Below are 54,845 nucleotides of genomic sequence, written 5' to 3'. Positions count from 1 at the left end.
AACTGAGCGACGGCGGCCGCGATTTCGCGTCGGCGGTGGGCGTCGGCGCGGTCATCTCGACGAAGTTCACGTGGCCCGTCGATCCGAAGCCGAAGGATTCGTTCCTGCTGACGCCCGAGCACGAGCAGGTGTGGCGGCACTGGGTCGAGGTCTACGACGCGCACCGGCTCGCCGAGGGCCGCTATCGCGGCGAGCTGTACGACATCGCGTTCGACAAGCCCGAGGCACACGTCGTGGAAAAGGACGGCGTGCTGCATTACGCGTTCTACGCCGACCGCTGGAGCGGCCCGGTCGCCCTGCGCGGCCTGCAGCCCGGCCGGTCGTACCGGATCGTCGACTACGCGAACGGCAATCGCGAGGTCGGCCGCATCGCGCCGGGGCACGACGCGATCGCATTGCGCTTCGAGCATGCGGCGCTGCTGCGCGCCGAGCCGCTCGACGCGTGAGTGTCGCCTCGCAACACCGCGTACCACCGCCCGGCGCGCGTCTCGTCGCGCCTCACCGGGCAACCGGCAGTTCCGCAACGCGCAGTTCCATTCGTCATTCCGATCCCTCCACTGGAGATGCTTCGATGAAAAAAATTGCACGCAACCTTTCCGGTGTCGCGGCGCTCGCGCTGTGCGCCTCGATCCTGCAGGCCTGCGGCGACGGGTCGTCCGACCCGCTGTCGGCCAAGGCCTTTGCCGCACCGCCGCCGGCCGTGGCGGCGCCCGCGCGCGCCGCGTCGCACTGGACGCCGGTGGTTGCCGATACGTGGCAATGGCAGCTCAAGGGCAAGCTCAATACGTCGTACGACGTGGCCATCTACGATATCGACCTGTTCGATACCGATCCGGCGACGATCGCGGCGCTCAAGCAGGCCGGGCGCAAGGTCGTCTGTTATTTCTCGGCGGGGAGTTCGGAGAACTGGCGGCCCGATTTCTCGAAGTTCAAGGCGTCCGACCAGGGCAACAAGCTCGACGAGTGGGAAGGCGAGCGCTGGCTCGACATCCGTTCGAGCAACGTGCGCGACATCATGACGGCGCGTCTCGACCGCGCGGTGGAGAAGGGGTGCGACGGCGTCGAGCCCGACAACGTCGACGGCTATGCGAACGACACCGGTTTCCCGTTGCAGGACACCGATCAGTACGCGTTCAACGTGTTCATCGCGAACGAGGCGCACAAGCGCAATCTGGCGGTCGGGCTGAAGAACGACGTCGACCAGCTCGTGGCGCTCGAACCGTCGTTCGACTTCGCGGTGAACGAAGAGTGCAACGAGCAGAAGGAGTGCGACGGCTACACGGTATTCACCTCGAAGAACAAGCCGGTGCTGAACGCCGAGTATGCGGGCAAATACCGGACGCCGAGCGGGCAGCGCACGCTGTGCAATGCGGCGCGCGCGCTCAACATGCGCACGCTCGTGCTGGCGAAGAAGCTCGACGACAGCTACCGGTTCAGCTGCGACGCCTCCTGATCGAACCGCGCCCGTCGTGACGGGCGAACCCGTGTAACCGATGTCCGCGCGCGCACGCTCTGGGTCCGGGCGTGCGCGCCGCGAGTATCGCGATATCGCGAGCGGGTGCGCCATGCACGGCCGATGCCGCATCGATGTATGTCCAAATCGATTCGCACTACTTATCCATAAATACGATGAAAAATTGCATGCTGATTGCAGGCGCCGCCGTGGCGACCGCGTTGTCCGTCGCCGCGCGCGCGGAGGGTTCGGTCACGCTGTACGGCACGATCGACACGGGTATCGCGTATCTGAACCACGCGGAAGGCGGGAAGTCGCGCGTATCGATGTCGTCAGGCGCGTTGTCGGCGAACGAATGGGGATTGACCGGCAGCGAGGAACTCGGCGGCGGAATGAACGCGATCTTCACGCTCGAGAACAATTTCGACGTCGGGACCGGCCAGCTCGACGGCGGCCGGCTGTTCGGCTCGAAGGCGTTCGTCGGCATCGCGTCCGGTACGTGGGGCACGCTGACGCTCGGCCGGCAGAACGACCCGGTGACGGATCTCGTGCAGCCGATCACGGCCGATGCGTTCAGCGGGCTCTTCGCGCCGCCCGGCGACGTCGACAACTACGACAGCAGCGTGACGTTCAGCAACGCGGTCAAATGGACGAGCGCGGTGTGGCACGGCGTGACGGTTGCGGCGATGGTGTCGCCCGGCGGCGTGGCCGGCGCATCGGGGTCGGGGCTCGCGTATGCCGGCGCGCTCGGCTATGCGGACGGTCCGTTGAGCGCGGGGGCCGGCTACGTGCACGTCGACAACGGCAACGCGATCCGTTCGACGCGCGGCGTATCGTCGGCCGATTCGTTCTTCAACAGCGCGGTGAACCGCGCGTATGCGTCGGCGCGGTCGATCGAAATCGCGCGCGCCGGTGCGCAGTACGCGATCGGCAACGTGACGGTCGGCGCGGCGTTCAGCTTCAGCGAATACCGGCCCGACGCGTCATCGACGTTCGTGCATGCGCAGCGCTACCGGAACGGTTCCGCATTTGCGCAATGGCAGGCGCTGCCGTCGTTGCTGACGATCGTCGGCTACAACTTCACGTGGTCGGGCGGCGATTCGTCCGCGCGCTATCACCAGGTCAACGTCGGCGTCGACTATCTGCTGAGCAAGCGCACCGATCTCTACACGACGGTCGGCTACCAGCACGCGAACGGCTTCAACGGAACCGGGCCGGCCCAGGCCGTGATCGGGTCGTACAACGTCGATGCCGGCACGAATTCGCAGTTGCTCGCGATCGTCGGCATCCGGCACCGGTTCTGAGCCGGATGCTGGCGCGCGCGTTACTTCCGGCTTTTCAGGAAGGAGCGCCCTTCGGCCGTGATCGACGCGCCGGAGCGGCCGTGCGGGGGATGGCAGACGAAGCCGGCGCCGACGAGCTCTCGCGCGATCGACCAGCCGAGCGCCGGCGCGTCGCGACCGTAGCGAACATCGGCGAGGCGTTCGAGCGCCCAGATCGCGGAGGCCGACAGGTTGGGGGTGTTGGACGTCGGATTGTCGTTCATCGCTTCCTCGGGAAATGGCGTTTCGGGGTGGACGGCTCGCGGCCGCGGGATTGGCGACGCCAGGCGTCAGCTTGCCTGGAGCAACGGCAGCAGCGCGTGCAGCGCCGCTTCCTCGTCGGGGCCGGTGGCGAGCACCTGGGCCGACGTGCCGCCGTGAACCTGGAGCGACGCAATCGCGCCGCTGTCTTTTGCGTTGCTGCCGTGCCCGTTCGCGATCAGCTGGATGTCGCTGTGGAAGCGGCGCGCCGCTTCCACAGCCGCGTCGCGCGCGGCGCGACCCCGATTGCGGTTCCAGGCGGGGCCGATTTCAACGTACACAACGGTTGCCACGATGCTGGAAAGCCTCCGGACAGGTGGGCGGGGCGGCGCGCGACACGCATGCTTGCGCACATGTCGCGGACATCGGGCGGCCGGCATGTCACGATTTCCCGCAGGGTCGCGGAGCGCCGGCCGGGCGGATTGTACGCGCCATTCGGCGCGAACATGCCGACATCCGCTGCGAAGGCGCTTTCAAGTTCGCGGATTGTCGCAAGTGGGTGATTATAATGCATCGGCCTGCATCATGTGAATTGCATTATAATGCGGTGTGCGCCGACGCCGGCCCGCGGCGCTGCCGCGGGGCGATTCGCCGCGCGGCCGGGCGCGCAATCTGCTCGCCCGGCATCGTCGATCGACCCGAACTCCTCCCCGAATGGAAACCGCAATGAACGCCCCCGCCTGCCCGCAATGCGCGATGGAAAACACTTACCCGGACGGCGCGCTGACCGTGTGCGCGGACTGCGGCCATGAATGGTCGGCCGACGCCGGCGCCGAGGCCGGCGACGAGCCGGCAGGCGACGTCGTCAAGGACGCGAACGGCAACGTGCTGTCGGACGGCGATTCGGTCGTGCTGATCAAGGATCTGCGCGTGAAGGGTTCGTCGATCACGCTGAAGATGGGCACCAAGGTCAAGAGCATCCGGCTCGTCGGCGGCGATCACGAAGTCGACTGCAAGACCGACATGGGCGGCTTCATGCTGAAGGCGTGCTACCTGAAGAAGGTCTGAGCGCACGGTTCAGGCGACCGTCGCATCCGCGTTTTCATCCGCCGCGTTTTCACCCGAGTACCCGCACATGGCCGAGGATCGAATTTCCTACGACGCGTTCGTCAGGTTCCTGGCGACGCCGCTGAATGACGGCCGGCCATTCGTGCTGGAGACGCAGAACGCGGTCTCGCTGCACTTCGATCATCTCGGCACCCAGAGCTTCATGTCGCTGCGCGATCCGCTGCGGCTCACGCTCGGTTATACGCGCGTGATGATGGGTTTCCTGCTGCTGCAGGCCGAGCCCGCACACATCTGCATGCTCGGGCTCGGCGGCGGTTCGCTCGCGAAGTACTGCTACCGCCATCTGCCCGGCACGACGATCGAAGCGGTCGAGATCAATCCGGACGTGATCGCGCTGCGCAACGTGTTCAGGATTCCTGCCGACGACGCGCGCTTCAGCGTGGTATGCGCCGACGGCGCGGATCATCTGGAACGGGCGGACGTCCGCACGGACGTGATCCTGCACGATGCGTTCGTCGCCGACGGTATGCGCGGCCGCTGTACGGGCGGCACCTTCCTCGACGCGTGCCGCGCGCGCCTGAGCGAATCCGGCGTGCTCGCGATCAATTTCATGGACGACGATCCGGCATTGCCGCGCCACCTCGAGCAACTGCGATCGGTATTCGGTTCGTCGTATGCGCTGGTGCCGTGCGGCGACGACAACAACTTCGTTGCATTCGCATGGAAGGACGGCAGCCGGCTGCCGTCGTTGCGTATCCTGTTGGAGCGGGCGCTCGCCTGTCCGCAGGCCGGCGAACTGAAGCTGGCCGCCACCGCGAGGCGCATGAAGCACGGCGAGGGCATCGATCCGCGGCGGCTGGTCTGGCGCGCGCAGTCGCACGAACGCTGGGAGATCGGCGCGTAACGGTACTTCGGATACTTGAGGTGCCTGGGGTATCGCGGCGGCGCCGCGCGCGCCTTTGCGGCCGCGCTTACTTCACGCGCTTGCCGATCGCGCTCCGGGTTTTGTACGTGACGCCGTGCCGGTCGAGATATTCGCGGATCAACTGCCGCACGACTTGCGACGGCGTAAGATCCTGCTCCGCGCAGAGCATCTCGAAGGCTTCCTTCTTCGCGGGATCGATCAGGACGGTCAGGCGGGCGGTTTTCGTTTCCATGACGGGGCGAGGGTGGTCGGTATGTTAATCAAATTATAATCGATCCGCTTTCGGCGTTACCGCGCGCCAGCGCCGTCCGTGGTGCACGATCAGCGTTTGCCGCGCAGCAGCGCGAGCAGGTCGTCGATCACCGGCACGATGGCGAGCGTGACGAGCACCGCGGCGAGCGGCACGGTCGATATGTAGCCCACGTGCTTGAAACCAATCGCGCCGGCCAGGCCGCCGACGAGGAACGACGCGAGCATCGTCGCGTGAATCCTCAGTTTCGAACGGTTGGCGATCACCGCGTGCGCGTCGACGTCGATCGCCGAGCGGTTCCAGTAGAACAGCTTGCCGAGCTCGATGCCGAGGTCGGTCACGATGCCCGTCACGTGCGTCGTGCGGATCTCCGCGCCCGACAGCTTCGTGATCGTCGCGTTCTGCAGCCCCATGATGAAGCACAGCAGCGTCACGGTCACCGGCACGAAGAACGTTTCCCACAGCGCGAGGTGGCTGCCGAGCAGCCCGAACAGCAACAGCAGCGCGGCTTCGAGCAGCAGCGGCAGCATGAACTGGCTGTGCAGCCCGCGGCGGCGCCCCCAGTTGACGAGGATCGCCGAGCAACTGGCGCCGATCAGGAACGACCCCAGCGAGCTGATGCCGGCGAGCGCGAGCCGCACGTCGCCGAGCGCCGTCGTGTCGGCGATCGCCGACACGATGCCGCTCATGTGCGACGTGTACTGCTTGACCGCGAGAAATCCGCCGGCATTGGTCGCGCCGGCGACGAACGCGAGCGAAAACCCGAGCTGGCGGTTCGCGGTCGCGCTGCGGTGTTTTCCCGTCAGGGTTCGGAAGTACTGCGCTGGCATAAGGGTTTCGCTCAATCGTCGCGGATGCGCGGGTACGGGCGGAAAACCGGTGCGGGCGGCGTGACGGGCACGCTGCCCGCACCGGATGCCGGGGCCGTCGAATCATGTGATGAACATGATAATGTCATTATCATACTCTGTTGGCCGGATGGTGCTTTCAGTACAATGATGCGAGGCGCTGCCGGCCGGCTGTTCCGTTGCCGCGCGGCGCGTGCTTGCGATTACTTCTGCTCACCGCTTCATGACCCCGATCAAGTTCATCCTTCGCTACACGGCGATCCCGTTCACGGCCATCGTCGCCGTGGTGATCTGGACTGTCATACCATCGTCGAAAGAGATCGATGCGAGACAATATGCGGCGCTGTCGCGCGCGTACGCGAGTTTCCCGCTGCCGTTCCGGCGCGAGATCTCGGACACGATGGAGCACGGCACGATCAACGACCGGCGGTATCAGGCACTCGTGCGCGATTCGCTCGGCAATGGCGTCGCGCTGGACTGGCCGGCGTCGGGCGTCGGCGGCGTCGCCGACGAGCGGCAAAAACTGGCCGAACTGATTCAGGCCGATTCGGATCTTCAAAGGCAACGGCAATGAAAACCCTGCTGGTTTCCGTGGCATTCGCGATGATCATCGCGAGCCTTATCTTCGCGCTGTACTTCATGAATCACGATCGCGGCAAGTCCAAGCGGATGGCGTGGTCGCTTGCCGCGCGTGTCGGGTTGTCGATCACGCTGTTTCTGTCGCTGCTGATCGCGTACAAGCTCGGCTGGATCGAACCGACGGGCTTGCCGATCGGGCGGTAAGCCGGTGGACGCCTCGCGGCATGCGGGGCGTTTTCGCAAACGCAGGTTTGCGTGGCTGATGCGTCTATTGTGATAAGAATACTTATCCCGATGGTCGCGATGCGAATGCGTGGCGTCGACGGAATCGCAACATCGCGTGCCCGATGGACGCGGTAACGACGCTAGTTGCCCGACTCGTTCGTCACGTCATGACGATATGCGCGCGGCGAACGACCCACGATGCGTTTGAACGCATGGCCGAACGCGCTATCCGAGTCGTAGCCGAGCCGCTGCGCGATCGCCGATATCGACGCGTTCGAGCGGCGCAGTTCGCGCATCGCCACCTGTATCCGCCACCGCAGCACGTATTCGAGCGGCCCGAACCCGAGCCGCCGCTTGAAATGCAGTGCGAACGTGGAACGCGACACGTGGCAGCAGGCCGCGAGGGCGTCGACGGTCCAGCGTCGCTCGGGCGCGGCGTGAATCGCGGCCAGCGCCGCGCTGACCCGCGAATCCGCGAACCCGGCAAGCCAGCCGACGTCGCCGTTCGCGCCGGCGTCCACATAGCGCCGCAGGATCTGCACGAGCATCATGTGTCCGAGATGCCGAACCATCAGCGACCCGCCCGGCGACGACGCGCCGAATTCCCGCGCGAGCTGCTGCAGCGACCAACGCAACACCGCCGCCTGTTCGGAATCGCCGCTCACGATCACCACGGGCGGCAGGTTGCCGAGCAGCAGCGGCATGCCTTCCTCGTAGGCGAAGCGGCCGCCGATCAGAAAGCAGTCGGCCGGTTCGGCATAGTGCGCGATACCGTGCTCGACATGCCGGTACACGTCGGCGACCGGTACCGGCGCGACCGACGGATCGCTCGCCAGCGAAAATGCCCGCGGTGCGGCGAGCAGGAAGCAGTCCCCCGCGCGTAGCTGGACGGGCGGTCCCTCACCGTCGACGGTCAGCCAGCAACTGCCTTCGACCACCGCATTGAACTTGATCCCGCTGGGCGGGGGAAGGTCGACCGCCCATGGGCCGCCGGCGCGCAGGCCGGTGAAAAACGAGTCGCGCGTCTCCAGCAGCGACAGCACTTCCGATAGCGGGTCCACGCGCAATCCCCGGACGATCTCGACGAAAAACCGGATTCTATTGCATTCACAGTCCGGGGGTGCGGCCGGAGAATGATCTCGTGCAGTGACGCGGCCGATCGGCGGCCGCGTGCTTCGCGCACCCTTCCTGGAGCCTTCGATGACGAGCAGGCAGCACCCCCTTCATTCCGGATTCGACGCCGCGTCGACGGCGACCGACGTCCTGGCCGGCTTCGACCTGCGCGGCAAGACCGCCATCGTCACGGGCGGCCATTCGGGTCTCGGCCTCGAAACCACGCGTGCACTGGCGCAAGCCGGTGCGCACGTCGTCGTCGGCGCACGGAGCGCCGAGGCCGCGCGCGAGGCGACCCGCGGCATCGCCGGCGTGGAGATCGCGCCGCTCGAACTCGCCGACGCCGCGAGCGTGGCCGCATTCGCCGCGCGGTTCGTCGACGCGCGACGCAACGTGCATATCGTCATCAACAGCGCGGGCATCATGGCGTGCCCCGAGACGCGCGTCGGCGACGGCCGGGAAGCGCAGATGGCCGTCAATCACCTCGGTCACTACGCGCTCGTCAACCGGCTGTGGCCGGCGCTTGCGCACGGCGACGGCGCGCGCGTGGTCGCGGTGTCGTCGCTCGGCCACCGGCTGTCGCCGATCCGCTGGGACGATATCGGGTTCGCGCGCGGTTACGACAAATGGCTCGCGTACGGGCAGTCGAAAACCGCCAACGCATTGTTCGCGGTGCAGCTCGACGTGCTGGGCGCGCCGTTCGGTGTCCGAGCGTATTCGCTGCATCCCGGCAAGATCGCGACGCCGCTGCAGCGTCATCTGACGCGAGAAGAAATGATGGCGCAGGGCTGGGTCGACGAGCACGGCGTGCCGGTCGATCCGACGTTCAAGACGCCTGCGCAGGGGGCGGCAACCCAGGTATGGGCGGCGACGTCGCCGCGCATCGCCGATCTCGGCGGCGTCTATTGCGAGGATTGCGACGTTGCGGCGGTGACGCGCGGCGACGAGGAATCGGGCGTGCGGCCGCATGCGATCGATCCGGAGGAGGCGGCGCGGCTGTGGGCGTGGTCCGCGGCAGCGACGGGCGTCGATGCCTTTGCGGCGCGCCGCTGACGCTCAAGCATTCGCCGGGCGCGGGCGTCGTGCGCCGTGCGGGGTTCGGTGGCGGCACGACGCCCGCGCCCGGCAGCCTATCCGCGCGTCTGCCGCAGCACGCGCCCCATCTCCGCGATCGGCATGGCAACGATCGAATTCAGCAACCGCATTTCCCCGGCGTCCGGATGCGCGACGTTCCGCACTTCATCGAGCGTGCGCTCGACGTGACGATCGAGCGGTTCGAGAAAACGCTGCAATTCACTGGCGGCCGCTTTCTCCCTGAGGCCGAGCACCTGACCGAACGCGACCAGCGCGTCCACGTCGATATCGGCGAACCGCGTCGCATTCCCGAGTGGCATCGTCAGCTCGCAGTGCGGCCAGTGATCGCCGCGATGGTCGGGCCGGTGCGTCGGCGTGTGATACGCGACCGTGCTGACGATGTCGTAGAACGGCGCGAGCCGGTAGCCGCGCGCGTCGACGAAGAACGACAGGTTCTTCAGGTGCGCGTCGGCATTGCCGACCACCACGTTGAACACGGTCCAGCGGAACACCGACAGGCGTGTCAGCGCGCGCGTGCTGGTGCGGTCGATCGCGCGGGCGAGCTCCTGCGCATTGGCCCGCTGGTACTTGAAACCGCGGTCGTAGTTGAGCAACTGCATCGCGTCGATCGTATGCACGCGCCCGGCCGGTTCGGACGCGACGTCGCGGTCGAACCGGTCGATCACGTAGCAGGCGGACGGCGCGCGCAGGAAATGCACGTCGGGCACGTCGAGCCCCATCTTCTTCGCGAGCTGCATGCAGAAGAACTCGTTGATCGCCGAATGCGGATAGCCGGCCGCGCGCATGTCGGGTTTGAGCAGGTGCATCGACGGTTCGCTGCCGACCGGCTCGAACAGCGCGTAGTCGGGCGCGTCGCCCCGCAGCACCAGCAGCAGCTTCTGCTGTGCGCCGGCCGCCGACATGCGCTTGGGCGCCGTGGCCGTCAGCGCGCGCTCCGGCATTGCCTGAATCCGGCGCTCGAGCTCGTCGAGCGGCAGCGGTTGCAGGCCGCCGGCCGCCTCGTGCTCGCCGTCGGCCAGCAGCGTCAGCGCGCCGGCCGATTCGCGGCCGAAGTACGCGAGCAGGCCCCACGCGTCGGCCGCATCGACCTTCGCCTCGCGCGCGAGCGACGTGCGCATGCCTTCCTCGGGCAGCAGGTTGTCGAAGAACCATTGAACCGGGCGATCGGTCGACGTGTCGGTGAACACGCCCGCGCGGAGCGGGAACGCCGGCGACAGCGGGTAGGCGGCGGGTGACGCGAGCCAGTGCGCGTCGTACGCGAACGACCAGATGCCTTTGTCGTCGGTCAGCGTGCCCATGCGCACGCCGTTCGCGGACGCGATCAGCGTTCTAGCCGCCATGGCTGCTCCTGCGGCGTTGCGCGGCCTTCAGTGCGGTGGCTTCGGAAATCTCGATCGACGACTCGGCGTACAGCCGCACCCCCAGTTCGCCGAGCAGCAGCATGACCTTGCCGATTTGCGCGGTCGGCTTGCCGGCTTCCACCTGGCTGATGAATTTCGGCGACAGCCCGGTCGCGTTGGCGAGTTCGTCCCGCGTGAACCCCTGCTGGATCCGCGTCGCGCGAATGAGGTGGGCGAGCGCGCCGATCGTATCGACGGACTGCGACTCCGACATGACGTTCTCCGTGCTTCGTATCTGATCGGGAACAGTATTGCATAACTCGCCGCGACGGGCATTAATTCGTATTCGTACGGGAACGAATACAGGATCGCGACGGCCGGAACGTCATTTCGTACCCGATCGGGAACCGAATGTCGCGAAATGATTGCAGAGAGGAGGTCCGTATCTGATCGGATACGGAGAAGAATGGCGCGCGTCGCGCCTCAGCATGCGTGCTCGATCGGCCATGCCGGTGAGGCGGCCCGGAAGATGTCCGCGGGCGGCAGAGAGTCCGCCGCCGTCCCGCGCGACGAGCGGCGGCCCACGATCATTCGGCGAACAGATCCGGCCCGAACACCTCGTAGTGAATCCGCGTCTCGTGGATTCCGAGGTTCTTCAGCGCATCGTGCTGCATTCGCATGAACGGTACCGGGCCGCAGATGTAGTAATCGGCATCGGGCAAGAGGATCGCGCCCTTGATCGCGTTGACATCGACCAGACCCTTCAGGTCGTAATCCGTTCCTTCGATGTCCTGCGGTAGCGGATCGTCGTAGAACACGACGAGATTGAAGTTCGCATACGTGTTCGCGGTCTCGCGCAGCCGGTCGCGCATCGCATGCACGCCGCTGTTGCGCGCGCCGTGCACGAACACCACCTGCCGCTGCGGATCCTGGATCGCGCGCTTGAGCATGCTGATCATCGGCGTCAGCCCGACGCCGCCGCTGATCAGCACGATCGGCGTTTTCGCGTTGACGTCGATGTGGAAGCTGCCGTACGGCGCCGCCACCTTGATCTCGTCGCCGACGTTCACGTGGTCGTGCAGCAGGCACGAGACATAGCCAGGCGGATAGGTGCCGCCGCTTTCGCGCTTCACCGAAATCCGGTACGTATGTCCGTTCGGCATGTCCGACAGGCTGTACTGGCGAATCTGCTGCAGGCCGAGCTCGGGCACGTCGACCGCGACGCTGATGTACTGGCCCGGCTCGAAGTTCGCGACCGGCTTGCCGTCGGCCGGCTCCAGGATGAACGATGTGATCACGGTGCTCTCGGGCCGCTTCTCGCGCACGACGAAGCTGCGCCAGCCGGTCCAGCCGCCGAGCTGCCCCGACGACTGTTCGTACAAGCCGCTTTCCATGCCCATCAACACGTCGGCGAGGTTGCCGTAGGCCTGCGCCCACGCGGAGATGATGTCGTCGGTGGCCGCGTCGCCGAGCGTCTCCTTGATCGCCGCGAGCAGGTGTTCGCCGACGATCGGGTAGTGCTCGGGCCGCACGCCGAGGCTCGCATGCTTGTTCGCGATGTTCTTCAGCACGGCCGCGAGACTGCCCGGATCCTCGATGTTTTCCGCATAGGCATAGACGGCGCGCGCCAGCGCCTGCTGCTGCTGGCCCTGTTCCTGGTGCGCCATGTTGAACACGTTCTTCAGCTCCGGATGCGCGTTGAACAGGCGCGTATAGAAGCATTTGATGATGTCGTAGCCGTGTTGCGCGAGGACGGGGGCCGTGGCCTTGACGATGTCTTTCGTTTTCTGCGTGAGCATGGTCGAACTCCTTCGTAAGGGGGCGTATCGGGCGTATCGGGCGGGGCGAGCGTGGGCGGCGGTCGCCGCGGCATGGTCGGGCACGCGGTGCACGATTCGGGCCCGTGCAGCACGATCGACCGAACGCATATTGTCCGGTCGTCGCAAAGCGCGGGTCAAAACTGACGGCAGCCGTTCGCCACTCTGGCGCGGTGCTCGCGGAACGTTCCTTTCTACAATTCGGTCCGCCACGCTACACGCGTCGCCGCACCCCGAAGGCAGGCCCGATCCTTGCGACCGGCAAGCGTCATCGGCGGCGTTCGCGCCCCGACACATGACGATTTGCACGGGAGGCGCATATGGAGCCGATGCCGGTCGTACTGCAATGGAACGACGTTCTCGTCAGGATCGTGCTGGCGCTCGTCGCGGGCGGGCTGATCGGCTTCGATCGCAGCGAATCCGGCAAGACGGCCGGCCTGCGCACGACGATCCTCGTCTGTCTCGCCGCATGCCTGTCGATGCTGCAGGTCAATGCGCTGTTGCTGCAAGCGGGCAAACCGGAGGGCGCGTTCTCGGTGCTCGATCTGATGCGGCTGCCGCTCGGCATCCTGACCGGGATGGGCTTCATCGGCGGCGGCGCGATCCTTCATCGGGACGGCCTGGTGTCCGGTGTCACGACGGCCGCGACGCTGTGGTTCGTGACGGTCATCGGGCTGTGCATCGGCGGCGGCCAATTGTCGCTCGGCGCGCTCGGGCTGGTGCTCGCGCTGCTGGTCGTCTGGCCGCTGCGGTTTGTGGAGCAGCGCTTGCGGCGCGTCAGGACCGCGCTGGTCACGGTCGAATATCCGCTGGGGTCGGTTGCGCTTGAACAACTGACCGCGAAGCTGCACGACGCGGGTTTCACGTGCCGGACGAAGCGCTTTTGCGAAACGGCCGCACGCGCCGTGCGCGAGGAGGAACTGCTCGTGCAATGGCGCGAAGTGGCCGGCGCCGACGTGATGCTGAAGCAACTGATGCGGACCGTCGAATCGGTCGGCCTGACGTCGGTCCGCTGCTCGACGGAGGACTGACGCGCGCGCGGCCGCCGGAACGCTCGATGCTCGTGCTGCTGGCCGCCGTGGGCGGTTTATCAAGGAGCGAAACATGACATGTGTATCGGAAGTGATGACACGCGACGCCGCGACCATCGGCCCGACGCAGAGCCTGCGCGATGCGGCCAGGTTGATGAGCGACCTGAACGTCGGCGCGCTGCCCGTGTGCGACGGCACGCGGCTGATCGGCATGCTGACGGATCGGGACATCGTCGTGCGCGCGGTATCGATGGGCGTGCCGCCGGACGAGGCGGTCGAGGGCGTCGTCAGCGGACCCGCGAACTGGTGTTACGAGGACGACGACATTTCCGCGGTGCAAAAGAAGATGGAAGCGCGCAGATTCGTCGCGTGCCGGTGATCGACCGGCAGAAGCGGCTGGTCGGCATCGTCGCGCTGGGTGATCTTGCTACCGCCGCGGACGGCGGGATGTCGTCGACGCTCGGCGCGGTGTCGGCGCCATCGCGCCCGGATCGGTGATCGCCATGGCAGACACGGAGAACGACATGAACGTAGACAGGGAAACGCGGGTCCGCGAGCGCGCGTACCGGCTGTGGCAGGCGGACGGCGCGCCGGACGGCAAGGCCGACGAATACTGGCAACGGGCCGAGCAGCAGCTCGATGCAGAGGGCAGCAGCGCGGACGGGCGCGCCGGGCAGGCGACGGATTCGCCGGCCGATCAGTCCGCGAAGCGCCGCATCCCCGGCGAGCCGCTGCAGGACGTCGACGCGGTGCCGACCGGCGAGATCGCGCACGAAAGGCGGCGCACGCGGTGAAACGTGGCCGGCCGTGACCCAGCGACAGCCGCACAGGACGACGCATGCGGGACACGCGCGATGGCGGATCCCGTGCGGCGCGCGCGGTCGGCCCGACACCATCCGAACACGGAGATATTCATGACCCAGGACACTCAACCGAAGGACATCGCGTCGCCCGAGGCGCCGGACCGGCGCGGCCCGACACCCGGCGGCGAATCGACCGCGCGCCCCGGCCATGCGCCCGGCGGCGGCGAGCTCGGCACGATTCCGGACGATCAGGCGCGCAAGGTCGTGCCGGACGATCCGCGCCAGACCGAGGTGCACGATCCGGCCGGCAAGCCGTGGCCGGACGAGCACGACGCACCCGACGATTCGGGCAACCGGCCGCGACCGCTGTAGCGGTGCCGCCGCCCGACTCGCCGCGTCTCGTTCCATTCCGTCATCCACGCACCGGAGTCCATCATGTCATCAGACGAAGTTTCCGAATCCCGTCGCAAATGGGTGCAGGGCACGACGGCCGGACTGGTCGCCAGTGTCGCCCTGCCGACGATCGCGCAGACGGGCAGCCCGCCCGACGCCGGCGATACGGCGCCGCGCGATCCGCGCACGCTCTATCCGCATGCGCCGTTTCCGCAGCAACACCAGCCGTGGCCGGGCCTCGCGGGCCGCATGACGCCCCGCCCCGATCACGGCGAGCGTAGCTATCGGGGCAGCGGCAGGCTCGAGGGCCGCAAGGCGCTGATCACCGGCGGCGATTCGGGCATCGGCCGCGCGGTGGCGATCGCCTGCGCACGAGAAGGCGCAGACGTCGCGATCGTCTATCTGCCCGACGAAGAGCCCGATGCGCGCGAAGTCGTGGACATCGTCCGCAGCGCGGGGCGCAAGGCGGTGCCGCTGCCAGTCGATATCCGCAGCGAAGGCGCGTGCAACGGGCTCGTCGAGCGGGCGGTCGCCGCGCTCGGCGGGCTCGACATTCTCGTGAACAACGCGGCGCGCCAGCAGAGCCACGAATCGATCCTCGACATCAGCACGGAGCAGTTCGACTGGACGCTGCGCACCAACCTTTACGCGATGTTCTGGATCACGCGGGCCGCCATTGCGCACATGCCGCCCGGTTCGGCGATCGTCAATACGACGTCGGTCAATGCGTACGACCCGTCCGCGAACCTGCTGGACTACGCGATGACGAAAGCGGCGATCGCGAATTTCACGAAGGGGCTCGCGAAGCAGATGATCAAGCGCGGCATCCGCGTGAACGGCGTCGCGCCGGGGCCGTTCTGGACGCCGTTGCAGGTCAGCGGCGGACAGACGACGCACAACGTGGAGACGTTCGGCGAGCAGGTGCCGATGGGGCGGCCCGGACAACCGGCCGAGATCGCATCGATCTACGTCGAGCTGATGTCGTCGCGCGCGAGCTATGTGACCGGGCAGATCTATGGCGCGTCGGGTGGCGCCGGGCAGCCTTAGTTGGCTGGCGGCGCAGGATGCGGCTGGATACGGCCGCACCCCGGTCATCGCCCCGGTTGACGATTCCGCCCCGAATCGACGCCGTATGCGTGAGCAGCGATCTTTATCACCGCAGCAGATAAACGTATCCGAATCGCTTCGTTGACGCACGCCGGCACGCCCTCGTAGATTCGCGTTTTGACCGAATCAGGAGCCGTGCCGTGACGACTACCGCCATCCGCGACGCCGCAACGCTTTCCGCCGGGCATCCCGCCTTGCGGCCGGACGGCGCGGCGCAGCACTTCGACATCGTGCCGTTCGACGCGCCGCTCGGCGCCGAAGTGATCGGCCTCGACCTGTCGAAACCGCTCGACGCCGACGATTTCGCGCGCATCCATCGTGCGCATCTCGATCACCACGTGCTGGTATTTCGCGACCAGCGCATCACGCCGGACGAGCACATCGCGTTCAGCCGCCGCTTCGGACCGCTGCAGATTCACGTGCTGCACCAGTTCGCGCTGGCCGGCCACCCGGAAGTGCTGATCGTGTCGAACATCGTCGAGAACGGCAAACCGGTCGGGCTCGGCGACGCCGGCCATTTCTGGCATTCCGACCTGTCGTACAAGGAAAAGCCGAGCCTCGGCTCGCTGCTGCACGCGCAGGAACTGCCGGCGGAAGGCGGCGACACGCTGTTCGCGAACATGCATCTCGCGTGGGATACGCTGCCGGCCCATCTGCGCCGCGCGGTCGAAGGGCGGCGCGCGGAGCATACGTATCTCGCGCGCTATGCGGAATTGCAGGCGCGCAGCCCATGGCGGCCCAACCTGTCGCCCGAGCAGATCGCGCAGGTCGCGGCGGTCGTTCATCCGGTCGTGCGCACGCATCCGGAAACCGGCCGCAAGGCGCTCTTCGTCAGCGAGCATTTCACGACGCGCATCGTCGGGCTGCCGGACGACGAAAGCCGCGCGCTGCTCGACGAATTGTTCGCGCACAGCGTGCGCGCCGAGCACCTGTATCGACACGCATGGCGCGACCACGACCTGGTGTTCTGGGACAACCGTTCGCTGATGCATCTCGCCGCCGGCACGCCCGACCATCTGCGCCGCAAGCTGTACCGCACGACGATCGAAGGCGACGCGCCTTTCTGAGCCGCGCGCCGCGTCATTCTTTTTCGTCTCTTCCCGACCGGAGTTCCGATGTCGTTTTCGCTTTTGCCGGCGCGTCGCGCGCTGGCGGCCACGCTCACCGCCGCGCTCGCCTTCGCGGGCGCGGCGATCCCGCAAGCCGCGCACGCGGAGGGCCGCATCCGCATCGCCGAGCAGTTCGGCGTCGTCTATCTGATGCTGAACGTCGCGCGCGACCAGCAACTGATCGAGAAGGAAGGGCGCAAGGCGGGCCTCGACATCAAGGTCGACTGGGTGCGGCTGTCGGGCGGTGCGGCCGTGAACGATGCACTGCTGTCCGGCGCGGTGGACGTCGCGGGCGCGGGCGTCGGCCCGCTCTTGACCGTGTGGGACCGCACGCGCGGCCGGCAGAACGTGAAGGGCGTCGCGTCGCTCGGCAATTTTCCGTACTACCTCGTGAGCAGCAACCCGAACGTGAAGACGATCGCCGACCTGAGCGCGAAGGACCGGATCGCGGTGCCGGCGGTCGGCGTGTCGGTGCAGTCGCGCGTGCTGCAGTACGCGGCCGCGAAGCAGTGGGGCGACAAGCAGTTCGACAAGCTCGACGCGCTCACGCAGGCGATTCCGCATCCCGATGCGACGGCGGCGATTCTCGCGAACAGCAACGTGATCACCGGTCACTTCGGCAATCCGCCGTTCCAGGAACAGGAGCTCGCCGGCAATCCGAACGCGCACGTCGTGCTGAATTCGTACGACGTGCTCGGCGGCCCGAGCTCCGCGACGGTGCTGTACGCGACCGAGAAATTCCGCGACGACAACCCGAAGACCTACCGCGCGTTCGTCGCCGCGCTGGCCGACGCCGCCCGGCAGATCGCGGCCGATCCGGAGCGCGCGGCCGATACCTATATTCGTGTGAACGCGTCGAAGATCGATCGCGCGCTGCTGCTGAAGATCCTGCGCAATCCGCAGGTGCAGTTCAAGACAGCGCCGCAGAATACGCTGCCGCTCGCGCAGTTCATGCATCGCACCGGCGCGATCCGCAACGAACCGAAGTCGTGGCGCGACTACTTCTTCGACGATTCCGCGACGGCCGACGGCAGTTGAGCGGCGCCGATGCAGCGACGCCGCGATCGACGCTTATGCGTCGGCGCGGTTTCGATATGCGCAATCGATGGTTGGTCCGCACGATGCCCAGCCGTATGTTGACGCTTTTCCCGCAAGAGATTCGATCGTGAACGCCACTTCTCCCCGAACCTGGTTGCCGCCGTATGCGGCGCGTGGCGGCGCGACGCCGGCCGCATCCGCCGCACCCGATACACGTGCCGCCGGCCGGCCCGCGGCGAACGCCGCGCCCGCTGGCGCACACAGCGAACGCCTGCTGGCCATCGACCAGGTCAGCCTCGAATACCGCAGCGGCGCGCGGATCGTTCGCGCGACGCATCAGGTGAGCTTCGACGTGTACGGCAGCGACCGCTTCGTGCTGCTCGGCCCGTCGGGGTGCGGGAAGTCGACGCTGCTCAAGGCGATCGCCGGCTTCATCGAGCCCGTCTCGGGTTCGATCGCGCTCGACGGCCGGCCGGTACGCGGGCCGGGGCCCGACCGCATCGTCGTGTTCCAGGAATTCGACCAGTTGCCGCCGTGGAAGACGGTCGTCGAGAACGTTGCGTTTCCGTTGCGCGCCGCCGCGAAGCTGTCGCGCGCCGAAGCACGCGAGCGCGCGCTGCACTATCTCGACAAGGTTGGCCTCGGCACGTTTGCCGACGCCTATCCGCATACGCTGTCGGGCGGCATGAAACAGCGCGTCGCGATTGCACGGGCGCTTGCGATGCAGCCGCGCGTGCTGTTGATGGATGAGCCGTTCGCCGCGCTCGACGCGCTCACGCGCCGCAAGATGCAGGAGGAACTGCTGCGGCTGTGGGACGAATTCCGCTTCACGCTGCTGTTCGTCACGCATTCGATCGAGGAGGCGCTCGTGGTCGGCAACCGGATTCTGCTGCTGTCGCCGCATCCGGGCCGCGTGCGCGCGGAGCTCAACAGTCACGAGCATTCGCTCGACAACGTCGACACCGGCGACTTCCGCGACAACGTCGCGCGGATCCACCGCCTGCTGTTCGACACCGATACCGCCCACGTACCGACGACGGAGGACGCCGCATCATGAGTACGCTCGACCCGGTCCTGCCGCCGCTGCCGCCCGTGCGTGCCGAATACACGTGCACGCTCGACGCGCCGCCCGACGCCGAGCGCGCGGTGCCGCCGCCGCTGCCGCGCCGCATCGCCGGCGCCGCATGGTTTCGCCGCAGCGTCATCGCGCTCGTGCTGATCGCCGCATGGGAGATCGTCGCGCGCATCGTCGCGAACGATCTGCTCGTCCCGACCTTCGGCGCGACGCTGGCCGCGTTCGTGCAAGGCATCGAGTCGGGCGAACTGCTGGTCAAGACCGGCATCTCGATGTCGGTGCTGCTGCGCGGCTATGCGCTGGGCGTGCTGCTGGCGTTCGCGCTGACGTCGCTTGCGGTATCCACGCGCATCGGCCGCGATCTACTGACGATGCTCACGTCGATGTTCAATCCGCTGCCGTCGATCGCGTTGCTGCCGATCGCGCTGCTGTGGTTCGGGCTCGGCACCGGCAGCCTGCTGTTCGTGCTCGTGCATGCGGTGCTGTGGCCGCTCGCGCTCAGCATGTATACCGGCTTTGCCGGCGTGCCCGCCACGCTGAAAATGGCCGGGCGCAACTACGGGCTCACGGGGCTGCGCCAGATCGCGCTGATCCTCGTGCCGGCCGCGCTGCCGTCGATCCTGTCGGGCCTGCGCGTCGGCTGGGCCTTCGCATGGCGCACGCTGATCGCGGCCGAACTCGTGTTCGGCGCGAGTGCGGGGCAGGGCGGCCTCGGCTGGTATATCTTCCAGAACCGCAACGAGCTGTATACGGATCGCGTGTTCGCGGGCCTTGCGGCCGTCATCGTGATCGGGCTGCTGGTCGAGAACCTCGTGTTCGACACGCTCGAACGCGCGACCGTGCGACGCTGGGGCATCCAGCATTGACGCGCACGGGCGCGATACAGGTGCCGTCAGGACCCTTCAGAACTTCACGCGCAACCCGCTGACGAACGCAAGCTGGCGGTTCGTCGACGACGCGCTGCCGATGTTCGAGATCGACGCGATCTTGCGATAGCCGCCCGACGTTGCAGTGCTCGCGTCGCCGGCCGCGAGCTGGTAGATGCCCGACACATAGATATCGGTGCGCTTCGACAACGCATAGTCGAACCCGAGCGTGAACTGGTGCCAGCGCGGCTTCAGCGTCTGGCCGCTCGTGCCCGGCAGGTTGCTCGCGCGCCCGTCGGTAAACGTATAGACGCCGATCAACGTGGCCGCCGGCGTGATCTGGTAGCGCGCGTTCACGTCGTAGTTGTTGAACTTGCGCGACGAGCCGTCGAGATAGTCGAGCTGCGTGTGGCTCCATGCGAAGCCGAGCGTCGCGCGACCGAGCGCGTAGTTCGCGCCCACCGCGCCGATCTGCTGCTTCAGTACGCCGCCGTTCAGCCCGTAAAAGAATGCGCCGCTGTAGTCGTTGCCGGTGGTCGAGGTCGCGCCGCCCACCGCGCCGCTCGTATTCGACGTCGCATTCGGATGGTTGAATCGCACATAGCCGCCGCCGATCGACAGCGGGCCGCTCACGTAATTCGCCGATGCACCCCACGCGTTGTTGTTCGAGAATCCGGTGCCCGCGCCGCCATTGGCCTGGTTGCTGAATGCATAGAGCAGGTCGGCCGTGAAGCCGGCGATCGTGTCGCTGCGGAACTTCACCGCGTTGTTCAGCCGGAAGCTCTGGTTCATGTTGTCGTTGTCGCCCACGTGCGTGGCCGGCGACCAGAAGCCCGACCCCGAGTACTGCGCGACGAGATCGGTGATCGGCTCGTACTGACGGCCGAACGTCAGCGTGCCGAGGCCTTGCTTGCCGAGGCCCACGTAGGCGGACCGGCCGAACAGGCGGCCGCCCTGGCCGAGCCCGCCGTCGCTCGGCCGGAACCCGCTTTCGAGCGTGAAGACCGCCTGCAGGCCGCCGCCAAGATCCTCCGCGCCTTTGAGGCCCCAGCGGCTGCCGCTCAGCTTGCCGCTCGTCTGCTGGATGTTGCTCGCGCCGCCCTGGTTGTTCGTATATGCGATGCCGGCGTCGACCACGCCGTACAACGTCACCGAACTCTGCGCATGCGCGCTGACCGAACCGATCGAAACCAAACCCAGCGCCACCGTTTTTTTGATCATGACCATCCTCTGTTTTTGTCAGTACGTTGATGAGGATCACGATGCTATTGACGACGAACGCGCCGATGAACGGCCGATCCGTGGTTTGTAAATCGCTGTGCGGCCGATTTGCAATGTGCGTCGTCGCCGGCCCGACATGCGCGCCGCGACCGCGTCCGGCACGCCTGCTGCGGCGAACGCATCGCGCGGACCGCGAACGCCGCTCGCCGGAAATGCATCTGTGCGGTCATATCGATCGATGAAATCGTTCGATATGCGCAATACCCGTCGTCCGCATGACGATGCGTTTACGCAACAGCGTGGCGGCGCTGCTCGTCCATCTCGAAGCACGGGCTGCGCGCAAAGACGTTGTTCCTGACGAGACCGACGTCGAAAATTCCGGCGGCGGCATCCATAGTCGGATCGGTTGACGCTTGCCGGCGTCCGGTTTCACCGGGTTGTTCGGAGGCGCAGCGGCCCGAATTGGCTATCGCCACAGGCGGCCGGTGAACGACAGGGAACAATGGCAAGCCGACCGGAGAGGGGCCCGCCAAATGAACGTCGGTGCGGCTCGTCGCGTGACACGCGCGCGGAACGATCCGACCATGCGCTCTCGCCGCGAAAATCTTGTAGCATCACCAGCGTGCCGGTAGGCATGCCGCCATCCCCGCTGCATGCCCATTTTCTCGTTTGTCGCGGCGCCGCCGGTGCCCGCCGTCGGCGCCGATTCGCGTGAGGTCAGTATGCGTCGCATTGGGCTTGTCCTCGTCCCCCAGTTCCAGGTGATGAGCTTACTCGCGTTATCGGTGTTCGATATCGCCAATCTCCGGGCCGGGCGTTCTCTGTACGAAGTCAGCGTCATTTCGGAAGACGGCGGGCCGGTCGAAGCGTCGTTCGGCATGTACGCGTCGACCAAGCCGGCACAGACGTCGGATCTGCACACCGTATTCGTCGGCGCATCGCTGTCGAAGCCCCCGCTCACGGACGGGATGCGCGAGTTGTTGCTCGATCTGTCGGGAAAAGTCGAGCGGATGGCGTCGATTTGCCTCGGCGCGTTTCTGCTGGCCGAGGCGGGATTGCTCGATGGGCGTCGTGCCACGACTCACTGGGCGTTCGTCGACCGGTTCAGGGATGGCTATCCGGCAGTGACGGTGGAGAAGGATTGCATCTTCGTGCGCGACGGCAATGTATGGAGTTCCGCCGGCATGAGTACCGCCATCGACATGGCGCTTGCGATGCTCGAGGAAGACCTCGGACCGGATGCCGCGCTGGAGGTCGCAAGGGATCTTGTGCTCGAGCGCTGGCGGCGTTCGGGATCGCAGCCGCAAACATCGGTACTGCTCGAGCATCCCGCACGCACCAACCGGATCCACGACGTCATCACACACATTCGGGAGAATCTCGGCACCGAACTGAGTGTCGAAAAACTGGCCGACGTGGCGAGAATGAGCAAGCGCCAGTTTACGCGTCGCTTCAAGGATGAAACGGGCCTGACGCCGGCAAAGGCGGTCGAGCGCATCAGGCTGGAAACAGCGAGGGATTTCGTGACGAGTTCGTCATGGACGATCGATACGATCGCGCGCGAAACCGGATATGCGGACCCGGAACGCATGAGGCGGTCGTTCCTGCGCGCATTCGGGCAGCCGCCGCAGGCGATGCGGCGAGGGCGCAAGCTCGAACCCACGGGCGCCGACTGAAGCGTTCGCATGCGCAGCCGTGCCCAGCATGGCACGAAACGAGGGAACTGCGTCCCTCCGCGCGCATTTTTCCCCCCTAGAATGATCGCTGTCCGGATGGCATCGGTTCCGGGATGCGTCGGCCGAGGATGTCGGCTCAACGGAGCGTGTGCCACCAGCCGGCACGGATACCCATGCGCGCCGCGTACCGGTTCGCGTGCGGCGCTTCGTGCACCGCAGCCGTGCGTATCGAAGGTCGGTGACACGCCGCCTTGGGCGCACCCGGGTTCGGCATCCGTCGCGGAATTCGTCCGCGGCGATGAACCATAATTGAATGGACGGTTGAAACCCACGATATGTCAGTCGTAGCGACGAAAGACGATTCGACGCCCGTCGTGTACATCGTCGACGACGATTCCGCGATGCGCGCGTCGCTCGATACGCTGTTGCGCTCGATGGGCCTGCGCGTCGTGACGTTCGCGAGCACCGCGGAGTTGCGCGCGGCGCAATTGGAAGACACGTCGAGCTGCCTGCTGCTCGACGTGAGGCTGCGCGGAGAGAGCGGGCTGGTGTTCCAGCAGGCCACCGACCGGCCGCCGGTCCCGATCGTCGTCATCACCGGCTTCGCCGACGTCGACATGTGCCGCAAGGCGCTGAAGGGCGGGGCGGTCGATTTCCTGGTGAAGCCCTTCACGGATCAGGAATTGATCGACGCCGTGAACCTCGCGCTATCGCTCGATGCGGCACGGCGTACGCACGACTGCACGCGCCAGCGACTGCAACAGTCGTTCGAGCAGCTCACGCGCCGCGAGCGGGAAGTGCTCGCATACGTGGTGGGCGGCGCGTTGAACAAACAGATTGCTTCGCACCTCGGGTTGAGTCTGATCACGATCAAGCAGCATCGCGCGTCAGTGATGCGCAAGATGAATGCTTCATCGTTGGCGGACCTCGTGCGCAAGTCGCAAGCGATCGGCGTGCAGCTGTCGGCCGCCCGTTAGCGGCGCGCGGCGTGCGGTGCGCGTCCCACCGGCACGCCGATCCTCGCGAAATACTCGCGACGCGTCGGGCGGCGAGGTTCGCCGCGGCGTGTGCGGCGGTGTCGAGCCCTTCGTCGGAGCGGGAGTTCGTGACTTGATCCGGTCACGGCCTGCCGGCGTGCGATATGCGACGTTCGCACGCCGTTCCGCGATCGTCGCGCACGCCATGCTCGCAGCGTACTGAAGCGCTCGACCGGAGGCGTGACACATGCCCAGCGCGATCAAGCGGCCACGGCACCAGCGCCCCGGCGCGCGGGAAGGGCGAACGAGAAGGCGCACCCCGTTCCCGGTTCGCCGCGGGCCCAGATCCGGCCGTTGTGCGCGTCGACGATCGAGCGTGCGACGGTCAGGCCCATTCCCATGCCGTCGCGCTTGCTCGTGAAGAACGGCTGGAAAAGCTGTTCGATCGCTGCCTGTTCGACCCCCGGCCCTGTATCGCGCACGTCGAACACGACCTCTTCCGCGCTCGCGGTGACCGACACGGTCAGCGTACGCTCGCGCGACGGGCCGATATCGATTGCCTGGATGCCGTTCAGCAGCAGATTCGCGAGAACCTGCTGGATTTGAACCGGGTCGGCGAATACGCGCGCGTCCGGATCGATCTCAAGGTCGATGCGAACGCCCTTTGCACCGGCTTCGGGCGTGATCAGGAACAGCGCGGCATGCACGGCCTCCGACGCCGCGAATTCGACGAACTGGACAGGCGCTTTACCGATGAAGCCGCGAATCTTGCGGCATATCTCGGTCGCATCGCGCGCCCAGCGAGCGGCGCAGGCGATTGCGGCCTTGGCCTCGTCGATGTCGGGCTCGTCGCGTGCCAGCCAGCGCAACGCGGCCTCGGCCGATGAGCCCACGGCCGACAGCGGCTGACTGACCTCATGCAATATCGACGCCGACATCTCGCCGAACAGCGAAACGCGCGCCGCGCGCGCGGCCTCCGCCCGCAACGCGTCGAGCCTGTCGGCGTTTTCCTTCTGCTCGGTCACGTCGAACGCGTAGAAATGCAGCCGCCGGTAACCGTCCTCGTTCTTCGGCAGCGAACAGCGCCACACGATCGGCACACTGCGACCCTTGAGGGTCACCAACGTGTGTTCGCCCTGGCAGGTCGGGCGATCTTCGTAGATCGCGCGCAGCACCGCGTTGTTGCAGAGCCGGTCGGCCGGCAACAACACCGCCGCGTGTTCGAGGAAATGCGTTGTCGATTCCGCTTCCAGCAGCGTCACCACCGCATCGTTGGCGGCGACCAATGCGCGCAGCGCGTGAAGGTCGGAGACGGCCTGCGAATGCTCGTCGAAATAGCGGTCGATATCGACGACGCCCGACTTCCGCAATTCTTTCACCGCCCGATAAATGCGCGACCAGTCCTCGATCAGGATCGGTATCGGCGCCGACTGAAAAAGCTCGCTGTCCGCGGGATGGGCGCCCGGGAGTGGATCGAGCGCGAGGGCTGGGGACGTGGACATGGAGACCTGATGTTCGCGCTGAGGCTCGCGCACTGCGAGCGAAACCGGAGAGCCGGCGGTAAAGGAGCGGGGCGACGAACGAAGCGTTGCGTCCGCCCTCGAAGCAGTTGCAACTATAAGGCAGAACGTCGCGTCTCGCTTGGCGTGACAGGGGGCGCGGCCGAAGCGCATGGAGGGGCGACGTCGCGGTGCAAACCTTGGTATGGGGGAGCATCGACCACAGGCTGATGGATGGCGGGAAGTCGTTCGAATAGACTCGGTTTCAACGTGAGCGAAGCGTATCGCGCCGGAACTCGAACAGGCTCGACCTTCGCGGTTTCGACGGCGTGCGCACGTTGCGCGCACCACTGCGCGTCCGATGCGAGAGGAACGGTAGATATGGCACAGCCTGGGTTTGCTTACGACGATGTGTTCGAAGGTGCGCTGATGCGCTTGCTCGATCCGTCGAGACTGCCCGGCACGCGCGACGGTCCGGCAGGCGCGGCAGGCCGGCGGATGCGGCGCGTGCGTATTGCGCGCGGCGACGGTGCGAGCGGGGTGGCGGCGCCGGCGGCCGCCCGAGTCAGGATCGTCGAGATTTTGTCCGATACGTCGGTCAGTGTGCGCTGGAGCGATCCGAGATCCGGACATTTCGGCGAACAGGTTTGGCGGTGCGTGACCGCGCGAACCGCATCACGCTGCGTACTGACCGGCATGCCGATCCATTGCGGCGATCGCGTGTATCGGCCGCAAGGGCGCGGCCGCACCGTTCCGTGCAACTGGGACCGGATGATTCATGCGGCCGCCGTCGCTTCGAGGTCGTCGCACGATGCCAGCGACGAGTGAAGCGCGGGCGGGCGCGGTGGGTATGGGCGGAGCCATACCTCGGCATGATTGCCGGCACAGGGTGCGACGGATACGCTGTCCGGAATCCTGTTGCGTTCCCGGCGCCGCCGGCGAGCGTGGCATCACGCGAGACACGCTGTGCACGACAAGACGGTTTGCATCATCGACGATGAAATGGCGATGAGACAGTCGCTGGAATCGCTCGTGCGCTCGATGGGTGTCCGCGTGAGGCTGTACGCATCGGCCGAAGCGTTTCTCGAGCACGACGGGAGCGCGCCGTCCCACTGCATCGTGTGCGATATCCAGATGTCCGGCATGTCGGGCATCGAGTTGCTGGCCGTACTGCGCGCAGGGTGTTGCGACGTGCCGATCGTCTTCGTGACCGCGCACCCGAGCGCGCGCCGCATGCTCGAAGCGAGACGGCTCGGTGCATTGTGCGTGCTCGAGAAGCCGTTCGATCCGCGGGAACTCGTGCAGTGGGTGATGCGGGCGCTCACCGGATGCTGACGGCGCGGCATGGAGGCATACGCGTACGACAACGTCGCGTTTGGGACGCGTCATCGCGATTGCGCGTTTCCACCACAAGGTTTCGTTTTCAAACGACGGGAGAAGTTATGGCAAACGATACACCGAGCCTCGGCGCGAGAACGCAGTTCGTCGACGTCGACGGGCGACGCCTCGCGTACCGCACCTTCGGCAGCGGAACGCCGATCGTGCTGTGCGTGCGCTTTCGCGGAACCATGGACACGTGGGATCCGCTGTTCCTCGACAGCCTCGTCGAACAGGGGTTCCAGGTCACGATTTTCGACTACAGCGGGCTCGGGCAATCGACCGGCGAGCGCACTTACCACCCCGCGTCGCTCGCGAAGGACGCGATCGACCTGATCGTCGGTCTGAAGCTGGAGAACGTCGTCATCGGCGGATGGTCGGTCGGCGGAATGGCCGCTCAGATCGTGCTCGCGAAGGCGCCGCAGCTCGTCACGCATGCGGTTCTGATCGCGACCACGCCGCCGGGTCGACTGGTCAAGCCCGGCGAGCAGCTGTTCTACACGATGGCAAAGCGCGAAAACGACTTCGACGATTTCGTCACGCTGTTTTTCGAGCCGACCTCGCCCGCGAGCCGCGCGGCGGCCGAGCAGGCCGCGGCGCGGCTCGCGCAACGCACGGTCGATCAGAGCCCGGCCGTGCCGGTCGAATGGGCGGGGCAGCAGGTCGGCGACGGCCCGCGAAACCCGGCGTTCCCGGTCGACGCCGTGCTCGACGCGCTGAGGTCGACGTCGATACCGGTTCTTCATGTCGGCGGCGATCACGACATCGTGTTTCCGGTGGAGAACTGGTATGCGCTCAACGGTCAGCTTCCGACGCTGCATCTCGTGACGCTGCCGCGCACCGGGCACGGGCCGCAACTCGAGTATCCGGTGGTTTGCGCCAAACATATCGCGGCGTTCGTCGGCGCAGACGCCGGCTGATCGCACACGCGAAAGAGAAGGGGCGCGGCAGCACGCCGCCGATCGAACCCTGCTCTGAAGAATTGAAGAAGATATTGTCGAATTGATCAGGATTACAAATGGAAGATCTGGTTGAGTTTGCGATTCGCGCGGCAGGCGGCATGGAGCGCTTCATGAGCTTTCGCAGCGTATCCGCGCAGTTGCACCACACGGGCGTGATCTGGTCGCTGAAGCAGCGCGACGGCGTGCTGACCGATTCGCGCGTGACGGTGCAGTTGCACGAGCAACAGGTGTCGCACGCGCCGTTCGCGCCGACGACGGATCACTCGATCTATACGCCTTCACGTGTCGAGATCCGGCGGCCGGACGACAGCGTGGTCGATGCGCTCGACGCGCCTCGCGCATCGTTCGACGGCTACGAAATGGACACCCCGTGGTCGAATGCGCAGCTGGCCTACTTTGCCGGCTACACGATGTGGACGTATCTGACCTCGCCGTTTCTGCTGCGGCACAGCGGCGTGAAGAGCCGGGAAATCGAGCCGTGGGTCGTCGACGGATTGCCATGGCGGCGCTTGCGCGTCGAGTTTCCGGCGGAGATCGCGACGCACAGCGCGGTGCAGACGTTCTACTTCGACGCCGACGGACTGCTGCGCCGGCACGACTACGAGGTCGACATTCAGGGGCGCAACGCAGCGGCCCGATATCTCGGCGATTACGTCGAGGTGCAGGGCATCCGCATGCCGACGCGTTTTCGCATTTATCCGCGTACCGCGGAGAACCTGGCTCTGCCGGCGCCGCTGATCGTCGGCGTCGATCTGTCGAACTTCCGTTTCGAATAACGAGGACAACATGACACATTCAGCGACCTACCGCGCGGCGGTAGTCAAGGCGCCGGGGCAACTGGAACTGGTCGACCGGCCGATTCCCGAGCCGGCATTCGGGCAGGTCCGCATCCGCGTGGAAGCCTGCGGCGTATGCCACTCCGACAGCGCGACCGTCGAACGCCAGGCACCGGACGGCGCACCGCCGCGCGTGCCGGGCCACGAGGTCGTCGGGCGCATCGATGCGGTGGCCGATGGCGTCGAAGGCTGGCACGTCGGCCAGCGCGTCGGCGTCGGCTTCCTGGCTGGCGAAGACCGTACGTGTTCATCGTGCCGGCACGGCGATGTCGTGAACTGCGAGAACCCCGTGATCACCGGGATGACGACCGACGGCGGTTACGCGGAGATCATGCTGGCCGAAGCGCGCGGCCTCGTCCGTGTGCCTGACGATCTCGACGCGGCGGAAGCGGCGCCGCTGCTCTGTGCGGGGCTCACGACGTTCAATGCGCTGCGCAATGCCGACGCGCGGCCGGGCGACGTGGTGGCGATCCACGGCCTGGGCGGCCTCGGTCATCTTGCCGTGCAGTTCGCGAACAGGATGGGGTTCTACACCGTCGCGATCGCGCGCGGCGCCGACAAGGCCGCGCTTGCCGCGCAGCTCGGCGCGCATCGCTATATCGATGCTCGCACCGAGGACGTCGCCGCCGCGCTGCGTGCAATCGGCGGTGCGAAAGTCGTGCTCGGTACGGCGCCGACCGGTTCCGGGATGGCGGAAACCGTCGCGGGGCTGTCCGCGCGCGGCAAGCTGATCGTCGTCGCCGTGCCGGGCGAGCCGATCGCGGTGAATGCGGTCGACCTCGTGTTCGGCGGCCGTTCCGTCGTCGGCGCGCTGACCGGCACCGTGGCGGACAACGAAGAGACGCTCGCGTTCGCACGGCTGCAGAACGTGCGGCCGATGATCGAGACGTTTCCGCTCGAGCAGGCGCAGGCGGCATACGACCGCATGATGCGCGCCGACGTCCGGTTCCGCGCGGTACTGACGATGAATTCCACACCCACAGGAGTTACCGCATGAACGCAATCGCTCAATCCGTCATCGATGCCCACGGTGGGCTCGACCAGTGGCGCAAGTTTCGGCAGGTTCGCGCACGCCTCGTTCAGGGCGGCGCCCTGTGGGGCCTCAAAGGTCACGCCGGCGTGATGGACGACACGACCGTCACCGTCGCGACGGATCGTCAATGGGCGTCGCATGCGCCGGTCGGTGAATTGGCCGCGCGCAGCGAATTCACGGGCAAGCGCATCGCACTGCTCGATTCGTCCGGGCGGGTGCTGGCGGAGCGCGAGCAGCCGCGCCGGTCGTTCGACGGACATACGCTGGAAACGGGCTGGGACGCGCTGCAGCTCGCATTCTTTGCCGGATGCGCGATGTGGACGTATCTGAACGCACCGTTCGTGCTTGCGTGGGACGGCGTGAGCTGTGAAGAGGACGGCATCTGGAACGAGCAGGGCGAACCGTGGCGCAGGATTCGCGTCCACTACCCGGATACGCTCGAGGTGTTCAGCAAGACGCAGACGATCTACGTCGGGCCCGATGGCCTGATTCGCCGTCTCGACTACGACGTCGAAATCGCCGGCAACACGCCCGGCGCGCATTACGTCAGCGACTACACGACCGTGTCCGGCATCCGTTTCCCGACGAAGCGCCGCATTTATCCGCGAACGCCGGACGGGCACGCGCTACCGGAACCGCTCGTCGTATCGATCGACCTGCACGACATCGCGCTCGGCTGAGAGCGAACCGCGGCGCGCGGCGCGCGCCCACCGAGGATCCAACCATGACCGAAATCGCATCATCCATTGCTCCGACTCGCTACGTCGACGCATCCGGCGTGCGCTATGCGTATCGCCGTTTCGGCAACGAAGGTGGCGGGCGGTCGCTGCTCTGCCTGCAGCACTTCACCGGCACGCTCGACAACTGGGATCCCGCGATCGTCGATGCGCTCGCGCGGGATCGCGAAATCATCCTGTTCGAGAATGCCGGCGTCGGCCGTTCCGGCGGAGAGGTGCCTACCTCGATTGCGCAAATGGCGGAGCACGTGCTGCACTTCGTCGATGCGCTTTCGATCGGCAGGCTGCACATCCTGGGATTTTCCCTCGGCGGCTTTCTCGCACAGGACATCGCGATCGCGCGGCCCGAACTGGTCGAGCGGATGATCCTGTCCGGCACCGCGCCCGAAGGCGGCGAGGGCGCCGGGATGGACCGCCCGGAGCTGCTCGCGATCTATACGGACGGCGGGATGCCGATGAGCGACAAGCTCAAGCGCCTGTTTTTCCCGGCGACGCCGGTCGGCCAGGCAGCGGCGGCCGCGTTCGTCGATCGCCTCGACGCGCGCACCGCCGAGCGCGATTTGCCGGCCGGGCCGCAAGTCGCATCCGCGCAACTGCAGGCGATGATCGGGTGGGCCAACTGGAGCGGCGACGTGGCCGGCAAGTTGAGCGGGATCAAGCAGCCCGTTCTGGTCACCAACGGCGACGACGACCACATGATTCCGACCGCCAACAGTTTCGTGCTCGCAAAAGGCTTGCCCGATGCGACGTTGATCGTCTACCCGAATTCCGGTCACGGGGCGCTCTTCCAGTACGCGCCGGCGTATGTGTCGCACGTGCGGGAATTCCTGCGAGGCGCTTGAGCGCCTCGTGCACCCTGTCAAGGAGCCGAAGATGAAAGCCGTTGTTTATGCCAGGGCCGGCGTACCGATCCCGACACGCTCGATGCGATGCCGCTGAAGCGCAAATCCATTTCGCTCCATTGGAATTCATGTTCACGCGTTCGATGTCCCGGACGCAGGACAGGGACCGTCAGCATGCGCTGCTCGCGCGCGTGGCCGCGCTGATCGACGACGATGTACTCAAGGGCACCGCCGGCGAGCATTTCGGCAAGAGCGATGCGGCGAACGTGCGGCGCGCGCGCGCACTGACAGAAGCAGGGCGCGCGAAGGGCAAGATCGTGCTCGAAGGATTCCGAGCGTATCTCGACATCACTCCATTTGAACCAACATGACGACCATCACCACCCAAGACGGCACGCAGATTTTCTACAAGGACTGGGGCACCGGCCGCCCGGTCGTTTTCTCGCACGGCTGGCCGCTGAACGCCGATGCATGGGACGCGCAGATGCTGTTTCTCGTGCAGCACGGCTACCGCGTGATCGCACACGACCGGCGCGGCCACGGCCGCTCGGGGCAACCGTTCGCCGGCAACGACATGGACACGTATGCCGACGACCTTGCGTCGCTACTCGATGCACTCGACGTGCGCGACGCGACGCTGGTCGGCCATTCGACGGGCGGGGGCGAAGTCGCGCGCTACATCGGCCGTCACGGGACGAAGCGCGTCGCGAAAGCCGTTCTGATCGGCGCCGTGCCGCCGATCATGCTGAAAACCGACGCTTATCCGGGCGGTTTGCCGCGCGACGTGTTCGACGGAATCCGCAGCGGCGTGGCTGCGAACCGTTCGCAATTCTATCGCGATCTCGCGGTGCCGTTCTTCGGTTTCAACCGGCCGGACGCGAAAGTGTCGGCGGGCACCGTCGATGCGTTCTGGGCACAGGGCATGACGGGCGGCATCCATGGGCAGTACCAGTGCATTCGCGAATTCTCGGAAGTCGACTACACGGAGGATCTGAAGAAGATCGACGTGCCCACGCTGATCCTGCACGGCGACGACGACCAGATCGTGCCGATCGACAATACAGGCCGGCTGTCAGCGCGGATCGTGAAACATGCGACGTTGAAGGTCTACGAAGGCGCATCGCACGGCATGTGCGTCGTCGATGCCGATCGCGTCAATGCGGACCTGCTCGCGTTCCTGCAGTCGTGACGCGGGAACGCGCACGATTCGTATGCGCTGGGGATAACAAATGAAATCTGGAGAGCAGAATGGCAAACGTCAAACGGGTTGAATACCTGTTTCTGGGCGGCGGCAAGGGTGGAAAATCACTCGCGATGGACATGGCCCGGCAAGGCAAGCGCGTTGCGGTGATCGAGCGGGGGATGATCGGCGGGTCGTGCATCAATGTCGCGTGCATCCCGAGCAAGGCATTGATTCACCATGCGCGGGCGATGCACGCATGGCGGGAAGCGGCGCAACGGGCGGATGTCACCGCGGATATGGCCGCCGTTTCCTCGTACGTTGCGTCGGTCGTGGACGGGATGGTCGACGTCAATCGCCGCGCATTCGCGCAGTCGGGGCTCGAACTGGTGATCGGGACCGGACGGTTCGTCGCGCCGCGAGCCATCGCCGTACGCGCGGCCGACGGGACCGAAACGATCTACGAGGGCGAGAACGTCTACATCAACACCGGCACGGTCGCGTCGGTCCCGGACGTGCCGGGCCTGAGGGACGCGCAGCCGCTCACACACGTGGAGGCGTTGCGCCTCGCGACGCTTCCGGCGCACCTCGTCGTCATCGGCGGCGGCTATATCGGGCTCGAGATGGCGCAGGCATTTCGGCGGCTCGGCAGCGCTGTCACCCTCGTCAGCGATACGCCGCGCGTGGCGATGCGCGAAGACGACGATGTCAGTACGGTCATCCAGCAGGCGCTGACCGACGACGGCATCCGGCTCGAACTGGCTGCAAAACTCGTCGACGTGCGCGGGAAAAGCGGCGAGCGTGTCACGGCGAGGCTGGCCGACGGCCGCGTCGTCGAAGGCTCGCACCTGCTGGTCGCAACCGGGCGCACGCCGCAGACTACCGGCATCGGACTCGATCTTGCCGGCGTTGAGACGAACGAGCGAGGGTTCATCAAGGTCGACCATCAACTCGCGACGACCGCGGAACGCACGTGGGCGATCGGCGAAGTCGCGGGCACGCCGATGTTCACGCATGCATCGTTCGACGACTACCGCGTGCTGAAAGCCGGTATCGAAGGCCGACCGGCAAGCACCGCGGAGCGCATCATCCCTTATGCGCTGTTCATCGATCCGGAGCTCGGTCGAATCGGGCTGAACGAAACCGATGCGACTTCGCGAAACATCGATTTCCAGGTCGCGAAGCTTCCGATGGCGTCCGTACCGCGGGCACGCACCGACGGCAACACGCGGGGCTTCATGAAGGCACTCGTGGACCCGGGCACCGGTGCGATTCTGGGGTTCACGATGATCGGCACGGGCGCCGGAGACGTAACGACCGCCGTCCAGATGGCGATGCTCGGCGGGTTGCCGTATACGGCGGTGCGCGACGCGATCATCGGCCACCCGATCGTTTCGGAAGGACTGAACCTGCTGTTCGCGACGTTGCGTTGAGTGTGACGCTGCGGGGAGAAGGGGCCACCGTGCGGTGGCCCGCCGAAAGCGCGCCGGATGCTGCGTCGCGCATGCCGGATCAGCACAGCGCGGGATTGCGCAGGCGGTGGATGTGACTTTGCATAATTCGATCACATCTGCTTGAAGAGACCCGCACAAGCACGGCTAACCGGCAAAACGTCTCCACTTCCGCGCAAATGGATGCGCTGGCGACCAAGCAGGTCGCGTTCGATATGGTCGATCGCTGCATAGGCGACGATCACGCCGCGATGCACCTGCGCGAAACGCGCGCTATCGAGCCGCGGGAGCATTTCCTTGAGGGGAGTGCGGATGATGTGCCGGTCGCTCGCGGTCACGACCTCCGTGTATTTGTCCGCGGCCTGGAAATACAGCACCTCGTCCACCGAGACGAGCCGGGTCGTGTCCCGGAGGCCAACGGTCAGCCACCGGATGGGCGCGGTATCCCGCTGCTCCTGCGTGCTTGCCAGCAGCGCGGTGTCGGTCGGTGCGGGGCCGCCGCGCTGCAGTTTCACGATGCAGCGGAGCAGGCGGTCGTCGGTCACGGGTTTCAGCAGATAGTCGATCGCCGACTGGTCGAACGCCTGAACCGCGTACTCGTCGTAGGACGTCACGAATACAACGTGTACGTGCGGCACGAGACTCGCGATCTTCAGCCCGTCGATACCAGGCATCCGGATGTCGAGGAATGCGAAATCGGGGCGCTTTGCATTCAGCTCGGCGAGCGCGTCGACGCCGTTGCGCGGCATCCCGACGATCTCGAGTTCGGGCCACAGCGTACCGAGGCGCGCGGCGAGTTCGGCGGACAGGTTCGGTTCATCGTCGGCGATCAGGGCTGTCGGCATATCAGGCGATAGGGATCTGCAAGGTTGCGGTCACGCCCTGCATGGCGTCGGCATTCGTGCCGACCGACACGCGGCCGCGCTCGCCATAAAGGCTGATCATCCGGGCGCGGACGTTCGCGAGTCCCACGCCGCCGTGCAGCTTCGTGTTGCCGTTACCGAGCCCCACGCCGGTGTCGCTCACGCTCAGGACGAGGAGGTCGCCGTCGCGCGTCCCGCGAATGCACACTTCACCGCCGTCGACCGACGGCTCGATGCCGTGCAGCAATGCATTCTCGACGAGGGGCTGCAGCAGGAGGGGTGACAGAGGCAGAACCCGCAGTGCATCCGGCACGGCGATCGTATAACGCAGGCGATCCTGGCCGAGCCGGATCGTCGCGATCTTCAGCAGCGCCTCGACCAGTTCCAGTTCTTCCCCCAGGGTGGCGGTGGCCTTGCGCGTGCGCCCAAGGCTCGCGCGCAAATAGCGGTTCAGGCTGTCGAGCATCGTCGTGGCGCGGGCCGGATCGCGCTCGATCAGGCTCTGCACGTTGGCCAACGTATTGAACAGGAAATGCGGTTCGATCTGGGCCTGCAGCAGGGCGAGCCGCGCGGCCGTTTCGGCTTGCCGCGCCTCGGCGGCCTCGCGCCGCTGCGTCTCGAGCGACGTGCGCATGCGTGCGGCCTGTACGAACACCGAGACGAATGCGCAGGCGGCGCCGGCGACGATGAACGAGGAGCCGTACGCCAGCCAGACCTTGACGCCCGCATGTCCGATCAGGTGCGGGACGTGCCCGACCGTGGAGGCCGCGACCTCGAAACCGATGAATACGCTCGCCGGTGCGACGATCAGAATCTTCGGCACCAGCGCGAGTTTGCCGCGCACGAGCCTGTCGATCGCGATGCCGAGCAGCGTCGCGCTGAAACCGATGCCGTTCGCAACGACCAGGTAGGGCAGTAGCGCCTCGTTGCGCCGCGTCGCCCAGAAGATCAGTCCGACCGCCGAATTGAAACAGAAAAGACCCAGCAGCGAGCGGCCTCGATGCGCGGGGCCGACGTAGGGTTCGGACGACAGGAATGCGAGCAGCTTGCTTGACATGGCAGCGAGCGGGGGCGGATTGCGGAGATGTTAGCGCAATTCGCGACGGCGTAGCTATCGGCGGTCGGCCGGGACGCGCGTGCGGCGGCCCGCGCGGACGTTCGCCCGACCTGAGGGCAGTTCGTCGGTCGATTTCCACCGTTCATCGCAAAGCGCGGCGCGCGGTCCGGCCGGTCGCTATAGTCGCCGACATGTCCGCTGGTTGCGGCGCTCCCGGATAGGTACCCCCATGCCACATTTCCCTGCCTACGTTTATTTCTTGTTCTGCGTGCTCGTCTATATCGGCGTGAAGCGCTGCTTCGTGCGCGAAGTCCGGCCCGTCCGTCCGATCCTTTTTCCGGTCGTGTTCGTCGGTCTCGGCCTGTCCAGCCTCGACCACCTGTTTCCAGGGGCGGGCGCCGATACCTACGCGGCGGGCTTCGCGATGCTCGGGTTCGGCACGGCGGGCGGATGGTTCCACGCGAGCCGCTGGCGCCTGCAGTTCAGGACTGGTCCGGAAGGCATGCTCGTGCGCCTGCCGGGCGACGCGAGCCTGCTGGTCACGCTGCTCCTGACGTTCGTTGCCGAAACGTTCATTCATTACGCGATCGCGACCTCGCGGCCGTGGGCGGCGACCGGCGCCTTCGCGTCCCTGTCGTTCGCGGTCTGGGGCGGGCTCGTCGGCATGCCGCTCGGACGTGCGATCAACGTGGTGACGCGCTGCATCCGTCACGCAAACGGCGCGGCGGCGGACGGCGGCGGGTCTACGCTCGAGTCGCGCTGAGCGCGGCGGGGGCGGCGAGAGCGGACGGCGCGGTTCGTCGCGATTTCCGGCGGGCCGAGTGTTGTTCATGCCGTCCTTTCCCGAATGATAGAGGCCCGTCCGACGTCACACCATTTTCCGCGCCCGCCGCATCGCGCCGGGCGCGTCTGGCATGATGCGTGCCGGCGGCTACGCTTGCCCCGTTTCCCTGTTCAAAAGAAGAACGTCGCGATCGCCTGCACGATCTGGCTTTGCGCCTGTGCGCCGTAGACGCTGTGCGCCGAGCCGTGGTTGCTCTGCCATTGCACGGCGAAGTCGGTGCGGGGCCAGTGGTAGCGCGCTTCGAGCCACGTGAAGTAGCTATGGTCGTCGAGGTTGTAGCGCGCCATCGCGGTCAGCCCCAGATGCTGGACGAAGGCGTCCGGCATCGATGCGTAGACGAACAGCGAGCGCCGCGTCATCAGCTCCTGCGCGATGCTCGCCGTGTCGCGATAGCGCCAGTATCGCGACGGATCGCTTTGCAGCGCCCGCCACGCGGCGGCGCTCGCGCTGGCGCCGTCGTAGTCGTACTCGAGCGTCAGCGACAGTTTGTTCGCGAAGGTGTGGGTAACGCCCGTCGCGAGCTTCGAGGCCCAGGACGACTCGGCCTGCGAGAAATCGGCGACCGCGCTGCCGCGACCGATTGCGTATTCGAGGAACCCGACCGTTGCATCGTCGATCAGCGTGGTGGCGTTCACCCCCAGCTGCGGCGCAATGCCTTCGCCGCCATACAGCAGCCACTGCGGCGAGAAGTTGCCGAACAGCCGCTGCGACCCGCTCAGCATGTAGCGGGTGCGCGCGTTCGTCGCGCCGAGATCGGGATTGAAGGTTGCATCGTTCGGATGCGTGTCGAGCCGCGGCGACACCAGGGCGGTCATGGAGCCGCCGCTCCACAGCAGTTGCCCGCGCGCCATCACGCTGCCGAGCCGGTTCTCGCGCAGGCTCTCGGGATCGATCGACACGACCGAGCGCAGCGCGCCGGCCTTGAAGAAATCCGTGGGATTGAAGCCCGACGCAACCCCTTCGCGCAGGTTCACGCGGCCGACGTCGACGATCGCGTTCGGGCCCGCCTGCCAGCTCACGTAGGCCTGCTTGAGCGTGTCGACCGCGTTGTACTGCGACGTGCCCGCACGCCATCCCGCATCGAAGCGATTCGAAACGATCGCCCGCCAGTTGCCGGCCGTGCCGTCGTACGACAGCGTGTTCGATATACGCGCGTTGTCGTTGAGCACCACGGGCGCGGTCTGGCTTGCCGCCGTGTAGTTCGCCGCGGCGGCCTCGAACGTGCCGCGCCAGTTGCTCGGCATCACGGGCGCCGCCGTCGCCGTGTCGGCGAGCCGCAGCGCGTCGCCGTCCGCGTCGTCGGCCGCGAGCGCGGCCTGCGCGGCTGCGAGGCCCGCCGCGCAGACCAGCACCGCGACCCGGGATCGCGCCATCGTCTAGTCGGCCTTGAAGCGGGACAGGTACGCGCGCTGCAGCCATGCGTCAGGAATGTCGCGCCACGCGTAATCGGAGTAGCGCATCACCGTGACCCAGCCGGGATCGAGCCCGTCGATGATGACGGTTTCCGTCGGCCGCGCCGCGCCCAGCTGATCCTGGTAGTGCCGGTAGTACGCGATTTTCAGCACGCTGCCGCTCGCCGCGAAGAAGCGTGCCTTGACCGGCCGCTTCGTATCGCTCGCGATCCACAGATCGATCGCGTGGTACGTGACGTCCGGCGCGCGCGCCGTCAGGCGCAGCCGGTAGCAATGCCGAGTCTGGTGCTCGCCGTCCGCCACGTTTTCCTCGCCCGCGAGCGACGCATCGTAGTCGTTTGCCCAGTTGACGGTCACGACGTCGCCGTTCGCGGCCTGGCCGAGCAGGCGCTGCTGCGGCGAGATCCGTACGCTGGCCTGGCTCGACGGATCGTAGAACCACAGGTCGTTGCCGTTCTTCAGCATCAGCTTGTTCGCGTCGCGGGCCGGGGCGACGAACTGCACCAGCGTGCGGAACTGGCTGGTTGCCGGGTCCGCCTTCGAGTAGATCTTCAGCACCTCGGCGTCCGTCTGCTGTCCGTTGCGAAATTCGAGCAGCGTCGTCGTCAGGCCGAACGGTTTGTCGGGGTTGCGCACCGCGTCGCTTTGCGCGAGCAGCTGTTGCGCCGACGGATCCGCCGCCGCCGCTGCGGTGGCGGCGATCGCGAGCAGCATCGCGGCGGCGCGCACGATCCGGATGGGGAATCTCATGGTGGCGGCTCCTGGTCAGGCGAAGCGCAGCGCGTCGACGATCGGCAGGCGGGCAGCGCGGTGCGCGGGCAGCCAGGCCGAGAGCGTCGCGACCACCGTCACGCCGAGCGCGTAGCGCGCAATCATCCCGAACTCGCCCCACACGCGTACCGACAACGCGACGGGATCGGTCTGTCCGGGCGGCGTCCAGTGCAGGCCGGCACGGTTGATCGCGACACCGGCCGCGAGCGCGAGGACGGTGCCCGCAACCGCGCCGCACATGCCGAGCAGGCACCCTTCGCAGACGAACAGGCGGCGAATGCCGGCACCGCGCAGGCCGAGTGCGCGCAGCGTGCCGATCTCGTGCGTGCGCTCCATCACGGCCATGTTCATGGTGTTGCCGACCGTGAACAGCACGATCGTGGCGATCAATACCGCGATGAAGCCGAAAATCGCGCCGAACATGCCGGTGACCTGGCCATACTGCGGATTCAGCGTCGCGAAGCCGAGCACCTCGAGCGGCTCGCCCGCGAGCCGGGTGCGTAGCAGCGTCTGGATGCGTGCGCGTGCAGACGGCAGATCGACCGTGTGCTTCAACTGCACGACGATGGATGTCACCTTCGCATTCGGGCCGCTGCCGTAGACGAGCTGCTGCGCCTGCGGCAGATGCACCTGTACGAACATGTCGTCGATCTGCTTGACGCCTTGCTTCTGCGCCGCGATCACCGACAGTTCGGCGACGTTCGGTGCGCCGTACGCATTCGACGTCAACAGCTCGAGGCGGGCGAGCCCGTTGCGATGCGCGGGCTTCGCGGCGGCCTCGGCCTGCGAGAGCGACGCGATGTCGTCGGGCATGTCCGACGCGCCGGCCGGGGCGGCCGTCACCGGATCGCGGCAATCGGGTACCCGCAGCGCGTCGCACAGGCGCAGCACGCGCGCGACACCCGTGCCGATTACGGCAGCATTCGCCGCGCTGCCGGTCAGTGCAAGGGGAGTCGCCCGGTCGGCGAAGCCGTAGTCGTTCCACTGGCGCATCCGGTTCTGGTCGGCCACGACGATCCCGCTGCCCGAAACGGTGCGCGACACGCCCGCCGTGAAATTGCCGCCGATGCCGTTGATCGTCAGCACCGGCGTCACGACCGTCACCTCCCGTGCCAGCTCGGGATCGCCGAGCACGGTGTCGATGACCTTCCGGTAGTCGGCAATCCCGTACGAGACGGGGTCGCCGCTGCCGTACAGGAAATAGTCGCGGTGCTGGATCTGCAGATGACCGCCCTGGCGCACGTAGCTGGTCTGGAGTCCGTAATTGATGTTGCGCGCGTAGCCGCCGAACAGCAGGATCGCGGCCAGGCCGACGACCATCGCGAGCAGCGTGGTCGACGAGCGGCGGCGGTTGCGCAGCAGGTTGCGGAAGGCGAGAACCCAGAGGTTCATTGGCAGGCCTCCTCGTGCAGGGTAGCCGAGCGGGTCGTGACGACGCGCCCGTCGCAGATCGTCGCGACATCGTCCGCGGCGGCGATCACCTGCGGGTCGTGCGACGAAAATACGAACGACGTCGTGTGCTCGCGCTGCATCGTGCGCATCAGCGCGATGATGGTCGCGCCCGTCGCGCTGTCCAGATTGGCGGTCGGCTCGTCGGCCAGAACCAGCGCCGGCTCGGTGACGAGCGCGCGTGCGATCGCGACGCGCTGCTGCTGGCCGCCCGACAACTGGCCGGGCCGGCGATTCGCCTTGTCGCCCATGCCGACGGCATCGAGCAGCGCGAGCGCCCGTTCTCGTCGCCGCGCGCGGGCGACGCCCAGCAGGGTCAGCGGATATTCGACGTTCTCGAACGCGCTGAACACGGGCAGCAGGTTGAACGACTGAAACACGAAGCCGACGTGGCGTGCGCGGAAATCGGCTAGCGCATTCTCGCGCATCGCGTCGATTCGTTCGCCCGCGACCGTGATGGCGCCGTGCGTCGGGCGATCGATGCCGCCGAGCAGGTTGAGCAACGTCGTCTTGCCGCTGCCGGACGGCCCCGACAGTACCGTGAAGCGGTTCGCGAGAATCTCGAGCGACGCATCGTCGGCCGCGGCGACCGCGAGCGGGCCGGTTCCATAGTTTTTCGTGACATGACTCAAGCTGGCCGCCAACACGGACACCTCCCAAGGTATTCGATCGATGTCGCTACCTTAGCGGCACCCGCGGCTCCGTATTGCGCAGTGCGACGAACGGCGCAACGCGCGGACGAACGGCATTCCTCCCCGACGAACGGCGGCCGTCGGCAACGCCGTCGCACGCCGGCGCGGCGAGCGGGTCGCGGCCCGCCGTCGGCCGCACCCCCGCGTTGCATTCCATCGGCCCCATGCGCGGTTCGTCGCCCGTTTCTGCAATTGGTCGCATGATCGTTTCTTTCGGCGACGAATCGATACACTCGCAGCCGATCAGCACTTGATCCGCACGACATCGGCCGACGTGAGAGCAGTCACCGGGGTGCGAGAAGCCAAAACACAGACATAACAAGGCATAAAAATGAGACATACCAGGTTTGAGAGGGGGAGCGAGACGGCGCGGCCTGGCTTTCTTGCCCTTTGTCGCGTGATCCGCGATCCGTCCGATCCCGCGCGTTTCGCGGGCGATGCGGATCCGCGGCGGTATGGCGACTGGTCGAGCGCACGGCCGGGGCTGCTCGTCATCGAGGCGCTGCATCAGTTCGCGGTCAAGGCGGCGCGCACGATGCACGGCGAGCCGGCGCTGATGGTACCGGCGCAGCTGCGCGAGCTGACGCTGCACCGCGTCGACGGCCATCCGCGGCTGGCGCTGGCCGGCACCGTCGCGAGACACGGCGACGGGTACCGCGTCGAGGTGTCGGCGCGCGACGCCGATGCCGGCACGTTTCCAGCCGTCGCGTCGGGTACCGTGTTCGTCGCGCTGATGCCGGCTCACCTGCACGCGTCGGCCGCACCGGGAGACCGGCCATGATGCCCGCGATCGCAACGCCGGCGGCTACCATCACCGGCGATCAGTTCGGCGTGATCGACGTAGCGAGCGCCGCGCCGCTCTTCGACGAACACTTCGAGCAGTTTCCCGTGCTGCCCGGTTCGTTCAGCCTCAGCCTGGCGATCGCGATGCTGTTCGATGCACTCGGCCTCGCGGCGAACCGGCCGATTCCGGCGCTCACGCTCCGCAAGATCAGCTTCATCTGCCCGGTACGGCCGGGCGAGCGCCTGACCGCGCGCCTGCGGCGCCTGCAGCAGGACGGGGCGCGCACCACCGCGCACGTCGAGCTACGCAATGCGAATGGCCAGGGCGTGATGGACGGCATCCTCAGCTGGGAGCACGACGCATGACGAAGCTCGCCATCGTCACGGGCGGCACGCGCGGGATCGGGCGCGCGATCGTCGATGCGCTGGTCGCCGACGGCCACACCGTCTACTTCACCTACCGATCGAATCCTGAATTGGCCGACGCACTGGAGCGTGCGTACGACGGCGCGGTGCGCGGCTTTCGGGTCGACGGCGGCGACTGGGACGCCGTGCAGGCGTTCGCCGACCATGTGAACGCGGAAGCGGCCGTCGACGTGCTCGTGAACAACGCAGGCATCAACGACGACGCGCTGCTGATCGGCAGCCCGTTCGCCCGCTACTGGGAAACGTTACGGATCAACCTCGGCGCGACGATGGCGTTTTGCCATGCGTTCGGCGAAGGGATGCAGTCGCGCCGGCGCGGCGCGATCGTCAACGTGTCGTCGATCGCCGCGCGCAAGCCGAAGACCGGCAACGGCGCATACGGCGCGTCGAAGGCGGCGATCGAGCGCTTCACGAAAACGCTCGCGCTCGAGATGGCGCGCTTCGGCGTGCGCGTCAACGCGGTCGCGCCGGGGTTCGTGCGCTCCGACCTGTTCGAGCGCTTTCTCGCGTCGCAGGACGCGGCGGCGTTCTACCGCCAGATTCCGATGCGGAAGATCCTCGAGCCCGAGCAGGTCGCGCGCACGGTCCTGCTGCTCGCGAACGGCTCGCTCGAAACGACGGGAAGCGTCGTCGATCTCGGCAATGGCGAAAACATCAGTGGCTGACCCAGTGACTCAAGGAGAGTGGACCATGAAGGAAGACATCAAGAACATCGTCGCGCAAATCCTCTATCTGAGCGGTCCCGAGCAGGTGGCCGACTCCGCGTCGCTGTTCCGCGAGCTGAACATGAGCTCGATCGACTACGTCGACCTGTGCTACGAGCTCAAGGACAAGGTGGACAACCGCATCAGCCTCGAAAACCTGTGGCCGTTCAACCGGATGCTGCTCGATCCGCAATGCCACACCGGCACCGAGTGGACCGACGCAGGCTGGCAGCAGGTGTGCGACGTGATGCGCTGGAACGATCACGAGAAATGCAGCCTGCAGGATCTCTACGAGCACTTCTCGGTGAACTACATCGAGCGCCGCATCGCGCAGTTCAGCTGATCCGGGCGTTCCGTCCGTGTCGCAGGAACGCCGCACCGTGCGCCGCGGCATCGCGCGCCCGCCCGGTTTTCGACTCACGTGAATGGGGACTTGCCATGTCGTACATCACCGGCCTCGGCATCGCGACGGCCGCCTTTCCCGACATCGCGTCGCTGCTGGACGTCGACTTCGCCGCGCGCAAGCCGCTCGCACCGGCCGCGAAGCCTGGCGACTACACGCGCGCCAACCTGCCGTTTCCGCTCGTGCAGCGCATGGCGCGCGAGGATCGTTCGCTGCTGAACCCGGGGTCGCGTCTCGCGCTGCAGGTGGCCGCCGAGGCGTTTGACGCGGCATCGGCCGGCCGACCTTACACGGCCGAAGAGCGCGAGCGGTTTGCGGTATTCACGGGGGTCGAGGGCGAAGACGCGACGATGGCCGTGCTCACGCCGCTGCACGAGCGTCACGGCCTCGACGGCTGCCGCTACTTCGGCGAGGTCAAGGCGGACCTGAATCCGCTCGACATGCTGCGCCTGCTGACCACCAACGCGCTGTACCAGATATCGAAGCTGTTCGAACTGCGCGGCGAAGGCTATCCGTTGCAACGGATGTCGCTGACCAGCCTGTGTGCGCTCGAGGAAGCGCACCGGCAGATCGAGGGCGGCGCGATCGACCGGGCCGTCATCGCGGCCGTCGGCGATATGACGTCGGCCGACAACGTCGCGGCGTTCGAGAAGATGGGCCTGTTGCGAACGACGTCGCACCCGGTCGGCATCGTTCCCGCGTTCGGGGCCGTCGGCGCGGTCGTCGAACGCACGCCGCGCGACGGGCGCACGCCCTGCGCGCAGGTGCTCGACGTTCATTCGCTCTACAAGCCCGATACGTCCGTGTCGAGCGCCGACTGGTCGAGGCTGTTCGCCCGCTTTCCCGGCGAGGCCGCGCTCGGCGTGCCGCACGTCGTGCTGTACCAGAACGGAGAACCGTCGCTCGGCAAGGCGGAGCGCAATGCCGTGCAGCATGCGTGGCCGAATGCCGTCATGCACGCATACAAGCCGCATGTCGGCTATACCGGACGGGCTAACAACCTGATCGATCTGGTCCTCGCCATCGCGGATCCGGCCATTCCTGTCGGCGCACCCGTCCTGGTCAACGGCATCGGCGTGTCGTCGGGCCTCGGTGCGATCCTGGCACGCAAGCTGAGCGGGGTGGGGCGATGAAACCGCGATCGGACGCAATCGTCATCAGCGCATTCGGCGCCGTCACGCCGCTCGGCGGCAGCTACGACGAACTTCACGCCGCGCTGCGCGAAGGCCGCTCCGGCATTCGCCGGATCGAGAAATTCGACTGCTCGACCTATACGACCCAGCACGCGGGCGTTCCCGACGAAGGCAACGAGCGCGTGCGCTGGCCTTCCGCACGGCGGATCGCGACCGAGCAGCTGTACGGCGATCTCGCCGCCGCGCGGCTGCTCGCGCAGGCGCCGTTCGTCGTGCGCAACTACGCGCCGGAGCGCATCGGCTGTCTGGTCGGCGTCGACGTGCCGGCCACCGACGTGCAGAGCGCGCTCGAGCTCGTCGACAAGGTCAATGGCGACAAATCGCGCGACGCGCTGATCCGCGTGCTCGTGTCGCACATGCGCATGAGCGAGTTCGTGAGCGGCGACGCGACCGCCGTGTTCGGCGCGATTCATCGCCACATTCCGTTCAGCGGCTGCGCGCTCGCGCACGTGGGCCTGTGCTCCGCGTCGCTGCAGGCGATCGGCATGGGCCTGCTCGCGCTGCGCCAGGGGCGTGTCGACGCGGCCATCGTCGGCGGCGTGTCCGGCAAGGTCAATCCGCTCAATCTCGCGCGACTCGAATCGCTCGACGTGATCTCGACCGACCTGAATCTCGATCCCCGGCACCGTTCGCGGCCGTTCGACACGCGTCGCTCGGGCTTCGTGCTCGCGGAAGGCGCAGTGCTGTTCCTGATCGAGCGCGAATCGGCCGTGCGCGCCCGGGGCGATACGCCGCTCGCGCGCGTCGCCGGCTACGGGGCGAGCCTGGCCGCCGAGCACATCGTCATTCCGCACCAGCAGTCCCTCGAGATGCGGCTCGCGATGCAGCGTGCGCTCGACGACGCGGGATGCGCGCCGGCCGATATCGACTACGTCAACGCGCACGGGACGTCGACGGTGCTCAACGACAAGCACGAATCGGAGGCGATCCGCGCGATCTTTCCGACGCGGCCCGGGATGCCCGTCACCGCCAACAAGTCGCAGCACGGTCACCTGATCGCGACGGCGGGCGCGATGGAAGTGCTGAACACGGCGATCGGGCTGCGGGAGGGTTTCATTCCGGCGACCATCAACCTCGACGAGCAGGCGCAGGAGTGCCCCGTCAACGTGGTGCGCGCGCCGACGCCCAGCGATGCGCGGCGCGTGCTCAAGAATTCGTTCGGCATGGGGGGCCTCGCGGCCTCGCTCGTGCTGGAAGGAGCGGCCGCATGAAATTCGCGTCGCTGCTTGCCCGAGAGGCGAACTGGCAGATCGTGCTGCACGGGGCGCGCCTGACGGCGGAAGACCTGCGCGCGCGCCTGAGGGCGGCTCGGCGTGCGCTCGGCGCGCTGGAGCCGCACTTACTAGGGCGCGGTTGCCTGATCGCGGTCGGCTTCTCGGGGTTCGATTATTTCCTGTTCACGCTGCTCGCATCGACGCTCGGCTGCCGGATCGTCCTGTGCGATCCGAAGATGCTGTCCGCCGCGCGGCACCAGTACCGGCTCGATGCACTCGCGGTCGTCTCGACCCGGTCGATCGCGTGCGACGGGCTGCCGGTCGTCGTGCTCGACCCGGCCATGGCCGATGCCGAAGCGCCCGGGCACGACGCGTTCGCGTGGGCCGATGCCGGCGCGCCGCGCGCGCAGATCGTCTTCATGACCTCAGGCACGACGAGCGCGCCGAAGCTGGTCGTCTACGACGAAGCCCAACTCGTCGAGAATGCGCTGGCGGTCGGCCGCTATCTGGGCGTGCAGCCGGGCGACGGCGTCCTGTGCATGTTCCCCACGCACTACATGTACGGGTTCTCGACGATGATGAACGGCCTGCTGGCCGGCGCGACCGTCTGGCTTGAACGGGCATCGCTGACCGCGCACGAGGTGCTCGGCTACCTGGGCGGCGGCCGGATCCGCTTCGTGCCGCTGATCCGCAGTATTGCCGAGCGCGTGTGCGACCTGGCCGAAGCGACGGCGGGCATGAGGTTCGACGGAATCGTCGTGCTCAATGCATCCGACCGCATCTACGCGGCGCAGGTGCGCCGCCTGCTCGCGCTCGGTGCTTGCGTGTGGAACAACTTCGGCCAGACCGAATCCGGGCCGCGGATCTTCGCGCTGCCGCTCACGCCGGACGATTTGCCGCGCGTCGATTCGTATTGCTTCGAGGGTGTCCTCGCACCGGGCCGCCCGATCGATCCGCGCATCGAGCTGTCGATCGTCGACGCGCAGGGGCGGCCGTGCGCACCCGGCGAGCCCGGCCATCTGCTTTACCGAACGCCGTATGCGATGCACGGCTATCTGCTGCCCGACGGCAGCCTGCGGCGGTTCACGACGCTGGAATCCGGCGACCTGGTGTTCCGCCGCGACGACGGCGTCGTGTTCTGGGTCGGCCGCAGGGATGAAACGGTCAAGTGCAACGGCCGGCTCATCAACGTCAGCCTGCTGCACCAGCATTTCGATGCGTTCGACGACATCGCGAAGAGTTATTTTCTCGCCGATCCACAGACCGGCGCGCTGACGGTGTTCGTCGTGCCCGGCCTGGCGCCGGCCGGTGCGAACGTGGATTTCAAGGCGCGCATCCTGAGCCGCTACCGGGCAGCGTTCCCGCTGTATCCGCGCATCGCCGACGTGCTGTTCGTCGACGACCTTCCGGTCACGAGCACCGGAAAGATCTCTTTGCGTCTCCTGCGCGAAAGCGCGTGATCGCGGCCTGAACCTGGAGCCCACGATGTCCGACCGCACGACCCGCTTCGATTGCTCCGCCGTGAACGAAGCGCTTTCGTACGATGCCCGCTATGCGCATTTGCTGCCGGCGGGCGTGGCCAGCTACGCGGCCTTCCGCACGCTGATCGCGATCGAGACGGCCGACGACCTGAAGCGGCGCGTGCTGGACCGCCTCGACCACGACGGTCTCGCCGGCGCGACGTTCTACACCACGTCGGGCACGAGCGGCGAGGTCAAGCTGCTGCTCAATGCGCCGGCGCGCAAGCGGCCCGACACGACCTATGGCCGAGCGCTCGCGAACGTGCTGGCCGGGACGGCTATCGTGCCGACGGACCGGGTGGCGAACCTGTTTACCGCTGGCGGTTTTTCCACGCTGTACGACGGCGTGAACCGGCTGCTGGAAGCGATCGGCGCGAACGTACTCCCGATCGGGCGGCTGGACGCATACGGCGCCGATTTGCCCGCGATGCTGAACCTGATCGGCCGCGCCCGCCCCAACGTCCTGGTCGGAACGCCGACGAGCGTACTGCAATGTCTGCGGCTACTCGACGCGCACGGTGTCGATCTCGACGTGACGAAGATCCTTTACACCGGCGAGGCGTTCACCGAGCGCAAGCGGGCGATCGTGCGGCGGCGCTGGCGCGATGCCGCATTCTTCGGGCTGTACGGGGCCACCGAAACGGGCTTTCTCGGCTATCACACGCCGCGCTGCGCCGACGGGTATTACCACGTGCTCGACGACTGGTTCTTCCTCGAGGAGGAGGGCGGGCAACTCCTCGTGACAAGCCGCGCGAACCCGGGCCTCGCGATGCTGCGCTACCGGATCGGCGATCGCGTGCGCGTCGGGCCGTCGGTGCGCTGCACTTGCGGGGAGGGCGGCTCTGTCGTGGTGCTGCAGGGACGCACGGATCAGCGCTTCAAGTTCGCGGGCAACCTGGTCAGCACCGAGCTGCTCGTGCAGCGGCTGGTGGCGTGCGTCGGCCGGCCGCTCGATTGCCAGTTCCGCCTGGACGCGGACGCGCACGGGCGCGATTGCCTGACGGTCGCGCTGGACCTGGGCGACGACGAACTGGCGCCGCTCGTGTCACGACTCGCCGCCGCGCTGCTCGAGATCGAGGACGTGCGCGAATGCATCGACAAGGGCGAGGGCCGCCTCGATGTGCTCGGTCGCGACTCATTGCGCTTCTCCGCGCGCCAGAAGCTGCCGCGCCTGATCGACGAGAGGCACACCCATGTCTGACGATCGCGCTACCGTCGCGCCTGCCGCGACCGCCACGTTTGCTTCGACACGCGCGTCACGGGCCGATCGCACGCGGCAGTTCGCGGCCGAGGTGCGCGCGACCTGGCTGATGCTCTATCCGATGGTGCTGTCGTCGATTTTCGGCTACTGCATGACGCTGTTCGACTATCGCTGGATTCGTGACCTGCCGGCGGAGGACATGGCGCTGCTCGCGCTCATCAACGGCAGCGTGGCGACTTTCCTGTTCCTGCTCGGCAAGAGTTTCGAGGAGTCGTTCGTCGCGGTGTTCGCCAAGGCGCCCCGCGAGGACCAGGGCCGGCTGTTCGTGCAGAGCCTGGTGTTCGCGGGCGCGATCGGCGCACTGGTCGTGCTGGTGCTGATCGGCATGCGGGCGCCGCTGATGACGTTCATTTCCGGCGGCCAGTTTCGCGGCGAGCGCATGTTCGGCTATTACGCGCTCGTGATCGGCAGCTTTCCGCTCACGCTGCTCAGCACCGCGCTTTCCGCGGCGATGCGCACGTACGGCGACACCAAGTCGCCCGCCCGCATCAGCATCGCATGCGGCGTGGTCAACAACATCCTCGATCCGCTGCTCGTGTTCGGGCTGTTCGGCCAGCATCCGTCGCTGCAGCTGTTCGGCCTCGCGCTGACCTCGTGGATCACCAAGAGCCTGTATCTCGGCTGGTGCGTCCGGTGCATACGCCCGCGGCTACGCCGCGAGCAGGTCGTGCTGCCGCGTCCCGGCGTGGAATGGCCGACGCAGCGACGGCTGCTGCGCATCTTTCTGCCGTCGGCCGCGCTCGAAGCGCTGACCTTTCTTGCGAATACGGCCGTCTACTCGCTGATCGCCCGCTACGGCGTGCGTGCGATTGGCGGTTACGGCATCGGCTTCGAACTGATGACGATCGGATTCATCCTCATCAAGGGCCTGAGCATGGTCTTCATGATCCGGATCGGGCATCTCGTGCGCAGCCGCGCGCCATCCCGCGCGGCACTGCAGTCGGTGATGCTGCTGGGCGTGTTGTTCACCGCGGCGATCAGCATCGCGTTCTTCCTGATGCGCTCGCTTGCGCTGCACTTTCTCGCGTCCGACGCCGGCGTGATCGCGGTCGCGACCGCGCTGCTCGACTACGTGCCGCTGTTCGTCTTCAGCTATCTGCTGACGAATCTCGTGACGGGCTGCTTCCAGATTCTCGAACGCCCGGCGCGCGCGATGGCGCTCGGGCTGTTCTTTTCCTGGATCGTCACCCCGGGCGCGATCTATCTCGGCGTCACGCACCATCTCGCGCTCACTCAGCTGTTCGCACTACTCGCGGGCGTGAGCGTCGTACGCCAGGCCGTGTACCTGACGATTTTCCTGCGGCTCATGCGCAGGCTCGGCGCCGCGCCGGCCGCACCCCCGGCCGGCGCGCGTCCCGCAGCCGGATGATTCCACGACCGTTGTACCCCTAGACCTCACGACTGGAGACCTGCATGCGTACCAATACCCCCGCCGAAGTCAATGCCGACACCTACGACCACTACGTCGACACGTTCACGCTCGAATGGAACCGCAATCTGGTGCAGCGCGTCGAGCACGAGCTCGCGCAGCGACGCATCGCGTCGGGCCGGTTGCTCGACGTCGGCACCGGTACCGCGCGTACGCTGATCGAGCTGGCCCGCGTCCCGTCGCTCGCCCCGCTGGGCTTCGTCGGGGTCGATTACTACGACGACATGGTGCGGCGCGCCGAACAGAACGTGCGCGCGGAAGGGCTGGAAGGGCGTATCGAAATCCGCGCGGGCGACGTCCACGCTCTGCCGTTCGACGACGGGACGTTCGTCGCGGTGATCGGCCGTTCGGTCGTGCATCACTGGGCCGACCCCGTCGGCGCGTACCGGGAGATCTTCCGCACGCTGGCGCCCGGCGGTTTCGCGCTGATTCACGAACCCTGCAGCGATCCTGCGCCGGAAGCGCTCGCGTTCTTCAACGAGCGGCGCGCGGCCGCGGGCGTTCATCCACTCCATCTCGACGGCAAGTTCACGGTTGCGGAGTCGGTCGGGCACCTGCACGAAGCCGGCATCGGCGAATACGCCAGCGTATCGAAGGGGGCGGGGATGCTAGCGATCGGCTTCGAGGTGCTGATCGCCAAACCGGCGCGGCAGTAAGCGGGGCATCGCCGATGCGAACCGATCACGACCTGCCGACGCCGGACGCCGCCCGTCCGCGCGCCGCACGCGACGAAGGCGAGATCGATGCGGTCTCGATCTCGCCCGACCGGCTTTCGGTACGCGGCGTCGATCTGCTTCAGCTGATCGAGTCCGTCGATTTCACTGCCGCGATCCTGCACGTGCTCACGGGCCGGATGCCGGAAGAGGACGACGTGCGCGCACTCGATCGCGCACTGGCGGCGCGGCTTGCCGACGACGGGCCGCCTGACGATGGCCTGCTCGCCGCGCAACTGGCTCGCCGCCAGCGCCGGCCAGAGGTGTTCCTGGTCGCGGCGGTCGCGGCCGGGCTGGCTGCCGGGCCGCAAGCGCAGCCGGTTGCGTGGCCCGACGGGTTGTCGGGTATCGGGCAGGACGACGCGGTGGCGACCGGCCTGGGCATCGTCGCCGCGCTGCCGCGCCTGCTGGCGGTGTGGCGCACGATGGACGACGAGGCCCCGGCCTGGCCGCGGCCGACGGACGCCGCTCGCGGTTTCAGCGCATCGGTGCTGGACTGCCTGTGCGGTGGCGAATCGCGCGACGCCCAGGCCCGCCTGTTCGACGTTCTGCTGGTGGCGTTGCATGGCGGCTTCGGTCTCGTCGCGCCGACCATCGCACTGCCGCGGTTCTCGGCGAGCACCTATGCAAGCATCGACCTGAACCTGATCGCGGGCCTGACCGGCAGCGGTTCCGCGCACGTGGGCGCGTGCAGCGACGCGACGCGGTTTTTCGCGAACCTGGTCGGGCGGTCGCCTGCGGAGATTCGCGATCGCGTCGCGCAGCGCGTGCAGGCGGGCGACCGGATTCCCGGGTTCGGCCATCCACTGCTCGAGTGCGACCCGCGGCCGGCCGCGCTCGAGCGCCACGCGGTGCGGCTGGGCGTCGACGGCGCGGCGTTCGACGCGTATCGGGCGGTATGCGGTGCGATGCAGGACCTGCGTGGCCTGCCGCCGAACATCGATTCGGCCGCTGCGGCGATCCTGCTCGAACTGGGAGTGCCCGCCGTGCTGGCCACGCCGGTGTTCCTGTTTGCGCGGATGCCGACGATGCTCGCGCACGCGTTGCAGAAGAAAGCCTACCCGCCGTTCGGCCAGACCCGACCCGTCGCGCGCGAACGCCTCGCAGCGCTGCCGAAAGCCTGGATCTGATGCCGGCTCGCCGGCGCCCCTCAACCTGAAATTGGATCGACACCGACATGCTGACCAATCTGCCGCTTGCGCCGCATTGTGCGGCCAACGATACCCAGTGCCGCATCGACTTCGTGAAGACCCAGATCCATCGCTGGATCGACGAGATGTTCGTGTCACCCGACCGACACGATCTGCGAGCGTGTTTCGCCAAGACGCTGCTGATCCGCAACTACCTGCTGTCCCCGGTGCTCGATGCGAACGAGACCGGGCTATTCCTGCGCGACGGTACGGTGCGTGAGTACATGAAGCGATTTCAGGCGCTGTCGCTGGACAACGAGGTCCGCTTCGAGCGGCAGATGAGCGACGTGCTGCGCGCCGGGCCGGCGAGCGACGGGTTGCTCCTGATCATCAAGGAGTACTACGCGGAGATCTACCGGCTTCTCGCGCGAACCGAGATCTTCCTGTCGGACATGTCCACCGATTCGACGGTGGCGATGATCGGCTCCGGCGGGATGCCGCTGTCGCTCTTGTTCATGCAGTCGTTCAGCGGCGCCCGCATCGTCGGGCTTGATCTCAGCGAGGAATCGCTCAGGACCGGCGAGCGGTTCGTCGATCATCTGTGCGCATCGAACCCCGTACGCTATCGCCGCGCCGCGATCGAGATGGTTCATGCGGATGGCGCGGCGTACGACTACGGTGCGTGCGACATCATCATCCTGTCGATTCATATCGAGAACAAGGGGGAAATCGTCGAGCGGATCATCGAGACGGCGCCGCGAGACCGCCGCGTAATCGTGATCGAGCGGCAGGTGCAGGGCCTCGGCCAGTATTTCTATCCGAACCACGGATTCGATCCGGCCGGGCTGCCACTCGTGAAGCTGGCGACGCTGTGCTCGTCGCTGCTGGTGAGCACGGCTTATCAGCTCGACTGGTAGGAGGGCGGGATGACCACGTGCGAGATCCGTTCCGGTGGAATCGGCCTGTTCCATGCATGGGAGCGGCAGGTGCTCGCGCTTTACATGGACGCGTTTACGACGGGGCCGTATGCCGGCCACTACCTGGACGAGGCGGCGGAGTGCGGCTGGATCTACGGACTGTTCACCGAGCATGCCGCGCGCTGCCATCTGTGGGTGACCGGCGAAGTGCTCGTCGGTTTCCTGCTGTCCGCCGATTCGGACTACGATCATAAATTACCGATGCCGCTGCGCGCGACACTCGGCGACCGACCCGTGAGATCAATCGCCGAACTCGCGATCGCGCCGGACTGGCGCTCACGCGGGCTCGGCGAAGCGCTGGTGCGGCGTTGTGTCGGCGAGGCGACGACCGGCTACGGGAATGTCATCGTGCGCAGCAACGGGAACGCGCTCGCCGCACATCGGCTTTACCTGAGACTCGGGTTCGAGCCGTTCGGTTCGGTGCAGGTTCCAAATGACATGCTCATCAACGGGCGCCGTCGTGTCGAATGGGTCGACAAACAATATTTCCGGTACCGAATGGCCGACTGGAAGCGGGGGTAAAAATCGACCAAAGATGTTCGAGCGCACGAGAAACGCCGATGAAACCGCTGCTGGCGTTTCTTGGCTACGAACAGGCGCCAACCGAATGCGGCGGGCAGCCATCAGTTGCATTTCGCGAAGAGTGCTCCAGCCTTGCGAAACTCGTGGCTTTCCAGGATGGCTGCTCAAGGAAGCCGCGTTGTAGCGAATGGCCTCGCACGCGTCGACAGTGTCGCGACAGCGGGCTTCGGCAGGTGTCAGGCGGACCGGTGTCGCAGCTGGAAATTCAGTCATTGCAATCGTCATATGCTTTGAGCATCGACATAATTTAACATAATGCGTATTATCACCGGATTTGGTTGTAGCAGCCATATCCTAATGTCGTGTTCTGGCTATTTACAGATGTCGTGTTTTTGACTGCTGGCATGCTGGACGGCTCGTTGAGCAAGCACGGGAGCCGACCATGCAGCCAGCCGGATTGGTGACACTGACGATGCGAGAGCTTGATCGACTCAAGGTGATCCAGGCTGTGGTAGACACGGGTTTGAAGCCAGGCCGTGCAGCCGAACGGCTGGGCCTGAGCGTGCGCCAGGTGGAACGGCTGGTTATCCGGTATCGCGAGCGTGGGCCCGACGGCGTAGCTTCGGGCCGTCGTGGCCGACCGGGCAACCGCAAGCTCGACGACGGGCTGGCGTTACGTGCCCTGACCGTTATCCGTGAGCGCTACGCCGATTTCGGGCCGACGCTGGCTTGCGAGAAGCTATGGGAATGCCACGGCATTCGGTTGGCCAAGGAAACGGTCAGGAAGCTGATGACGGACGCTGGGCTCTGGATCCCGCGCCGGCAACGACCACCGAAGGTGTATCAGCCGCGAGCACGCCGGGCGTGTCTGGGCGAACTGATCCAGATCGACGGCAGCGATCATCGATGGTTCGAGGAACGGGCGCCGGCCTGCACGCTGCTGGTGTACGTCGACGACGCGACGAGCCGGCTGATGATGCTGCACTTCACTCAGACCGAATCGACCTTCAGCTACTTCGAGGCCACGCGGACGTATCTGGAGCGCCATGGCAAGCCGGTAGCGTTCTGCAGCGACAAGTACAGCGTGTTCCGCAATACGAGCGCCGGTAAGACAGGCCAGAGCGTCACGCACTTCGGCCGCGCGATGTACGAACTGAACATCGACACGTTCTGCGCGAACAGCAGCTCCGCCAAGGGCCGTGTCGAGCGAGCACATCTGACGTTGCAGGACCGACTGGTCAAGGAGCTACGATTGCGCGGGATTAGCACGGTAGCGGATGCCAATGCTTATGCGCCCTCCTTCATCGCCACGTATAACGAGCGCTTCGCGAAGCCGCCACGCAGCGGCTTTGATGCGCACCGGCCGCTGCGATCCGACGAGGATCTGGACCTACTGCTGACCTGGCGTGAGACACGCCGGGTGACGAAGGCGTTGACGGTGCAGTACGACCGGGTGCTGTACCTGCTGGACGATACGCCGGGGAATCGAGCGTGGATCCATCGCGACGTCGAGGTGTGGGAGTACCCGGATGGTCGGATCGAAATCCGAGCAGCCGGTCAGATATTGGCAGCTCAGTCGTATGACCGGCTGGCCGAAGTCGATCAAGGCGCCATCGTGGACCACAAGCGCCTGAGTCACGCGCTGCAAGTGGCGCAAGCGTTTCAAGCGCAGCGCGACAGCCGGCGGATCGGGACCGCGCCGTCGCGAACGCATCGAGGGCTTCCGGTGCGGGAGAACGAAGCGCAACCCGGCACCAAGAAACCGCGCCGGTTCACGGCGGCTGACATGGAGACGGCGATTCTGGAGGTCACATCAAACGCAGGAACTGAGCGGCGGTCTGCGAAGGCCCGCGGGTGAGCGTAAGCGCCCTGCTGCTTCAGGCTCGGCGCTTCAATGCTGAATGACGAGAAAGCGGATGAAACATGCGACATCTGTATTTAGCTGGCGCTACGACATCTGAATCCGGGTATGACATTGGTTGTAGTGGCTAGATTGAAATGTCCGCTTTTGGCTACATAGAAATGTCCGCTTT

The 54,845-nt window shown here is 66.6% G+C and carries 60 protein-coding genes and 2 pseudogenes (1 of these 62 running past the window's edge); 46 read left to right on the top strand and 16 right to left on the bottom strand.

All coding sequences use genetic code 11. The features are described from left to right. From CFB46_RS30215 to CFB46_RS30205, 3 genes are all read left to right on the top strand, one after another. A protein-coding gene (locus CFB46_RS30215) for a glycoside hydrolase family 36 protein (protein ID WP_027785931.1) crosses the window boundary here: on the top strand, window positions 1-446 show its 3' portion. 1,690 nt of this gene lie to the left of the window's left edge; the window shows 446 of its 2,136 coding nt (coding positions 1,691-2,136); its start codon lies beyond the left edge, outside the window; the stop codon is at window positions 444-446. Between the two features lie 125 nt (window positions 447-571). After that, window positions 572-1,453, top strand: a complete 882-nt coding sequence (locus tag CFB46_RS30210) for an endo alpha-1,4 polygalactosaminidase (RefSeq protein ID WP_027785930.1) — start codon at window positions 572-574, stop codon at window positions 1,451-1,453. A 176-nt stretch (window positions 1,454-1,629) separates the two neighbouring features. Further along, the gene (locus CFB46_RS30205; RefSeq protein ID WP_089502422.1) at window positions 1,630-2,757 is read left to right on the top strand and encodes a porin; all 1,128 of its coding nucleotides are present in this window, start codon (window positions 1,630-1,632) and stop codon (window positions 2,755-2,757) included. A gap of 20 nt (window positions 2,758-2,777) precedes the next feature. On the opposite strand, the gene CFB46_RS30200 is transcribed toward CFB46_RS30205, so the two are convergent. Together CFB46_RS30200 and CFB46_RS30195 are read right to left on the bottom strand one after the other, a co-directional pair. After that, on the bottom strand, window positions 2,778-2,999 hold the full coding sequence (locus CFB46_RS30200; protein WP_027785928.1) for a hypothetical protein: 222 nt from the start codon (window positions 2,997-2,999) through the stop codon (window positions 2,778-2,780). A gap of 66 nt (window positions 3,000-3,065) precedes the next feature. Then, window positions 3,066-3,329, bottom strand: coding sequence for an HPr family phosphocarrier protein (locus CFB46_RS30195; RefSeq protein WP_027785927.1), 264 nt, complete (start codon window positions 3,327-3,329; stop codon window positions 3,066-3,068). Between the two features lie 361 nt (window positions 3,330-3,690). On the opposite strand from CFB46_RS30195, the gene CFB46_RS30190 reads away from it, so the two are divergent. Both CFB46_RS30190 and CFB46_RS30185 read left to right on the top strand, forming a co-directional pair. Continuing rightward, window positions 3,691-4,044: a zinc ribbon domain-containing protein YjdM gene (locus CFB46_RS30190; protein ID WP_373557108.1), complete on the top strand. Its 354-nt coding sequence runs from the start codon at window positions 3,691-3,693 to the stop codon at window positions 4,042-4,044. Window positions 4,045-4,111: 67 nt separating this feature from the next. Then, on the top strand, window positions 4,112-4,948 hold the full coding sequence (locus CFB46_RS30185) for a spermidine synthase (RefSeq protein WP_027785926.1): 837 nt from the start codon (window positions 4,112-4,114) through the stop codon (window positions 4,946-4,948). Between the two features lie 67 nt (window positions 4,949-5,015). On the opposite strand, the gene CFB46_RS30180 is transcribed toward CFB46_RS30185, so the two are convergent. Beyond that, complete coding sequence (locus CFB46_RS30180; protein ID WP_006489181.1) at window positions 5,016-5,201, bottom strand: ribbon-helix-helix protein, CopG family; 186 nt, start codon at window positions 5,199-5,201, stop codon at window positions 5,016-5,018. 89 nt (window positions 5,202-5,290) lie between these two features. Next, a complete protein-coding gene (locus CFB46_RS30175) occupies window positions 5,291-6,049 on the bottom strand; it encodes a YoaK family protein (RefSeq protein WP_027785925.1) in 759 nt (252 codons plus the stop codon). A gap of 241 nt (window positions 6,050-6,290) precedes the next feature. Between CFB46_RS30175 and CFB46_RS30170 the strand changes: the two genes are divergently transcribed. Both CFB46_RS30170 and CFB46_RS30165 read left to right on the top strand, forming a co-directional pair. After that, window positions 6,291-6,641 (top strand): hypothetical protein, encoded by a 351-nt coding sequence (locus CFB46_RS30170; RefSeq protein ID WP_006489163.1) that lies wholly within the window; start codon window positions 6,291-6,293, stop codon window positions 6,639-6,641. Further along, complete coding sequence (locus CFB46_RS30165; RefSeq protein WP_027785924.1) at window positions 6,638-6,850, top strand: twin transmembrane helix small protein; 213 nt, start codon at window positions 6,638-6,640, stop codon at window positions 6,848-6,850. The genes CFB46_RS30170 and CFB46_RS30165 overlap by 4 nt, the downstream gene beginning before the upstream one ends. A gap of 161 nt (window positions 6,851-7,011) precedes the next feature. Here CFB46_RS30165 and CFB46_RS30160 read toward each other — a convergent pair whose 3' ends face one another. Then, window positions 7,012-7,932: an AraC family transcriptional regulator gene (locus tag CFB46_RS30160; RefSeq protein ID WP_027785923.1), complete on the bottom strand. Its 921-nt coding sequence runs from the start codon at window positions 7,930-7,932 to the stop codon at window positions 7,012-7,014. A 139-nt stretch (window positions 7,933-8,071) separates the two neighbouring features. Between CFB46_RS30160 and CFB46_RS30155 the strand changes: the two genes are divergently transcribed. Next, window positions 8,072-9,037 (top strand): SDR family NAD(P)-dependent oxidoreductase, encoded by a 966-nt coding sequence (locus tag CFB46_RS30155; RefSeq protein ID WP_027785922.1) that lies wholly within the window; start codon window positions 8,072-8,074, stop codon window positions 9,035-9,037. A gap of 77 nt (window positions 9,038-9,114) precedes the next feature. Here the strand turns inward: CFB46_RS30155 and CFB46_RS30150 are convergent, their stop codons facing one another. The 3 genes from CFB46_RS30150 to hmpA all read right to left on the bottom strand — a co-directional run bounded on the left by CFB46_RS30150 (window position 9,115) and on the right by hmpA (window position 12,218). After that, window positions 9,115-10,419 (bottom strand): HipA domain-containing protein, encoded by a 1,305-nt coding sequence (locus CFB46_RS30150; protein WP_027785921.1) that lies wholly within the window; start codon window positions 10,417-10,419, stop codon window positions 9,115-9,117. Next, a complete protein-coding gene (locus CFB46_RS30145) occupies window positions 10,409-10,693 on the bottom strand; it encodes a helix-turn-helix domain-containing protein (protein WP_027785920.1) in 285 nt (94 codons plus the stop codon). The genes CFB46_RS30150 and CFB46_RS30145 overlap by 11 nt, the downstream gene beginning before the upstream one ends. A 313-nt stretch (window positions 10,694-11,006) precedes the next feature. Then, the gene (hmpA, locus tag CFB46_RS30140) at window positions 11,007-12,218 is read right to left on the bottom strand and encodes an NO-inducible flavohemoprotein (protein ID WP_027785919.1); all 1,212 of its coding nucleotides are present in this window, start codon (window positions 12,216-12,218) and stop codon (window positions 11,007-11,009) included. A 338-nt stretch (window positions 12,219-12,556) separates the two neighbouring features. Between hmpA and CFB46_RS30135 the strand changes: the two genes are divergently transcribed. From CFB46_RS30135 to CFB46_RS30095, 9 genes and pseudogenes are all read left to right on the top strand, one after another. Further along, window positions 12,557-13,267, top strand: coding sequence for an MgtC/SapB family protein (locus CFB46_RS30135; RefSeq protein WP_027785918.1), 711 nt, complete (start codon window positions 12,557-12,559; stop codon window positions 13,265-13,267). A gap of 73 nt (window positions 13,268-13,340) precedes the next feature. After that, a pseudogene (locus CFB46_RS30130) lies at window positions 13,341-13,765 on the top strand (CBS domain-containing protein). 26 nt (window positions 13,766-13,791) lie between these two features. Continuing rightward, window positions 13,792-14,061, top strand: coding sequence for a DUF2934 domain-containing protein (locus CFB46_RS30125; RefSeq protein ID WP_027785916.1), 270 nt, complete (start codon window positions 13,792-13,794; stop codon window positions 14,059-14,061). 120 nt (window positions 14,062-14,181) lie between these two features. Further along, entirely contained in the window at window positions 14,182-14,442 is a 261-nt protein-coding gene (locus tag CFB46_RS30120; RefSeq protein WP_027785915.1) for a hypothetical protein, read from the top strand. 63 nt (window positions 14,443-14,505) lie between these two features. Then, window positions 14,506-15,510 (top strand): SDR family oxidoreductase, encoded by a 1,005-nt coding sequence (locus CFB46_RS30115; protein ID WP_027785914.1) that lies wholly within the window; start codon window positions 14,506-14,508, stop codon window positions 15,508-15,510. Window positions 15,511-15,710: 200 nt separating this feature from the next. Continuing rightward, complete coding sequence (locus CFB46_RS30110; protein ID WP_027785913.1) at window positions 15,711-16,637, top strand: TauD/TfdA dioxygenase family protein; 927 nt, start codon at window positions 15,711-15,713, stop codon at window positions 16,635-16,637. A 48-nt stretch (window positions 16,638-16,685) separates the two neighbouring features. After that, window positions 16,686-17,717 (top strand): ABC transporter substrate-binding protein, encoded by a 1,032-nt coding sequence (locus CFB46_RS30105; protein WP_027785912.1) that lies wholly within the window; start codon window positions 16,686-16,688, stop codon window positions 17,715-17,717. A gap of 67 nt (window positions 17,718-17,784) precedes the next feature. Next, complete coding sequence (locus CFB46_RS30100) at window positions 17,785-18,774, top strand: ABC transporter ATP-binding protein (RefSeq protein ID WP_027785911.1); 990 nt, start codon at window positions 17,785-17,787, stop codon at window positions 18,772-18,774. Further along, window positions 18,771-19,658 carry an ABC transporter permease gene (locus CFB46_RS30095; RefSeq protein ID WP_027785910.1) on the top strand — a complete coding sequence of 296 codons (888 nt, stop codon included), beginning with the start codon at window positions 18,771-18,773 and terminating at the stop codon, window positions 19,656-19,658. The genes CFB46_RS30100 and CFB46_RS30095 overlap by 4 nt, the downstream gene beginning before the upstream one ends. Before the next feature lie 36 nt (window positions 19,659-19,694). Here the strand turns inward: CFB46_RS30095 and CFB46_RS30090 are convergent, their stop codons facing one another. Next, window positions 19,695-20,879, bottom strand: coding sequence for a porin (locus tag CFB46_RS30090; protein WP_027785909.1), 1,185 nt, complete (start codon window positions 20,877-20,879; stop codon window positions 19,695-19,697). Between the two features lie 275 nt (window positions 20,880-21,154). Between CFB46_RS30090 and CFB46_RS36650 the strand changes: the two genes are divergently transcribed. The 3 genes from CFB46_RS36650 (at window position 21,155) to CFB46_RS30080 (ending at window position 23,532) form a co-directional block, all read left to right on the top strand. After that, complete coding sequence (locus CFB46_RS36650) at window positions 21,155-21,289, top strand: hypothetical protein (protein WP_256980710.1); 135 nt, start codon at window positions 21,155-21,157, stop codon at window positions 21,287-21,289. Window positions 21,290-21,601: 312 nt separating this feature from the next. Next, a complete protein-coding gene (locus tag CFB46_RS30085; protein WP_027785908.1) occupies window positions 21,602-22,555 on the top strand; it encodes a GlxA family transcriptional regulator in 954 nt (317 codons plus the stop codon). A gap of 335 nt (window positions 22,556-22,890) precedes the next feature. After that, the gene (locus tag CFB46_RS30080; RefSeq protein WP_027785907.1) at window positions 22,891-23,532 is read left to right on the top strand and encodes a response regulator transcription factor; all 642 of its coding nucleotides are present in this window, start codon (window positions 22,891-22,893) and stop codon (window positions 23,530-23,532) included. 260 nt (window positions 23,533-23,792) lie between these two features. Here CFB46_RS30080 and CFB46_RS30075 read toward each other — a convergent pair whose 3' ends face one another. After that, entirely contained in the window at window positions 23,793-25,034 is a 1,242-nt protein-coding gene (locus CFB46_RS30075; RefSeq protein WP_080681400.1) for a sensor histidine kinase, read from the bottom strand. 267 nt (window positions 25,035-25,301) lie between these two features. Here CFB46_RS30075 and CFB46_RS30070 point away from each other — a divergent pair, with 267 nt between their 5' ends. The 10 genes and pseudogenes from CFB46_RS30070 (at window position 25,302) to CFB46_RS30025 (ending at window position 33,431) form a co-directional block, all read left to right on the top strand. Next, complete coding sequence (locus tag CFB46_RS30070; RefSeq protein ID WP_230469152.1) at window positions 25,302-25,859, top strand: DUF3331 domain-containing protein; 558 nt, start codon at window positions 25,302-25,304, stop codon at window positions 25,857-25,859. Window positions 25,860-26,039: 180 nt separating this feature from the next. Further along, entirely contained in the window at window positions 26,040-26,366 is a 327-nt protein-coding gene (locus CFB46_RS30065) for a response regulator transcription factor (RefSeq protein ID WP_230469151.1), read from the top strand. Window positions 26,367-26,473: 107 nt separating this feature from the next. Further along, window positions 26,474-27,328: an alpha/beta fold hydrolase gene (locus CFB46_RS30060; RefSeq protein ID WP_027785903.1), complete on the top strand. Its 855-nt coding sequence runs from the start codon at window positions 26,474-26,476 to the stop codon at window positions 27,326-27,328. Between the two features lie 98 nt (window positions 27,329-27,426). Beyond that, window positions 27,427-28,146: a hypothetical protein gene (locus CFB46_RS30055; protein ID WP_027785902.1), complete on the top strand. Its 720-nt coding sequence runs from the start codon at window positions 27,427-27,429 to the stop codon at window positions 28,144-28,146. Window positions 28,147-28,156: 10 nt separating this feature from the next. After that, window positions 28,157-29,203 carry an alcohol dehydrogenase gene (locus tag CFB46_RS30050; RefSeq protein WP_027785901.1) on the top strand — a complete coding sequence of 349 codons (1,047 nt, stop codon included), beginning with the start codon at window positions 28,157-28,159 and terminating at the stop codon, window positions 29,201-29,203. Continuing rightward, the gene (locus CFB46_RS30045; RefSeq protein WP_027785900.1) at window positions 29,200-29,919 is read left to right on the top strand and encodes a hypothetical protein; all 720 of its coding nucleotides are present in this window, start codon (window positions 29,200-29,202) and stop codon (window positions 29,917-29,919) included. The genes CFB46_RS30050 and CFB46_RS30045 overlap by 4 nt, the downstream gene beginning before the upstream one ends. 44 nt (window positions 29,920-29,963) lie before the next feature. After that, window positions 29,964-30,818 (top strand): alpha/beta fold hydrolase, encoded by an 855-nt coding sequence (locus CFB46_RS30040; protein WP_089502421.1) that lies wholly within the window; start codon window positions 29,964-29,966, stop codon window positions 30,816-30,818. A 66-nt stretch (window positions 30,819-30,884) separates the two neighbouring features. Further along, a pseudogene (locus tag CFB46_RS30035) lies at window positions 30,885-31,189 on the top strand (zinc-binding dehydrogenase); the annotation flags it as partial. Continuing rightward, window positions 31,186-32,007 (top strand): alpha/beta fold hydrolase, encoded by an 822-nt coding sequence (locus tag CFB46_RS30030; protein ID WP_089502420.1) that lies wholly within the window; start codon window positions 31,186-31,188, stop codon window positions 32,005-32,007. The pseudogene CFB46_RS30035 and the gene CFB46_RS30030, both read left to right, overlap by 4 nt. Before the next feature lie 59 nt (window positions 32,008-32,066). Beyond that, a complete protein-coding gene (locus CFB46_RS30025; protein WP_027785896.1) occupies window positions 32,067-33,431 on the top strand; it encodes an FAD-dependent oxidoreductase in 1,365 nt (454 codons plus the stop codon). A 131-nt stretch (window positions 33,432-33,562) separates the two neighbouring features. Here the strand turns inward: CFB46_RS30025 and CFB46_RS30020 are convergent, their stop codons facing one another. Further along, window positions 33,563-34,294 carry a LytR/AlgR family response regulator transcription factor gene (locus tag CFB46_RS30020; RefSeq protein ID WP_027785895.1) on the bottom strand — a complete coding sequence of 244 codons (732 nt, stop codon included), beginning with the start codon at window positions 34,292-34,294 and terminating at the stop codon, window positions 33,563-33,565. 1 nt (window position 34,295) lies between these two features. Next, entirely contained in the window at window positions 34,296-35,369 is a 1,074-nt protein-coding gene (locus CFB46_RS30015; protein WP_034185496.1) for a sensor histidine kinase, read from the bottom strand. A gap of 229 nt (window positions 35,370-35,598) precedes the next feature. On the opposite strand from CFB46_RS30015, the gene CFB46_RS30010 reads away from it, so the two are divergent. Next, window positions 35,599-36,132 (top strand): hypothetical protein, encoded by a 534-nt coding sequence (locus tag CFB46_RS30010; protein ID WP_027785893.1) that lies wholly within the window; start codon window positions 35,599-35,601, stop codon window positions 36,130-36,132. A gap of 191 nt (window positions 36,133-36,323) precedes the next feature. Here CFB46_RS30010 and CFB46_RS30005 read toward each other — a convergent pair whose 3' ends face one another. The 4 genes from CFB46_RS30005 to CFB46_RS29990 are packed head-to-tail and all read right to left on the bottom strand — an operon-like array spanning window position 36,324 to window position 40,489. Beyond that, window positions 36,324-37,586, bottom strand: a complete 1,263-nt coding sequence (locus tag CFB46_RS30005; protein ID WP_027785892.1) for a hypothetical protein — start codon at window positions 37,584-37,586, stop codon at window positions 36,324-36,326. A gap of 3 nt (window positions 37,587-37,589) precedes the next feature. Next, window positions 37,590-38,375 (bottom strand): outer membrane lipoprotein-sorting protein, encoded by a 786-nt coding sequence (locus tag CFB46_RS30000; RefSeq protein ID WP_027785891.1) that lies wholly within the window; start codon window positions 38,373-38,375, stop codon window positions 37,590-37,592. 15 nt (window positions 38,376-38,390) lie between these two features. Next, complete coding sequence (locus tag CFB46_RS29995) at window positions 38,391-39,788, bottom strand: ABC transporter permease (RefSeq protein ID WP_027785890.1); 1,398 nt, start codon at window positions 39,786-39,788, stop codon at window positions 38,391-38,393. Then, window positions 39,785-40,489 (bottom strand): ABC transporter ATP-binding protein, encoded by a 705-nt coding sequence (locus CFB46_RS29990; RefSeq protein ID WP_027785889.1) that lies wholly within the window; start codon window positions 40,487-40,489, stop codon window positions 39,785-39,787. The genes CFB46_RS29995 and CFB46_RS29990 overlap by 4 nt, the downstream gene beginning before the upstream one ends. A gap of 445 nt (window positions 40,490-40,934) precedes the next feature. Between CFB46_RS29990 and CFB46_RS29980 the strand changes: the two genes are divergently transcribed. The 15 genes from CFB46_RS29980 (at window position 40,935) to CFB46_RS29915 (ending at window position 54,670) form a co-directional block, all read left to right on the top strand. Further along, on the top strand, window positions 40,935-41,318 hold the full coding sequence (locus CFB46_RS29980) for a hypothetical protein (RefSeq protein ID WP_230469150.1): 384 nt from the start codon (window positions 40,935-40,937) through the stop codon (window positions 41,316-41,318). Further along, window positions 41,315-41,686, top strand: a complete 372-nt coding sequence (locus CFB46_RS29975) for a hotdog fold domain-containing protein (RefSeq protein ID WP_027785887.1) — start codon at window positions 41,315-41,317, stop codon at window positions 41,684-41,686. The genes CFB46_RS29980 and CFB46_RS29975 overlap by 4 nt, the downstream gene beginning before the upstream one ends. After that, window positions 41,683-42,411, top strand: a complete 729-nt coding sequence (locus CFB46_RS29970) for an SDR family NAD(P)-dependent oxidoreductase (RefSeq protein ID WP_027785886.1) — start codon at window positions 41,683-41,685, stop codon at window positions 42,409-42,411. The genes CFB46_RS29975 and CFB46_RS29970 overlap by 4 nt, the downstream gene beginning before the upstream one ends. A 25-nt stretch (window positions 42,412-42,436) precedes the next feature. Further along, complete coding sequence (locus tag CFB46_RS29965) at window positions 42,437-42,793, top strand: acyl carrier protein (RefSeq protein WP_027785885.1); 357 nt, start codon at window positions 42,437-42,439, stop codon at window positions 42,791-42,793. A gap of 95 nt (window positions 42,794-42,888) precedes the next feature. Continuing rightward, the gene (locus CFB46_RS29960) at window positions 42,889-43,986 is read left to right on the top strand and encodes a beta-ketoacyl synthase N-terminal-like domain-containing protein (protein WP_027785884.1); all 1,098 of its coding nucleotides are present in this window, start codon (window positions 42,889-42,891) and stop codon (window positions 43,984-43,986) included. Further along, a complete protein-coding gene (locus CFB46_RS29955) occupies window positions 43,983-45,257 on the top strand; it encodes a beta-ketoacyl-[acyl-carrier-protein] synthase family protein (RefSeq protein WP_027785883.1) in 1,275 nt (424 codons plus the stop codon). The genes CFB46_RS29960 and CFB46_RS29955 overlap by 4 nt, the downstream gene beginning before the upstream one ends. Beyond that, window positions 45,254-46,720, top strand: coding sequence for a class I adenylate-forming enzyme family protein (locus CFB46_RS29950; RefSeq protein ID WP_027785882.1), 1,467 nt, complete (start codon window positions 45,254-45,256; stop codon window positions 46,718-46,720). Before CFB46_RS29955 ends, CFB46_RS29950 begins: the two co-directional genes overlap by 4 nt. Window positions 46,721-46,745: 25 nt before the next feature. Beyond that, window positions 46,746-47,981 (top strand): hypothetical protein, encoded by a 1,236-nt coding sequence (locus CFB46_RS29945; protein ID WP_027785881.1) that lies wholly within the window; start codon window positions 46,746-46,748, stop codon window positions 47,979-47,981. Then, entirely contained in the window at window positions 47,974-49,410 is a 1,437-nt protein-coding gene (locus CFB46_RS29940; RefSeq protein WP_027785880.1) for an MATE family efflux transporter, read from the top strand. The genes CFB46_RS29945 and CFB46_RS29940 overlap by 8 nt, the downstream gene beginning before the upstream one ends. A 44-nt stretch (window positions 49,411-49,454) precedes the next feature. Continuing rightward, window positions 49,455-50,126 (top strand): class I SAM-dependent methyltransferase, encoded by a 672-nt coding sequence (locus CFB46_RS29935; RefSeq protein WP_027785879.1) that lies wholly within the window; start codon window positions 49,455-49,457, stop codon window positions 50,124-50,126. Between the two features lie 14 nt (window positions 50,127-50,140). Next, complete coding sequence (locus CFB46_RS29930) at window positions 50,141-51,313, top strand: citrate/2-methylcitrate synthase (RefSeq protein ID WP_027785878.1); 1,173 nt, start codon at window positions 50,141-50,143, stop codon at window positions 51,311-51,313. 47 nt (window positions 51,314-51,360) lie between these two features. Continuing rightward, entirely contained in the window at window positions 51,361-52,230 is an 870-nt protein-coding gene (locus CFB46_RS29925; protein ID WP_027785877.1) for an SAM-dependent methyltransferase, read from the top strand. Between the two features lie 69 nt (window positions 52,231-52,299). Beyond that, complete coding sequence (locus CFB46_RS29920; protein WP_256980708.1) at window positions 52,300-52,812, top strand: GNAT family N-acetyltransferase; 513 nt, start codon at window positions 52,300-52,302, stop codon at window positions 52,810-52,812. A 38-nt stretch (window positions 52,813-52,850) separates the two neighbouring features. Continuing rightward, the gene (locus CFB46_RS35600) at window positions 52,851-53,123 is read left to right on the top strand and encodes a hypothetical protein (protein WP_143751680.1); all 273 of its coding nucleotides are present in this window, start codon (window positions 52,851-52,853) and stop codon (window positions 53,121-53,123) included. 131 nt (window positions 53,124-53,254) lie between these two features. Next, window positions 53,255-54,670 (top strand): ISNCY family transposase, encoded by a 1,416-nt coding sequence (locus CFB46_RS29915; RefSeq protein ID WP_089500200.1) that lies wholly within the window; start codon window positions 53,255-53,257, stop codon window positions 54,668-54,670. Window positions 54,671-54,845: the final 175 nt, after the last annotated feature.

Source organism: Burkholderia sp. HI2761, assembly GCF_002223355.1.
Lineage (GTDB): Bacteria > Pseudomonadota > Gammaproteobacteria > Burkholderiales > Burkholderiaceae > Burkholderia.
This window is presented reverse-complemented; position numbering and strand designations above follow the sequence as displayed.

Excerpts from the sequence above, each read along its gene's own strand:
- CFB46_RS30210 (WP_027785930.1), top strand. The coding sequence starts at position 572 with ATGAAAAAAATTGCACGCAACCTTTCCGGTGTCGCGGCGCTCGCGCTG.
- CFB46_RS30205 (WP_089502422.1), top strand. The coding sequence starts at position 1,630 with ATGAAAAATTGCATGCTGATTGCAGGCGCCGCCGTGGCGACCGCGTTG.
- CFB46_RS30200 (WP_027785928.1), bottom strand. The coding sequence starts at position 2,999 with ATGAACGACAATCCGACGTCCAACACCCCCAACCTGTCGGCCTCCGCG.
- CFB46_RS30190 (WP_373557108.1), top strand. The coding sequence starts at position 3,691 with ATGGAAACCGCAATGAACGCCCCCGCCTGCCCGCAATGCGCGATGGAA.
- CFB46_RS30185 (WP_027785926.1), top strand. The coding sequence starts at position 4,112 with ATGGCCGAGGATCGAATTTCCTACGACGCGTTCGTCAGGTTCCTGGCG.
- CFB46_RS30180 (WP_006489181.1), bottom strand. The coding sequence starts at position 5,201 with ATGGAAACGAAAACCGCCCGCCTGACCGTCCTGATCGATCCCGCGAAG.
- CFB46_RS30175 (WP_027785925.1), bottom strand. The coding sequence starts at position 6,049 with ATGCCAGCGCAGTACTTCCGAACCCTGACGGGAAAACACCGCAGCGCG.
- CFB46_RS30170 (WP_006489163.1), top strand. The coding sequence starts at position 6,291 with ATGACCCCGATCAAGTTCATCCTTCGCTACACGGCGATCCCGTTCACG.
- CFB46_RS30165 (WP_027785924.1), top strand. The coding sequence starts at position 6,638 with ATGAAAACCCTGCTGGTTTCCGTGGCATTCGCGATGATCATCGCGAGC.
- CFB46_RS30155 (WP_027785922.1), top strand. The coding sequence starts at position 8,072 with ATGACGAGCAGGCAGCACCCCCTTCATTCCGGATTCGACGCCGCGTCG.
- CFB46_RS30150 (WP_027785921.1), bottom strand. The coding sequence starts at position 10,419 with ATGGCGGCTAGAACGCTGATCGCGTCCGCGAACGGCGTGCGCATGGGC.
- CFB46_RS30145 (WP_027785920.1), bottom strand. The coding sequence starts at position 10,693 with ATGTCGGAGTCGCAGTCCGTCGATACGATCGGCGCGCTCGCCCACCTC.
- hmpA (WP_027785919.1), bottom strand. The coding sequence starts at position 12,218 with ATGCTCACGCAGAAAACGAAAGACATCGTCAAGGCCACGGCCCCCGTC.
- CFB46_RS30135 (WP_027785918.1), top strand. The coding sequence starts at position 12,557 with ATGGAGCCGATGCCGGTCGTACTGCAATGGAACGACGTTCTCGTCAGG.
- CFB46_RS30125 (WP_027785916.1), top strand. The coding sequence starts at position 13,792 with ATGAACGTAGACAGGGAAACGCGGGTCCGCGAGCGCGCGTACCGGCTG.
- CFB46_RS30120 (WP_027785915.1), top strand. The coding sequence starts at position 14,182 with ATGACCCAGGACACTCAACCGAAGGACATCGCGTCGCCCGAGGCGCCG.
- CFB46_RS30115 (WP_027785914.1), top strand. The coding sequence starts at position 14,506 with ATGTCATCAGACGAAGTTTCCGAATCCCGTCGCAAATGGGTGCAGGGC.
- CFB46_RS30105 (WP_027785912.1), top strand. The coding sequence starts at position 16,686 with ATGTCGTTTTCGCTTTTGCCGGCGCGTCGCGCGCTGGCGGCCACGCTC.
- CFB46_RS30100 (WP_027785911.1), top strand. The coding sequence starts at position 17,785 with ATGGTTGGTCCGCACGATGCCCAGCCGTATGTTGACGCTTTTCCCGCA.
- CFB46_RS30095 (WP_027785910.1), top strand. The coding sequence starts at position 18,771 with ATGAGTACGCTCGACCCGGTCCTGCCGCCGCTGCCGCCCGTGCGTGCC.
- CFB46_RS30090 (WP_027785909.1), bottom strand. The coding sequence starts at position 20,879 with ATGATCAAAAAAACGGTGGCGCTGGGTTTGGTTTCGATCGGTTCGGTC.
- CFB46_RS36650 (WP_256980710.1), top strand. The coding sequence starts at position 21,155 with ATGACGATGCGTTTACGCAACAGCGTGGCGGCGCTGCTCGTCCATCTC.
- CFB46_RS30085 (WP_027785908.1), top strand. The coding sequence starts at position 21,602 with ATGCGTCGCATTGGGCTTGTCCTCGTCCCCCAGTTCCAGGTGATGAGC.
- CFB46_RS30080 (WP_027785907.1), top strand. The coding sequence starts at position 22,891 with ATGTCAGTCGTAGCGACGAAAGACGATTCGACGCCCGTCGTGTACATC.
- CFB46_RS30075 (WP_080681400.1), bottom strand. The coding sequence starts at position 25,034 with ATGTCCACGTCCCCAGCCCTCGCGCTCGATCCACTCCCGGGCGCCCAT.
- CFB46_RS30065 (WP_230469151.1), top strand. The coding sequence starts at position 26,040 with ATGAGACAGTCGCTGGAATCGCTCGTGCGCTCGATGGGTGTCCGCGTG.
- CFB46_RS30060 (WP_027785903.1), top strand. The coding sequence starts at position 26,474 with ATGGCAAACGATACACCGAGCCTCGGCGCGAGAACGCAGTTCGTCGAC.
- CFB46_RS30055 (WP_027785902.1), top strand. The coding sequence starts at position 27,427 with ATGGAAGATCTGGTTGAGTTTGCGATTCGCGCGGCAGGCGGCATGGAG.
- CFB46_RS30050 (WP_027785901.1), top strand. The coding sequence starts at position 28,157 with ATGACACATTCAGCGACCTACCGCGCGGCGGTAGTCAAGGCGCCGGGG.
- CFB46_RS30045 (WP_027785900.1), top strand. The coding sequence starts at position 29,200 with ATGAACGCAATCGCTCAATCCGTCATCGATGCCCACGGTGGGCTCGAC.
- CFB46_RS30040 (WP_089502421.1), top strand. The coding sequence starts at position 29,964 with ATGACCGAAATCGCATCATCCATTGCTCCGACTCGCTACGTCGACGCA.
- CFB46_RS30030 (WP_089502420.1), top strand. The coding sequence starts at position 31,186 with ATGACGACCATCACCACCCAAGACGGCACGCAGATTTTCTACAAGGAC.
- CFB46_RS30025 (WP_027785896.1), top strand. The coding sequence starts at position 32,067 with ATGGCAAACGTCAAACGGGTTGAATACCTGTTTCTGGGCGGCGGCAAG.
- CFB46_RS30020 (WP_027785895.1), bottom strand. The coding sequence starts at position 34,294 with ATGCCGACAGCCCTGATCGCCGACGATGAACCGAACCTGTCCGCCGAA.
- CFB46_RS30015 (WP_034185496.1), bottom strand. The coding sequence starts at position 35,369 with ATGTCAAGCAAGCTGCTCGCATTCCTGTCGTCCGAACCCTACGTCGGC.
- CFB46_RS30010 (WP_027785893.1), top strand. The coding sequence starts at position 35,599 with ATGCCACATTTCCCTGCCTACGTTTATTTCTTGTTCTGCGTGCTCGTC.
- CFB46_RS30005 (WP_027785892.1), bottom strand. The coding sequence starts at position 37,586 with ATGGCGCGATCCCGGGTCGCGGTGCTGGTCTGCGCGGCGGGCCTCGCA.
- CFB46_RS30000 (WP_027785891.1), bottom strand. The coding sequence starts at position 38,375 with ATGAGATTCCCCATCCGGATCGTGCGCGCCGCCGCGATGCTGCTCGCG.
- CFB46_RS29995 (WP_027785890.1), bottom strand. The coding sequence starts at position 39,788 with ATGAACCTCTGGGTTCTCGCCTTCCGCAACCTGCTGCGCAACCGCCGC.
- CFB46_RS29975 (WP_027785887.1), top strand. The coding sequence starts at position 41,315 with ATGATGCCCGCGATCGCAACGCCGGCGGCTACCATCACCGGCGATCAG.
- CFB46_RS29970 (WP_027785886.1), top strand. The coding sequence starts at position 41,683 with ATGACGAAGCTCGCCATCGTCACGGGCGGCACGCGCGGGATCGGGCGC.
- CFB46_RS29965 (WP_027785885.1), top strand. The coding sequence starts at position 42,437 with ATGAAGGAAGACATCAAGAACATCGTCGCGCAAATCCTCTATCTGAGC.
- CFB46_RS29960 (WP_027785884.1), top strand. The coding sequence starts at position 42,889 with ATGTCGTACATCACCGGCCTCGGCATCGCGACGGCCGCCTTTCCCGAC.
- CFB46_RS29955 (WP_027785883.1), top strand. The coding sequence starts at position 43,983 with ATGAAACCGCGATCGGACGCAATCGTCATCAGCGCATTCGGCGCCGTC.
- CFB46_RS29950 (WP_027785882.1), top strand. The coding sequence starts at position 45,254 with ATGAAATTCGCGTCGCTGCTTGCCCGAGAGGCGAACTGGCAGATCGTG.
- CFB46_RS29945 (WP_027785881.1), top strand. The coding sequence starts at position 46,746 with ATGTCCGACCGCACGACCCGCTTCGATTGCTCCGCCGTGAACGAAGCG.
- CFB46_RS29940 (WP_027785880.1), top strand. The coding sequence starts at position 47,974 with ATGTCTGACGATCGCGCTACCGTCGCGCCTGCCGCGACCGCCACGTTT.
- CFB46_RS29935 (WP_027785879.1), top strand. The coding sequence starts at position 49,455 with ATGCGTACCAATACCCCCGCCGAAGTCAATGCCGACACCTACGACCAC.
- CFB46_RS29930 (WP_027785878.1), top strand. The coding sequence starts at position 50,141 with ATGCGAACCGATCACGACCTGCCGACGCCGGACGCCGCCCGTCCGCGC.
- CFB46_RS29925 (WP_027785877.1), top strand. The coding sequence starts at position 51,361 with ATGCTGACCAATCTGCCGCTTGCGCCGCATTGTGCGGCCAACGATACC.
- CFB46_RS35600 (WP_143751680.1), top strand. The coding sequence starts at position 52,851 with ATGAAACCGCTGCTGGCGTTTCTTGGCTACGAACAGGCGCCAACCGAA.
- CFB46_RS29915 (WP_089500200.1), top strand. The coding sequence starts at position 53,255 with ATGCAGCCAGCCGGATTGGTGACACTGACGATGCGAGAGCTTGATCGA.